Origin of the sequence: Prosthecomicrobium pneumaticum (assembly GCF_014199915.1) — a bacterium.
Lineage (GTDB): Bacteria > Pseudomonadota > Alphaproteobacteria > Rhizobiales > Kaistiaceae > Prosthecomicrobium > Prosthecomicrobium pneumaticum.
In genome coordinates, this window is record NZ_JACHOO010000001.1 from 451,394 (window position 1) to 507,824 (window position 56,431).

At 69.4% G+C, this 56,431-nt stretch carries 51 protein-coding genes and 1 pseudogene (1 of these 52 only partly in view); 36 read left to right on the forward strand and 16 right to left on the reverse strand.

Annotated features, from left to right (window positions below; translation table 11 throughout):
- Positions 1–166: 166 nt before the first annotated feature.
- The 13 genes from GGQ63_RS02040 to GGQ63_RS02100 all read right to left on the reverse strand — a co-directional run bounded on the left by GGQ63_RS02040 (position 167) and on the right by GGQ63_RS02100 (position 17,631).
- The gene (locus GGQ63_RS02040; protein WP_183851959.1) at positions 167–520 is read right to left on the reverse strand and encodes a hypothetical protein; all 354 of its coding nucleotides are present in this window, start codon (positions 518–520) and stop codon (positions 167–169) included.
- Between the two features lie 88 nt (positions 521–608).
- The gene (locus GGQ63_RS02045; protein WP_183851961.1) at positions 609–830 is read right to left on the reverse strand and encodes a hypothetical protein; all 222 of its coding nucleotides are present in this window, start codon (positions 828–830) and stop codon (positions 609–611) included.
- 245 nt (positions 831–1,075) lie between these two features.
- Positions 1,076–1,699: an exopolysaccharide biosynthesis protein gene (locus GGQ63_RS02050; RefSeq protein ID WP_343061057.1), complete on the reverse strand. Its 624-nt coding sequence runs from the start codon at positions 1,697–1,699 to the stop codon at positions 1,076–1,078.
- Between the two features lie 137 nt (positions 1,700–1,836).
- A complete protein-coding gene (locus tag GGQ63_RS02055; RefSeq protein ID WP_183851966.1) occupies positions 1,837–2,397 on the reverse strand; it encodes a DUF2076 domain-containing protein in 561 nt (186 codons plus the stop codon).
- Between the two features lie 23 nt (positions 2,398–2,420).
- Positions 2,421–3,146, reverse strand: a complete 726-nt coding sequence (locus GGQ63_RS02060) for a Bax inhibitor-1/YccA family protein (protein WP_183851968.1) — start codon at positions 3,144–3,146, stop codon at positions 2,421–2,423.
- 36 nt (positions 3,147–3,182) lie between these two features.
- Positions 3,183–3,956 carry an anti-sigma factor family protein gene (locus GGQ63_RS02065; RefSeq protein WP_183851970.1) on the reverse strand — a complete coding sequence of 258 codons (774 nt, stop codon included), beginning with the start codon at positions 3,954–3,956 and terminating at the stop codon, positions 3,183–3,185.
- Positions 3,940–4,500, reverse strand: coding sequence for a sigma-70 family RNA polymerase sigma factor (locus GGQ63_RS02070; protein ID WP_183851972.1), 561 nt, complete (start codon positions 4,498–4,500; stop codon positions 3,940–3,942). The genes GGQ63_RS02065 and GGQ63_RS02070 overlap by 17 nt, the downstream gene beginning before the upstream one ends.
- Before the next feature lie 287 nt (positions 4,501–4,787).
- Entirely contained in the window at positions 4,788–6,782 is a 1,995-nt protein-coding gene (locus GGQ63_RS02075) for a glycosyltransferase family 2 protein (RefSeq protein ID WP_183851974.1), read from the reverse strand.
- Positions 6,783–7,043: 261 nt separating this feature from the next.
- Positions 7,044–7,598: an invasion associated locus B family protein gene (locus GGQ63_RS21905; RefSeq protein ID WP_183851976.1), complete on the reverse strand. Its 555-nt coding sequence runs from the start codon at positions 7,596–7,598 to the stop codon at positions 7,044–7,046.
- 13 nt (positions 7,599–7,611) lie between these two features.
- Positions 7,612–14,610, reverse strand: a complete 6,999-nt coding sequence (locus GGQ63_RS02085; RefSeq protein ID WP_183851978.1) for a hypothetical protein — start codon at positions 14,608–14,610, stop codon at positions 7,612–7,614.
- A gap of 387 nt (positions 14,611–14,997) precedes the next feature.
- Positions 14,998–15,888: a tetratricopeptide repeat protein gene (locus GGQ63_RS02090; RefSeq protein WP_183851980.1), complete on the reverse strand. Its 891-nt coding sequence runs from the start codon at positions 15,886–15,888 to the stop codon at positions 14,998–15,000.
- A 136-nt stretch (positions 15,889–16,024) separates the two neighbouring features.
- Entirely contained in the window at positions 16,025–16,720 is a 696-nt protein-coding gene (locus GGQ63_RS02095) for a response regulator transcription factor (RefSeq protein WP_183851982.1), read from the reverse strand.
- 11 nt (positions 16,721–16,731) lie between these two features.
- Complete coding sequence (locus GGQ63_RS02100; protein ID WP_183851984.1) at positions 16,732–17,631, reverse strand: sensor histidine kinase; 900 nt, start codon at positions 17,629–17,631, stop codon at positions 16,732–16,734.
- A gap of 846 nt (positions 17,632–18,477) precedes the next feature.
- Between GGQ63_RS02100 and gvpA the strand changes: the two genes are divergently transcribed.
- The 17 genes and pseudogenes from gvpA (at position 18,478) to GGQ63_RS02185 (ending at position 30,562) form a co-directional block, all read left to right on the forward strand.
- The gene (gene gvpA, locus GGQ63_RS02105) at positions 18,478–18,690 is read left to right on the forward strand and encodes a gas vesicle structural protein GvpA (RefSeq protein ID WP_183851985.1); all 213 of its coding nucleotides are present in this window, start codon (positions 18,478–18,480) and stop codon (positions 18,688–18,690) included.
- Between the two features lie 335 nt (positions 18,691–19,025).
- A complete protein-coding gene (locus GGQ63_RS02110) occupies positions 19,026–19,787 on the forward strand; it encodes a hypothetical protein (protein ID WP_183851987.1) in 762 nt (253 codons plus the stop codon).
- 64 nt (positions 19,788–19,851) lie between these two features.
- Positions 19,852–20,898 (forward strand): gas vesicle protein GvpN, encoded by a 1,047-nt coding sequence (gvpN, locus tag GGQ63_RS02115; RefSeq protein WP_183851989.1) that lies wholly within the window; start codon positions 19,852–19,854, stop codon positions 20,896–20,898.
- A complete protein-coding gene (locus GGQ63_RS02120; RefSeq protein WP_183851991.1) occupies positions 20,895–21,245 on the forward strand; it encodes a hypothetical protein in 351 nt (116 codons plus the stop codon). Before gvpN ends, GGQ63_RS02120 begins: the two co-directional genes overlap by 4 nt.
- Positions 21,246–21,256: 11 nt before the next feature.
- The gene (gene hsp20 / locus GGQ63_RS02125; RefSeq protein WP_183851993.1) at positions 21,257–21,817 is read left to right on the forward strand and encodes an archaeal heat shock protein Hsp20; all 561 of its coding nucleotides are present in this window, start codon (positions 21,257–21,259) and stop codon (positions 21,815–21,817) included.
- Positions 21,818–21,822: 5 nt separating this feature from the next.
- Positions 21,823–22,842, forward strand: coding sequence for a hypothetical protein (locus GGQ63_RS02130; protein ID WP_183851995.1), 1,020 nt, complete (start codon positions 21,823–21,825; stop codon positions 22,840–22,842).
- Entirely contained in the window at positions 22,839–23,615 is a 777-nt protein-coding gene (locus GGQ63_RS02135) for a GvpL/GvpF family gas vesicle protein (protein ID WP_183851997.1), read from the forward strand. The genes GGQ63_RS02130 and GGQ63_RS02135 overlap by 4 nt, the downstream gene beginning before the upstream one ends.
- 8 nt (positions 23,616–23,623) lie before the next feature.
- Positions 23,624–23,875, forward strand: coding sequence for a gas vesicle protein GvpG (locus GGQ63_RS02140; protein WP_183851999.1), 252 nt, complete (start codon positions 23,624–23,626; stop codon positions 23,873–23,875).
- A gap of 78 nt (positions 23,876–23,953) precedes the next feature.
- A pseudogene (locus tag GGQ63_RS02145) lies at positions 23,954–24,220 on the forward strand (gas vesicle protein GvpO); the annotation flags it as partial.
- Between the two features lie 175 nt (positions 24,221–24,395).
- Positions 24,396–24,728, forward strand: a complete 333-nt coding sequence (locus GGQ63_RS02150) for a gas vesicle protein (protein ID WP_246429558.1) — start codon at positions 24,396–24,398, stop codon at positions 24,726–24,728.
- Positions 24,721–26,841, forward strand: a complete 2,121-nt coding sequence (locus GGQ63_RS02155; RefSeq protein ID WP_183852003.1) for a CDC48 family AAA ATPase — start codon at positions 24,721–24,723, stop codon at positions 26,839–26,841. Before GGQ63_RS02150 ends, GGQ63_RS02155 begins: the two co-directional genes overlap by 8 nt.
- Complete coding sequence (locus GGQ63_RS02160) at positions 26,838–27,830, forward strand: GvpL/GvpF family gas vesicle protein (protein ID WP_183852005.1); 993 nt, start codon at positions 26,838–26,840, stop codon at positions 27,828–27,830. Before GGQ63_RS02155 ends, GGQ63_RS02160 begins: the two co-directional genes overlap by 4 nt.
- Before the next feature lie 23 nt (positions 27,831–27,853).
- On the forward strand, positions 27,854–28,657 hold the full coding sequence (locus GGQ63_RS02165) for a GvpL/GvpF family gas vesicle protein (RefSeq protein WP_183852006.1): 804 nt from the start codon (positions 27,854–27,856) through the stop codon (positions 28,655–28,657).
- A complete protein-coding gene (locus GGQ63_RS21910; RefSeq protein WP_343061058.1) occupies positions 28,650–28,877 on the forward strand; it encodes a gas vesicle protein in 228 nt (75 codons plus the stop codon). The genes GGQ63_RS02165 and GGQ63_RS21910 overlap by 8 nt, the downstream gene beginning before the upstream one ends.
- A 4-nt stretch (positions 28,878–28,881) precedes the next feature.
- Positions 28,882–29,562, forward strand: coding sequence for a GvpL/GvpF family gas vesicle protein (locus tag GGQ63_RS02175; RefSeq protein ID WP_183852010.1), 681 nt, complete (start codon positions 28,882–28,884; stop codon positions 29,560–29,562).
- Positions 29,559–29,864, forward strand: a complete 306-nt coding sequence (locus tag GGQ63_RS02180) for a gas vesicle protein K (protein WP_183852012.1) — start codon at positions 29,559–29,561, stop codon at positions 29,862–29,864. Before GGQ63_RS02175 ends, GGQ63_RS02180 begins: the two co-directional genes overlap by 4 nt.
- 155 nt (positions 29,865–30,019) lie before the next feature.
- On the forward strand, positions 30,020–30,562 hold the full coding sequence (locus tag GGQ63_RS02185) for an RBBP9/YdeN family alpha/beta hydrolase (RefSeq protein ID WP_183852014.1): 543 nt from the start codon (positions 30,020–30,022) through the stop codon (positions 30,560–30,562).
- A 21-nt stretch (positions 30,563–30,583) separates the two neighbouring features.
- Here the strand turns inward: GGQ63_RS02185 and GGQ63_RS02190 are convergent, their stop codons facing one another.
- Positions 30,584–32,038 (reverse strand): NAD-dependent succinate-semialdehyde dehydrogenase, encoded by a 1,455-nt coding sequence (locus GGQ63_RS02190; RefSeq protein WP_183852016.1) that lies wholly within the window; start codon positions 32,036–32,038, stop codon positions 30,584–30,586.
- Positions 32,039–32,285: 247 nt separating this feature from the next.
- Here GGQ63_RS02190 and GGQ63_RS02195 point away from each other — a divergent pair, with 247 nt between their 5' ends.
- Positions 32,286–33,497, forward strand: coding sequence for a serine hydrolase (locus GGQ63_RS02195; protein WP_183852018.1), 1,212 nt, complete (start codon positions 32,286–32,288; stop codon positions 33,495–33,497).
- Positions 33,498–33,720: 223 nt separating this feature from the next.
- Positions 33,721–35,046, forward strand: coding sequence for an oxygen-independent coproporphyrinogen III oxidase (gene hemN, locus GGQ63_RS02200; RefSeq protein WP_183852020.1), 1,326 nt, complete (start codon positions 33,721–33,723; stop codon positions 35,044–35,046).
- A gap of 9 nt (positions 35,047–35,055) precedes the next feature.
- Here hemN and GGQ63_RS02205 read toward each other — a convergent pair whose 3' ends face one another.
- A complete protein-coding gene (locus GGQ63_RS02205) occupies positions 35,056–35,808 on the reverse strand; it encodes a metallophosphoesterase family protein (protein WP_246429559.1) in 753 nt (250 codons plus the stop codon).
- Positions 35,809–35,961: 153 nt separating this feature from the next.
- Here GGQ63_RS02205 and alr point away from each other — a divergent pair, with 153 nt between their 5' ends.
- The 10 genes from alr to GGQ63_RS02255 all read left to right on the forward strand — a co-directional run bounded on the left by alr (position 35,962) and on the right by GGQ63_RS02255 (position 46,585).
- Positions 35,962–37,089 carry an alanine racemase gene (alr, locus tag GGQ63_RS02210; RefSeq protein ID WP_183852022.1) on the forward strand — a complete coding sequence of 376 codons (1,128 nt, stop codon included), beginning with the start codon at positions 35,962–35,964 and terminating at the stop codon, positions 37,087–37,089.
- Complete coding sequence (gene radA / locus GGQ63_RS02215) at positions 37,090–38,532, forward strand: DNA repair protein RadA (RefSeq protein WP_183852024.1); 1,443 nt, start codon at positions 37,090–37,092, stop codon at positions 38,530–38,532.
- A 9-nt stretch (positions 38,533–38,541) separates the two neighbouring features.
- Entirely contained in the window at positions 38,542–39,246 is a 705-nt protein-coding gene (locus GGQ63_RS02220) for a CvpA family protein (RefSeq protein ID WP_183852026.1), read from the forward strand.
- Positions 39,247–39,275: 29 nt separating this feature from the next.
- Positions 39,276–40,742: an amidophosphoribosyltransferase gene (purF, locus tag GGQ63_RS02225; protein ID WP_183852028.1), complete on the forward strand. Its 1,467-nt coding sequence runs from the start codon at positions 39,276–39,278 to the stop codon at positions 40,740–40,742.
- Positions 40,743–40,772: 30 nt separating this feature from the next.
- On the forward strand, positions 40,773–41,510 hold the full coding sequence (locus tag GGQ63_RS02230; protein ID WP_183852030.1) for an SDR family NAD(P)-dependent oxidoreductase: 738 nt from the start codon (positions 40,773–40,775) through the stop codon (positions 41,508–41,510).
- Positions 41,511–41,615: 105 nt separating this feature from the next.
- Positions 41,616–43,934 (forward strand): glycosyltransferase family 2 protein, encoded by a 2,319-nt coding sequence (locus GGQ63_RS02235; protein ID WP_183852032.1) that lies wholly within the window; start codon positions 41,616–41,618, stop codon positions 43,932–43,934.
- 81 nt (positions 43,935–44,015) lie between these two features.
- Positions 44,016–44,216, forward strand: coding sequence for a DUF3329 domain-containing protein (locus GGQ63_RS02240; RefSeq protein WP_183852034.1), 201 nt, complete (start codon positions 44,016–44,018; stop codon positions 44,214–44,216).
- Positions 44,217–44,444: 228 nt separating this feature from the next.
- A complete protein-coding gene (locus GGQ63_RS02245) occupies positions 44,445–45,158 on the forward strand; it encodes a class I SAM-dependent methyltransferase (protein ID WP_183852035.1) in 714 nt (237 codons plus the stop codon).
- Positions 45,159–45,246: 88 nt separating this feature from the next.
- Positions 45,247–45,783, forward strand: coding sequence for a sigma-70 family RNA polymerase sigma factor (locus GGQ63_RS02250; protein WP_183852037.1), 537 nt, complete (start codon positions 45,247–45,249; stop codon positions 45,781–45,783).
- The gene (locus tag GGQ63_RS02255; RefSeq protein WP_183852039.1) at positions 45,770–46,585 is read left to right on the forward strand and encodes an anti-sigma factor family protein; all 816 of its coding nucleotides are present in this window, start codon (positions 45,770–45,772) and stop codon (positions 46,583–46,585) included. Before GGQ63_RS02250 ends, GGQ63_RS02255 begins: the two co-directional genes overlap by 14 nt.
- Before the next feature lie 18 nt (positions 46,586–46,603).
- On the opposite strand, the gene GGQ63_RS02260 is transcribed toward GGQ63_RS02255, so the two are convergent.
- Positions 46,604–47,482 (reverse strand): endonuclease/exonuclease/phosphatase family protein, encoded by an 879-nt coding sequence (locus GGQ63_RS02260; RefSeq protein ID WP_183852041.1) that lies wholly within the window; start codon positions 47,480–47,482, stop codon positions 46,604–46,606.
- A gap of 204 nt (positions 47,483–47,686) precedes the next feature.
- Here GGQ63_RS02260 and GGQ63_RS02265 point away from each other — a divergent pair, with 204 nt between their 5' ends.
- From GGQ63_RS02265 to GGQ63_RS02295, 7 genes are all read left to right on the forward strand, one after another.
- Positions 47,687–48,436 (forward strand): FadR/GntR family transcriptional regulator, encoded by a 750-nt coding sequence (locus GGQ63_RS02265; protein ID WP_183852043.1) that lies wholly within the window; start codon positions 47,687–47,689, stop codon positions 48,434–48,436.
- A 3-nt stretch (positions 48,437–48,439) separates the two neighbouring features.
- A complete protein-coding gene (locus GGQ63_RS02270) occupies positions 48,440–50,092 on the forward strand; it encodes an amidase family protein (RefSeq protein WP_210308347.1) in 1,653 nt (550 codons plus the stop codon).
- 172 nt (positions 50,093–50,264) lie between these two features.
- Positions 50,265–51,812 (forward strand): ABC transporter substrate-binding protein, encoded by a 1,548-nt coding sequence (locus GGQ63_RS02275; protein ID WP_183852045.1) that lies wholly within the window; start codon positions 50,265–50,267, stop codon positions 51,810–51,812.
- A 59-nt stretch (positions 51,813–51,871) separates the two neighbouring features.
- A complete protein-coding gene (locus GGQ63_RS02280; RefSeq protein WP_183852047.1) occupies positions 51,872–52,813 on the forward strand; it encodes an ABC transporter permease in 942 nt (313 codons plus the stop codon).
- A 3-nt stretch (positions 52,814–52,816) separates the two neighbouring features.
- Positions 52,817–53,635: an ABC transporter permease gene (locus GGQ63_RS02285; protein WP_183852049.1), complete on the forward strand. Its 819-nt coding sequence runs from the start codon at positions 52,817–52,819 to the stop codon at positions 53,633–53,635.
- A gap of 1 nt (position 53,636) precedes the next feature.
- A complete protein-coding gene (locus tag GGQ63_RS02290) occupies positions 53,637–55,448 on the forward strand; it encodes an ABC transporter ATP-binding protein (protein ID WP_183852051.1) in 1,812 nt (603 codons plus the stop codon).
- 22 nt (positions 55,449–55,470) lie between these two features.
- On the forward strand, positions 55,471–56,431 hold the 5' portion of the coding sequence (locus GGQ63_RS02295; RefSeq protein ID WP_183852053.1) for a M20 aminoacylase family protein. 206 nt of this gene lie beyond the right edge of the window; 961 of the gene's 1,167 nt are visible here — the first part of the coding sequence; its start codon is at positions 55,471–55,473; the stop codon falls past the right edge of the window.

Sequence of the window (56,431 nt, forward strand, 5' to 3'; positions counted from 1 at the left end):
CAATAACCGTTCACTGAACAGTTTGGAAGGGGTGGCGTTTCGGTCGGGATATCGCGGCCCCTCGTGGGCGCGCCGCGACACATCCGTAAGGGCCGCCCGGCAGGCGCGCCGCAACGCCAACGCTCACGCCCGGAGCGGCCGCACCGAGCGCCCCGGCGGCCTTCGTCTACTCGCCGTAACCGTGGTCGGCGCCGCCGATCGTCGCGCCGTCGGGCGCCATCTTGCGCCAGCCTTCGAGCGGCTTCAGCCTGCCCTCGGGCGTGTGGCGCCACGCCTCGTAGCGGGCGACCAATTCGCCGGCCGGCCCGATCTCTTCATACGTCCAGCTCTCCCGCTGTCCAACGGCGCCCGCCGCGGCGCGCTTGCCATGCGCGGTCTCGCGCAGCGTGTGGGCCTCCGGCACGCTGAAGCGCACCCTCACGACATCGAGCGTTCCCTGATCCGACATGCCAACCTCCCTCCGCGTCGTATCGAGGCCGAAACGACCGTCCTGCAGGCCGAGCAGGCGCTCAGGCCGCATAACGATCCTTCCTTAGTTCGGCCTTGGGCCGGCGATCGAACGCGCCCGTCTCCTCCCGGCGCGCGATGCGGCTCGACCCTCGGGCGTTCTACTCTGCGGCGATCGGAAGCTCGCTTCCGGAGCCGAAGGCCACCCAGTCGATCACAGGCATGATGGCACGATCGTAATGCTGACGATCCGTTGGGGACAGGGCCCCCGCGCCCCGCTCGATAACGGTCCGCAGAATACGGTCGGATTCTCCGTCCGGCCGCAGCGCCCCTTCCTCGATGAGTTGCTGCCGGATCTCTCCGAGAATGATTCGTCTCGACATAGCTGCCCCCAGCCCTGCCCCACGAGCCGATCACGGCGTCATGCCGAACCGCGCAAGCCCAAGGAGCCGCCGCCGGTTCAAGACCCGATCGACACCTTCAGCCTAGTCCGGACGTCGAATGTGATGCAACGCCGAAATTCATTCCAAATTGGAACTTTTCGCCCCGGCGTGCGTTTCGCGCCTCCGAATCGACTTATCGGAGTATGGCTCGGGCTTGCACGCCGGTCTTACGGACGGGCGGACGGTCAGTGGAAGGCGCTCGCGATCAGGAACAGCGCTGTCTTCAAGAGCGCCAAGAACACGCCCCAGACGAGGAGAACGGCCGCGATCGCCGCGACGAAGCCGGCGAGGATCCAGAACCCGTCGCGCTCCAGAATACCGAGCGAGAACAGCGAAACCGCCAGCGCCGGCAGCATGTTGCCGAGCGGGATCGGCAGGAACAGGATAACCGCCAGAAGGAAGCAGACGACGCCCACCAGCTGCTCGACGGGCGGACGGACGAGCACGCCGGCGCGGGGCCGCAAGAGGCGCTCCCCCTTCTGAAGCCAGGGCACTACCCGGCGCGTCAGCGCGGCGAAGTCGCGCCGCGCCATCGACCGCGCGGCGATCACGCGCGGCAGCCAGGGCGGAAGGCCGAGCGCGAGCTGGGCCGCCAGAAAAATGAGCGGTGCGCCGAGGATCGCCGAGGTGCCCGGCGGGGTCGGCAGGATGTTCGGAAAGGCGAAGATGAAGAGCAGCGCGCCGAGCGCCCGCTCCTGCGTCGCGACAAGAATGTCGCCGACCGAAATCCGCGCGCGGCTCTCATCCTCCGCGAGACCGATCAGGAGGTCGGAGAGACGGCGCCGCACCACGGCGGAGCTCGCCGGCACCAGGGCGGACGCCGTGGGGCGCGTGTCGTCAACCGGCATAAGAACCTTCGGATATGCTCGGACCGGCACGGCCATAGCTGCACGCGCCGACGGGGGCGAGCTGGCGCCCGCCCCCGTCCAGCGTCTGGGATCGCGGATCAGAGCTCTTCGTCGCCGCCGAAGAAGCCATCGAAGAAGCCGCCTTCCTCTTCGGCCGCGGGGGCGGCCTCGGGCTCGGCGGTCTCCGCGGCAGAGGGTTCTGCGGCGTTCGCCTCTCCTCCGGAGAACATGCCAGCGATCGCGTTGCCGAGCAACACACCGCCCGCGACACCCATCGCGGTCTGGGCAGCGCCGGCGAGGAAGCCGCCTCCGCCGCGTGCCGTCACGGGAGGTTCGTCGGCCGCCGCGCGCGGCGCCACCCTGGCGGACAGCGGCGCCGGCGCCGGCCGGCCGCCGCCGAACAGGCTCGAGAACAGCCCGCCCGCGGCGGGCCGCTCCGAGACCTGCCGCTCGAGGGCGGCGATCCGCTCTTCCGCGTCCCGCAGCGCGACGTCCTGCATGACGATGGTCTGCGCCATCAGATAGGGCGCGGCGGGCTGCCGCGCGACGCACTCGCCGATCAACGCCTCGGCATCGGCATCGCGCGGCGCCGACTGCCGCTCGACCGCCTCGAGCCGCGCGAACAACCCCTCGATCGCCTGCCGGTCCTGATTGTCCATGGTCGTCTCTCCTCCTCGCCCGATCATTCCTGGCGCTGGCCGGTCAGGCTGAGCAGCAGCTGGAAGATGTTGACGAAGTTGAGGTAGAGCGAAAAGGCGCCGAACACGGCGAGCTTCTGCTTCGATTCCGCGTCGAAATGGTCGGCATACTGCTCCTTGATCGACTGGGTGTCCCAGGCGGTCAGCCCGACGAAGACGAGAATGCCGATCACCGAGACGGCGAACTGCAGCGCGCTCGACTGCAGGAAGAGATTGACGAGGCTCGCGATCACGACGCCGATCAGGCCCATGATCAGGAACGAGCCGAACTGCGACAGATCGCGCTTGGTCGTGTAGCCGTAGAGGCTCATCGCGCCGAACATCGTGGCGGCGATGAAGAAGGTGCGGGCGATGCTCGTGCCCGTGAAGACGAGGAAGATCGACGCGAGCGACAGGCCCATCACGGCGCAGAAGGCCCAGAACATCGCCTGCGCCGAGGAGGCCGACATCCGCTCCATCCGGAACGAGAAGACGAGCACGAAGGCGAGCGGCGCCAGCATCACCACCCATTTGAGCGGGGTGGAGAAGATCGGCACATAGAGCGCGGGCGTCGTGCCGACGATATAGGCGACGATGCCCGTCAGCACGAGGCCGAGCCCCATATAATTGTAGACCCGCAGCATGTGGGCGCGCAGGCCTTCGTCGAAAGCGGCCCGATCGATCCGGCCCCTGCCGGTCTGCAGGCCGTAGCCGAAATTGGGCGTGTTCATGTCGATCGTCCCTTGGATGTTGGACAGGGTTGCACGTCAGTAGAAAGAAGGGGCGAGCCGGCCGGCCGCCGCCCTCAGAGCCTCGGGTTCGGCCGCGGCGACGAGCGCATAGGCGACCTCCCCCACTTGCCAGTAGGCCGCTGCGAGATCGCCCTCGCGCACCGCCGACGCCGAGACGACATCGAAGCCGCCCGGCCGAACGGCGAACAGGGAGACCGGGCCGAGCGCTTCGGTCCGGATCGCAACCTCCACGCTCGGTCCGAAGGCGGAGGGGAAGACCTGGACATCGGTCACCGACCACTCCTGCGGCAGGGCCGGCAGATCGATCGCCGTCGCGGCACGGAGCTCGGCCCGGTCGAAGCGCGGCACCTCCGGCTGGGAGGCCATTGCAGCGCGAACATGCGCCGTGCCGTGCGCCCGGACCGCATCGGCGACATAGGCCGGGGGTACAGCGGAGGCGACGACCGGGCTGACGCCGAAGGCCCCGAATTCGGCATGGGCGAGCCAGCCCGCCGCGATCAGTACGGCGACAGCGGCGATCCGGCGCAGCTGGCGGACCAGACGGTCGCGGCCGAGCCCGCGCTCCAGGCGCCGCGCCGCCTCGGTGGTCGCGACGCGAGCGGCCCGCGGCGCCTCGGCGAGCGCCAGACGCAGTTCGTCGCGCACCCGCAGATCCGCCATCACCCGCACCGCCTCGTCCGGACTGCGGCAGAGATGGGTCTCGACCTCGATCCGGCGTGCGACCGGCAGCTGATCCTCGACATAGGCCTGGAGATCGGCTTCCGTGATGGGGTCAAGCGGATGGTCCATCCGATCCTCCGACGATCCTGAGGTGGGGCTGGCCCTTCTCCCGCGGCCGGCCGGCCGGCACGCCGTCCTCGATCTGACGAAGCGCAGCACGGGCACGGGCGAGGCGCGACATCAGCGTGCCGATCGGGATGCCGAGCGCACCAGCAGCCTCGGCGAAGGTCAGCCCTTCGATGGCGACGAGGTGGAGCGCGGCCCGCTGCTCCTCGGGCAGGTCCATGAAGGCGCGGCGGACCTGGGCGAGACGGAGCTGTTGCTCCTGATGCGGCGCGGCCTCTCGCTCCTGCAACTCCGCGACCTGCTCGATCCGCGCCATCTCGGCCCGACGGGCCCGGCGACGATCGACGAAAACGTTGTGCAGGATCGAGAACAGCCAGGTGCGGACGCTGCCGCCTTCCCGGAAGCTCGAGCGCCTCTCATAGGCGCGCACCAGCGCGTCATGGACGAGGTCCTCGGCATCGGTCTCGTCGCGCGTCAACGACCGCGCATAACGACGCAGCGCCGTCATCTGGGCGAGAACATCGAAACGGGGACGATCCTTGGTCATGCCCCATATACGGAACGAGACGCCGGATTAATCCACACAGCCGAAAAAGAAGCCGGCAGCCGCCTGTCCCCGCGAACGCTCGCCGGGCACGCTCCGTCGAGACCGTTCGACTGCCGCCCACGCAGCTCCGGGACGGCGATGGGATGGGATGGCGTGCGCCCGGACCGGCGGAAGCGCCATCAGGCGGCCGTCCGCTCGCGGGGCAGCCTCGTCGAGATCGCGCGACCGCGGCGCCAACAGGCGCCGGGTCGGGATGGCGTGCCGGCCCCGGCCGCCGGAACCCGCGATCAGGCGACCGTCTGCTCGGGCATCTCCTGGCGCCCACGGCCCAGCCGGCGGCTCATCCACTCGGTCTTCATCTCGATCCAGGCGACCAGATCGGCAAAGCCCTCTCGCAGGCCGATGAACACGACGATGCCATAGACATAGAGCGCAACGTCGATCAGACGCAGCAAGGTCTCCGTATAGTGGCCCGACCAGATGCCATTCGCCACATAGCGCAGGGTCAGCGCGACCATCGCGATGTTGAAGAGGAAATAGATCGGCGGAATGTAGGTGCGGTTGGCGACCTTCGGCGTTCGCGAGAACGGCACGCGCCGGCCCGTCACCATCTGCCGCAAGGAGGCTGCGATACCGGCGAAGCTGACCGGCAGAAGCATCAGATTGAGCGCGCAGACCGAGAACAGGTCACGGGCGCGATAGCCGAGCCGGACCAGATCGAGCGCATAGAGGAGGAAGTAGGGCACGATGATCAGCGGGGTCCACAGCATGATCCCGTCGGTGCGTGTGTTGCGCATCATCAGGACCAGCAGGCAGGCATTGCCGATCAGTGGCGACAGCAGATAATTCGCGCGGATGACCAGTTCGGGCAGCCGCCGCAGACGCTCGCCCGAAGCGAGATATTCCCGCATCAGCCAGGGCGCTATGATCAGGCCGCCATTGCTCCAACGCTTCCGCTGGATGGCGAGCGCGCCGAAATCGGCCGGCGTCGCGCTATAGGCGAGCGGTGCGAAATGGTTGTGCACGGCCCAGCCCGCATCGAGCAGATCGATCGTCGATCCCGTGTCCTCGATGACGGTGTCGTCCTGGATGAAGACGTGGACGGGAACGCCGTCTTCCACCCGTTCGCGCCGAACGGAGCGCAGCGCGGTAAGGCGGATCAGAGCATTCGCGCCGACCCAATAGGAGGCATTGTAATAGGTCGTTCCCTGGTGGGCGAGGAACTGGATGTCGGTCGTCGCGCCTGCTGTCCGCTCGACCGGAGCGCCGGCAGCGGGGAAGGTCAGATAGGGCGTCTGGGCGACGGCCACCGTGTCGCGGCTTTCGAGAACGTGCACCAGCTCGAGCAGATACTCGTGCCGCACGACGCTGTCGGCGTCGAGCGTCAGGATGTATTTCGCCGAAGGGATGGCGAGATCGTGATTGTCGGCCGTCGCCCGCACCAGGGTCCGGCCGCGCTCGTCGTCGACGACACGATAATGGGCGCCGAGCAGGCCGATGAACGCATTGAGGTTCATCGCCTTGTTGGGGCGATGCGACAGATTGCGGAAAGTCTTCCGCTGAAACGTCTCGATCTGGCTGCAGAACAGCGTCGAAAGGCGCCGATACTCCGCCGAGACCTCTCCCGCCTCCAGCCGTGCAAAGGCGATCCCATCGGCATGGCGACGGTACCGATGCGCCAGATCGCGCAGGATCGAATCGACGAAGAAGGTATCGACGTGGCGGAATGCCTCCGTGATCTCCCGCTCCATGCGCTGCGCGGTCTGCTCGAGCCAGAAGGCGGCATCGGCATAAAGCCCGGCGATCCGCTTCGCCTCGCCCTGGAGATCATAGCGGCCGGTGGCCTCGCGGCGCCGCCAAGCGGCGGCTGCGGCAGCCAATGGCGCCATCGTCGCCTCGATATCGGCACGCACCGCCTCGACGGCCGCGAGGGATTCGGCGACCGAGGCCGCATCCCCCGGCGGATCGTCGATCAGCACGACGATGCGGCGGTTCGCATATTGCGTCAGGGCGGCGGACAGCACGGTCATCGCGAGAACGCGCTGCTCTTCGCGATAGCTCGGCACGAGCACGAGCACCGGAGGCGCGTCGCCCGACAGAAAGCGTGTCTTGACCGCCGGCGGCAGCGTTTCGCGTTTCGCTTGCCGTCTCGCGGTCCCGAAACGGCTCAGCTGATAGGCGAGACTGCAGGCAAATAGTCCGGCGATAACGAAGAAGTAGAATACGTCCCCTTCGCCGAGCGGTCTGCTGCCGAAGAACAGGATCAGCGCGAACCCGGTCATCAAGGCGAGCGAGGCGCAGATCAACAAGAAGATGAAGACGAACTCGTACCTCTGATAGCCGGACCCGTTGAGCCACCGACCGAGCGCGGAGAGGGTCGGCGGGTGCCAGGCAGCCGGGCTCCCGCTATCCTCTGCTCGCTCGACGTCCGGCGAAAGGCGCGCTCGCTCAGTCCGCGAGGGCCGGAATGTCCGACCCTCGATCGGAAACTGGTCGCTGGTGATCGCCATCGATACGCTGCCCCCGCTGCCGAACGCCTCGCACTACTTCACTTTGGCGAAAGCCGCCGCGAAGCCGGCAAGAGAGAGCGGCAGTTTTACAGGCTGTTTGTCGAGGTTCTGAACGACGAGCGTGAGCGTCGTGCCCCTCGACAGGGCCGACAGCACTTCCGACTTTATGGCAGCCCCGGCATAACAGCCGCTGGCATCGCAGGTCTGAAGCGGCAGTGTCTCGACCGTGCTGCCGTCGACGTCGAGGGCGATGCCACCCTCGAGCGACAGGCCGAGAGGAGCCTGGATCATGGCGACCGGCTCCCGCGTTTCCGACGGCACCCGGATCGACACCATGCCGACGAGTTGACCCGTCTTCGCGACGACGATGCGCTGCTCCATCCGGCAGCTCAGCGGGCCGCTGCGTGCATCGGCACGGCATTCGGTCGACCAGGCCGGCCCCGCCTGCGCCTGATCGCCGGCACGCGGGGCATCCTGCGACAGGGCGGGCGTCGCGACGACGAGGAGAACCGCCAGAGCGAGCCGGCGCGAGCCGATACGATCGAGAGACGGGACCGCCGCGATCATGTGATCGAAGTATTTCTTCACGGTATCCCCCGGATCAGAACGGGACGGCAAACTTGGCGCCCGCCGTATGCTGCTCGATGGTCTTGCCGAAGCTGCCCTCGTAGTAGAAGCGCAGCGCGCTCGAGCTGGTGGTCAGGATGTCGAGGCCGGCATTGACCCGCCCGAGCACATCGTCGCCGTAGGAAGTGATGGCGAAGGTGCCGAGGCTCGGATCGACCGCGGCAAAGCGGGCCTGGATGTCGATGTCCGAGCCGCCGATGAAGGAGACACCCGCATCGACATAGGGCCGGAAGATCACGCCGTCGGCCGCCTTCCACTCGCCGCCGAACTCGACCCCCGGCGTCACGGTGACGACCCAATGGTTGGTGTCTTCATAGGAGAGCGCCGCGATGCCGCCCTTCTCCGTGTAGCCGCCGAAGCCGATCCAGGTCAGATCCACGTCGGCCATCGGCCGCACGTAAAGGCCGTCCTTGGCGAAGGTGTAGGCCGTGCGGACCCGGCCCGACGCCAGCGCGATGCCGTTGTCGCCGGACAGTTCGTCCGTGAACCCGCCGATCGCCACCTTGCGCCGGTTGTCATACCAGCCATAGCCGCCGGTCAGAGAGGTGGCGATGGTCAGAGCCTCGTGATCGTATTTGAGCACGACGCCCGCTTCCGCCTGGTCGCTGTCGGTGCTGGTGCCGTAGTCACCGTTCGACGACGTGTTGGTATAACCCACCGCCAGGCCGAGCCGCCAATCGTCGGAGATCGCCCGCTGCACGCCGCCGGACACCTTGAACGCCGTCTGGTCGTAGCCGGAGTTCTGGCTCGTCGCCTGCCGATCGGTGAAGGTCATCTGCATGCTCGACCACGAGCATTCGCCTTCCGCATTGAAGGCATAGACGCCATCACGAACGCGGCAGCTCAGCAGACGATTGGCGAAGTTGAGGTTCGACGTCACCGCCGTGCTCGCCGTCTGGGAGGAGAGGTCGGGGGCAAGCTGCTTGAGCGCGTCGACATACTCCGGCACGTCGGTGATATCGAGCAGCGCGTAGAGGATCGGGTCGAGCGTCCGGTCATCGGAAGCGAGGAGCGTGTTGAACATCTCGCCGACCTCGCTCCACGGCTCCGACTGGCCGCCCGTGAAGTTGAAGCCGTTAAGCGTCAGCACGACGTCCTTGCCGTCGACATAGTCGATCGTGCCGTTGAGGGCCACATTGGCGAGGTCGAGGCTGGTGACGCCGAGACCCGCCGAAGTGATCAGCGTGTAGGTCGACGGAACCACGCCGTGGATGTCGAGGAATTTCAGCGCGATCGTCCCGTCGACATCGGCATCGCCGCTGACCGTCAGCTTGTCCGCGAGCCCGGTGGCGACATTGATGTCCACGAGCATCTCGCCGCCCGCCGTCTGCTCGAAATCGCCGTCGAGATGCGTCGTGAAGATCGTGCCGACCGCGCCGACCGAAAGCATGCCGGCGTTCTGGAGCTTGCCGGACCCGTCATAGAAGGAGATGTCCGAGCCGGCGTTCAGCGTGCCGTCCGCGGTGTTGAAGATCTCGCTATAGGCCGAGAACAGGTCGATATTGCCGCTGATCGTGCCGTTATTGGTAATCGTGGTCTCGGAACCGACCGTCGGCACGGAACCGAGGCCTGAATTGACGGTCTGGATGGCGTAGCCCGTGCCGCCGTCGATCGTGCCCGCGTTCGTGATCGTCGCACCGTCGCCGGTCGCGATCCGAATGGCGGCTGCGTTCGTGTTGCTCTTCACCGTTCCGCCGTCGACCGTCACGTCGGCGCCGGTATCGACCGCCTTGACCTCGATACCATAGGTCTCGCCGGTGATGTCGCCGTCGGTCGTCACCGACACAGGCGTATCGTTGCCTTCGGCATAGACCGCCGCGTTCGCCGTCGCCGTCACGTCGCCGGTCACATCGACCGTCACCGCGCCGCCGTCACCGCTCTTCGCAAAGATGCCGTAGGAGCCGGAGGTGATGTCGCCCGTCACGGTGACGTCGACGTCGCCCTTGCTGCTCGTGGCATAGATGCCGCGCCCTTCGGCGTCGATGTCCTTGGCAGTGACCGAAACCGTCGCGGATGCGTCATCGCCCGTGGTCGTGGCGTAGATGCCGTCCTTCTCGGCCGTCACCTTGCCGTCCGACGTCACGGACACCGCGCCGGCGACCGAGGTCGCGTAGATGCCTTCCTCGCCGTTCGACGTGACGTCGTGTGCCTCGACCGTCACCGTCGCATCGGTGTTCGATGCGTGGGTGGCGGCCGCGTATATGCCTTCCTCTTCGGCCACGATCGAGCCCGTCGAGGTCACCGTCACGCCGCGATAGGAGGCCGTCGCGTAGACACCACGCTCGCCGGCCTCAATGTCCTTGGCAGTGACCGAAACCGTCGCCGAGGCGTCGTCGCCCGTAGTGGTGGCGAAGATGCCGTCCTTCTCGGCCGTCACCTTGCCGTCCGACGTCACGGACACCGCGCCGGCGACCGAGGTCGCGTAGATGCCCCGGTCGCCGTTCGACGTGACGTCGTGCGCCTCGACCGTCACCGTCGCGTCGGTGTTCGTCGCGTGGGTGGCAATGGCGAAGATGCCTTCTTCTTCGGCCACGATCGAGCCCGTCGAGGTCACCGTCACGCCGCGGTAGGACGCCGTCGCATAGACACCGCGTCCGCCGGCCTCGATGTCCTTGGCAGTGACCGAAACCGTCGCCGAGGCGTCGTCGCCCGTGGTGGTGGCGAAGATACCGTCCTTCTCGGCCGTCACCTTGCCGTCCGACGTCACGGAAACCGCCCCGGCGACCGAGGTCGCGTAGATGCCTTCCTCGCTGTTCGAGGTGACGTCGTGCGCCTCGACCGTCACCGTCGCATCGGTGTTCGTCGCGTGGGTGGCAATGGCGAAGATGCCTTCCTCTTCGGCCACGATCGAGCCCGTCGAGGTCACCGTCACGCCGCGGTAGGACGCCGTCGCATAGATGCCCCGTCCGCCAGACTCGATGTCCTTGGCAGTCACCGAAACCGTCGCAGAGGCATCGCTGCCGGTCGACACGGCGTAGATACCGGTCTTGGCCGCTGTCGTCGTGACCTTGCCATCGGAAGAGACCGAAACAGCTCCGTTCGCCGAGCTGGCGAAGATCGCCTCTTTCGTGTTCGAGGTGACGTCGTGCGCCTCGATCGTCACGGTCGCATCGGAACCTGCACCGGCCGCGACAGCGTAAATGCCCTCGAGCTCCGCAACGACCGCGCCGTCCGACGTGACGGTGATCGAATGGTTCACCGAGTTCGCATAGATGCCGCGGTCGAGCTTCGATTCCACATCGTGCGCGTTGACCGTCACCGTCGCCGAAGCATCCGTGCCCTTGGCGACCGCGTAGATGCCTTCCTTCGAGTCCGACGAAACCTTGCCGTCGGATCCGACCGTCACCTTGCCGTTCTCCGAGACGGCATAGATGCCTTCCTCGTCTTCCGACGAGACGTCGTGCGCCTCGATATCGACCGTCGCATCCGTGCCGGCACCCTGCGCCCAGGCATAGATGCCTTCGAGCTTGGCCGTGATCGCGCCATCCGACGTCACCGTGATCGAATGGTTCACCGAATTCGCGTAGATGCCACGGTCGTTCATGGCCTCGACGTCGTGCGCGTTGACGGTCACCGTCGCCGATGCGTCCGTGCCCTTGGCGACCGCGTAGATACCTTCCTTCGTGTCCGACGAGACCTTGCCATCGGAGCCGACCGTCACCGCACCATTGTCCGAGGTCGCATAGATCGCCACCTCGTCCTCTGACGACACGTCGTGCGCCTCGATATCGACCGTCGCGTCCGTGCCCGCACCGTGCGCGACGGCATAGATGCCTTCGAGCTTGGCCGTGATCGCGCCGTCCGACGTCACGGTTATCGAATGGTTCACCGAGTTCGCGTAGATGCCACGGTCGACCTTCGATTCCACATCGTGCGCGTTGACCGTCACCGTTGCGGAGTCGTCGGTGCCCTTGGCGACCGCGTAGATGGCCTCCTTCGAGTCCGACGAGACCTTGCCGTCGGACTTGACGGTCACCTGGCCGTTCTCCGAGACGGCGTAGATACCCTCTTCGTCCTCCGACGACACGTCGTGCGCCTCGACCGTCACCGTGGCGTCGGTCCCCGCCCCCTTCGCCCAGGCGTAGATGCCTTCGAGCTTGGCAACGACGGCGCCGTCCGACGTCACGGTGATCGAATGGTTCACCGAGTTCGCGTAGATGCCCTTATCGACCTTCGACTCCACATCGTGCGCGTTGACCGTCACCGTTGCGGAGTCGTCGGTGCCCTTGGCGACCGCGTAGATGGCCTCCTTCGAGTCCGACGAAACCTTGCCGTCGGACTTGACGGTCACCTTGCCGTTTTCCGAGACGGCGTAGATGCCCTCTTCGTCCACCGACGAAACGTCGTGCGCGTCGATGTAGACCGTCGCATCCGTGCCGGCTCCCTTCGCCGAGGCATAGATGCCTTCCTTCTTGGCAACGACGGCGCCGTCCGACGTCACACTGATCGCGTGGTTGGCCGAGTCGGCATAGATGCCGCGGTTATCCTTCGACGTGACGTCGTGCGCATCGACCGTGACCGTCGCCTCGGATCCTGCCCCGTTCGCGACCGCGTAGATGCCTTCCTTGCCGGCCTCGACGGCGCCCGTCGAGGTGACGGACACCGCGCCGTTCTCGGAGACCGCATAGATGCCGCGCTCGTCCCAGCCGGTGACGTTGTTGGCCGAGACCGTCACGCTCGCGATCGTGCCGTCGACGCCCGGCGCGTAGGCATAGATGCCCCAGGTCTTGCCGATGACAGTGCCCGTCGAGGTGACCGAAACGGCGCCCTGCGGCGCCGTCGCGTAGATGCCGCGACCGTCCCAGCTGGTCACGTCGTCGGCGCTGACGGTGACGCCGTTGTCGCTATCGACGCTGTCGGTGACCGCATAGATACCGTCCTTCTTGCCGACCACCGCGCCGGTCGCCGTGACGGAAACCGCGCCCTGCGGCGCAGTCGCATAGATGCCGTAGCCGTCCCAGCCGGTAACGGCACCGGCCGACACAGTCACCCCGGCGGAGGAGTCGATCGAGTCGGTGACGGCGTAAATGCCGTCCGTCTGACCGACCACATTCCCGGCGGTCACCGAGACGGCGCCGTTCTCCGAAGTGGCGTAGATACCGCCCGCGTCCCAGCCGGTGACGTTGCCGGCGGTGACCGTGACGCTATCCTCGAGCTCGTCGCCATCCGTCACGGCATAGATGCCGTAGTTCTGGCCGGACACGTTCTTGACGTCGACCGTGACAGCGGCCTCAGGCGCCACGGCATAGATACCGTCGCCGTCCTCGCCGAGTTCATGCGTCGCGGTGATGTTGCCCGTCGCGCTGACCGATACGGCGCCGTTCTTCGATGTCGCGTAGACACCGTAGCCGTTCGAAGCTTGGATCGAACCAGCCGAGACGGTGACGCTCGCCGACTCATCGTCGCCGTTCGCGACGGCGTAGATACCATCCGTGCCGCCGGTGACCTTGCCGGTGGAGGTGACCGAGACCGCACCCTGCGGCGAAACCGCATAGATGCCGCGGCCGTCCCAGCCGGTCGCATTGTTGACGCTGACCGTGACGCCCGCCGAACTGTCGGTGCCGTAGGTGACGGCGTGAACGCCCTCGGTCTTGCCCTCGATCGTGCCGGTCGAGGTGACCGTGACCGCGCCGTTCTCCGACTTCGCGAAGACGCCCTCGGCGTCGGCCGAGATCGCGCTGCCGACATTGACGGTCACGCCGTCGTCGACCGACGGGCCGGAGGAAACGGCGAAGACACCTTCGGTCTTCGAGTTGATCGTGCCGTTGACGGTCACAGAGACCGGGCCGTCCGCCGCCGTCGCATAGATGCCGCGGCCGTCATTGGTCTGGATGTTGCCCGTGTGGTTGACGGTGACATCGGCGTCGGCCGCCGTCGCGAAGGCGCGGATACCGTCCGTCTCGGCGCCGATATTCCCCGTCGTCGTGACCGAGATCGAGCCGCCCTTCGAGGTGGCGTAGACGCCGTAGGCCTTGGCGGAATCGTCGCCGGTCTCCGCATAGGCCTGGATGTCGCCCTTGTAGTCGACCGTCACGAGGGCGTCGGACGTCGTTCCGTTGCTCACCGCCCGGATGCCGTCCGAACGCGACACGATCGATGCGTTGGTCGCGGTGCCCGAGGTGACCGTGACCGCGCCGTTCGCGGCCGAGGCGTCGATGCCGCGGCCCTCCCAGGAGAGCAGCGTGTTGCCATTGGTGACCGTCACCGTATCCGCGGTGGTGTCGCCATCACTGACCGCGGAGATGGCGTCGTGCTTCGCCTGGATCGAGCCGCCGGAGGTTGTGACGCTCACCGGGCCGTCATCGGCCGAGACGTCGATGCCGCCGGCGACCGCCGAGGTGATCGAGCCGGTGTGGGTCACCGTCGCCGAGGCGCCCGAGCCATCGGTCGAGACCTTGATGCCCTCGAACTTCGAGGTGATCGTGCCGCTCGTCGTCACGGAAACGTCGTCGCCGCCCTCCACATCGACGCCGATGCCGGAGGCGGTGTTGAGATTGCCGGTGTGCTGCAGCGTCACGGCGCCGCCGGCATAAGCCTGGATCGCGCCCTTGGCGGAATTGATGAAGCCAGAGCTCGTCGAGACGATATCGCCGCCCGACGACTCGATGATGCCGTAGCCGGCCGAGGTCTCGATGTTTCCGGTATGATTGACCGAAACCGTCGCGTTGCCGGTCGTGGTGACCACGATGCCATCGGCATCGCTCGCCCAGACATTGATCTTGTAGCTGCCGGTATTGCTGACCAACGTCGCGGCGCCCGTCGTGGTGAACGAGATGCCGTCGATATGGCCGTAGCGGCCGATATCATTGGTGAGGCTGCCGACATTGAGCGCCGTGACGCCGGCCCCGGCGACGACACCGTTCTCGAGGAAGCCCGAGCAATTCTGCGTCGTCCCGGTGACCGAGCAGTCCGCCCTCGCCTCGCCCGGTATCAACCCGGCGAGCATCAGCGCTGCGAGCGATGTGCCGCTCAACAACACGCCACGGCTGAGACGCGAACGTTCACTCAACTTAACCGTCGGAGACACCCGGTCCCCGGCGCTGCGATACAGCATGACTTCCCCCGCCCGCATCCCACCAGGCACATTAAGGACTATCACAATCCTCCTCACAGGCAATGCGATCGCAAACGGCAAGGCTGCGGCGCCGGCGCCGTCGTCGGCAGAACCCAACATTTCTGCGGGTGCCGTGACGTAACAGGGAATCTGGCGCGGAAAGTGTTGCGCCCTCGCCACAGGGTGACGAGGGCGCATGGCCGACCGAGCGGAAGGACGAGCCCGCCGGATGTCGAGAATCACGCTTCGCGATCCGCCCCTGCACCCGGTCGGAAGGCTCCCCGGCGTTGTCGAGGAGCGGCCGTGTCATTGAGTCGTCTGGGCGGTCTTCTTCCCGTCGCCCGAAAGCGCGGCAACCCGCTCGGCGATCCAGGCCGGCGCATCGGGCTTGGCCGCGACAAGTTCATAGAGCCGCAGGGCTTCCGCACGGTCCCGCTTCACGCCCGCCCCCTTTTCGAGACGCTGCGCGAGCGCCGTCTGGGCAGGCGTGATGTTCTGGTCGACGGCGATCCGGTAGTATTTGATCGCCGTCGCAACGTTGAGCCGCACACCCTTGCCGGCCACATACATCTCGGCGAGCTTGAACGAGGCCCAGCCGTTCTGCTGGTCGGCGGCGAGGCCGTAGAGGCGTGCCGCCTCCTTGAAGCTCTGAGTTACACCGCGGCCGTCGTAATACAGCCCTCCGAGCTGGTACTGGGCCCAGCCATTGCCGGCGTCCGCCGCCTTCTGATAGTAACCAACCGCCTTGTCGAGATCGGCGGGAACGCCGAGCCCTTCCTCGTAGATCTGGCCGAGATTGTAGATCGCCCACGGGTTGTTCTTCTCGGCCGCCTTCTGGAACAATTCGAGCGCCTTGGCGTAGCTTTGCTCGACGCCCTGGCCGTTCTTGTAGAGCGTGCCGAGGCCGTTCTGAGCCCAGTCATTGCCGCCATCGGCCGCCTTGCCGTACCAGTAGGCGGCCTTCTTGTAGTCCCGCTCGACCCCGAGGCCATCCTCGTAGAGCCTGGCGAGGCTGATCTGGCTCCACGCGTTGTCGTGCCGGGCACCCTCGCGGAACCAGTTCGCGGCATTCGCATAGTCGCCCCGTTTCAGGAATTTCTCGCCCGCCCCGTGCCAATCGACATACTGGGCGAAAGCACCGGTGGCGGACAGGGCGAGCGCAGCAATGGAGAGGGCAAATCGCGCAGGCAGCTTCATCGTCGTGTTCCGCTGTAGCCGTATCGCCGACGGCGTTGATCGGGCCGCCGCCGCCTCCCGGCCGCGACGTTGGCCAGACCATATCGGGTCGCAGGTCGAGGTCAACGCCCGTCTGTGCGAGCGGACGGCTCGGCCGCTAAGGCCGATCGAAAAGGTCCGTGCCCGGACCGAACGGCCCGAGCACCGGATCCGCCCTGAGGCTGCAGCAATGGAGCGGCGACGAGCCGACTTTCGGACAGGTCGCCACCATGCGGAAGAGATCCACAGGAGAGGACGCGCCCATCTTGTGCAGCACGTTGATGCGATGGCCCTCGACGGCCTTGACGCTGAGCTTCAGCTCGCGCGCCGCAACCTTGTTCGGCAATCCCCGCAGCACGCAGTCGAGAATCGCCTTCTCCCTCTCGGTCAGGGTGTCGAGCTTCATACGGGTCTCGCGGCAGATCATCTCGCCGGCATAGCTGTCGGCATCGGCCCGGATCCATCGCTGCACGAGTTGCAGCAACAAGGTGTCGTTGACGGGCTTCTCGAGCATGTCGCAGGCGCCGGCGTGGAGCGCCCGCACGGCGGTCGCGACATCCGCGTGGCCGCTCACGAACAGCACCGGCATTGTCCACCCGGACCGGCGCATTTGTCGCAGCACGTCGAGCCCGCTGATGCCGGGCAGCCGCATGTCGAGAACCGCGCAGGCCGGCCGGCTGATCCGCCGCTGCTCGAGAAAGGTCTGCGGGTGTGAGAAAAGCTCGGTTCTCAGGTTGACCGAGGCGAACAGGGCGGCAAGCGAGGCGCTGTAGCCGGCATCGTCATCGACGATGTAGACCGTCGGTTCGTGCATTCACACGTCCTTCACTGCGCTGGGGCCAGCTGGATGGAGAAGACGGTTCCGCGGCCCTCGCACGGGCGCGCCTCGATCGCGCCCCCCACCCGCTGCAGCAGCGTGCGGACGACGTGCAGGCCGAGCCCCCGGCCGGTCGCCTTGCCGCTCACCAGAGGCTCGAAGATGCGTGCACCGAGAGACTCCGGTATGCCACGTCCCGTATCGCCGATATCAACCCGAACCGTTCCGGCGGGTTCCTGCGCCACTCGCACGGTGAGACGCCGGGTCCAGAGTGGGACGTTGACCATCTCCTCGACCGCGTTGGCGATGACATTGTGAAGGACCTGCTCGAGCAGCGTCTGGCTGCCGCGCACTGCCGGCACCGTGGCGGGCCGTTCGAACTCGAGATCGACGACCGTCTCGGCGAGTGCCGGGCGGAGGCGGGCGATGACGGCGTCGATGGCCTCCAGAACGTCGCCGGCGCCCGCTTCAGGACCGCCATTCGCAGGCTCGGTCGCGCTGCGGACGATGTCGGCGGCGCGCTGCGCTTCCTTGCGGATGGCGACCAGCAGATCCTGGAGCCGCTTCAGGCTCGCGGCCTGCGCCTCGATCGCGTTGAGCGCGGCGCCGGCGAGATTGGTGATCGCGCCGAGCGGCTGGCGCAGTTCGTGCGCCAGCATCTTCACCGCCTCGGCGGGCGCGGTCTCGACGAGCGGTCCTACGGGGAGCAGAGCACCCTCCCCGAGGATCCCAGCCCGCTCGCTGCGCAGAACGGCGTGGTCGCCGACCGGCCCCAGAGGCTGTGGCGCGCCGGGCAGATCCGGAGCCACGCCGGTCGCGGCGGACGAGCGCAGCGCGAGCACGGCCCGGGCGCGCTGAATCCTGCGCTGGTCCGCGCTGCCGGCCCCCGGCATTTCGGGAGTTCTCATGTGGATGACCTTCGGATCAAAAATGGAGACGGGGCGGCCTCCCTCCACCCCTTGCTTTCGAAACGCGTGCGCCCAACCGATCGGGAAGGCGCCGGCTCTCCGAACCGGCGGGCCGGACGGGCGGCGGCCTAGCGCCGCTGCAGGAGCCGCGGACCGAGGCGATGCCCTGGACGATAAAACCCTGCCGCGCCGAGGCGGCCGGACGAGTGTTCGTCCGCGACGCGGCCCGCGCCCCCCGTAACCCGCGTCGTGCAAGCATGATGCATCATCGTTCCTGCCCCCTCTTCAATGCCCCCGACAACGCCCGATCAGCGGATTGGGCGTTGCGCAGCTACGGATTCCTCAACCCAGAGTACCCCAGTCGATGTCTCATTAAATTGGATCAACTATTCCGGATTTGAAGAATTGCCCGTGTCGCACTGTTTCGCCAACGGCGCGAGAGGGGGGGACATCGTTCTATCGCCTCCCGAATTATTTCCCCGTTGCTCCCCCGCCAATTCGGCACAGCTCCGACACGGCAAACCCACCGGCGGGCCGGCCTGCCGGTGGACGCCGCGCTCCGACAGCCTCCTCCGTGATCGGGCCGAGCCTGGAACGAAGGCTCGCATGGCGCCGGCCGACTGTCCGCCCGTGCGTCCCCGGTTTGTCCTAGGGCAATCCCTAGGATGCTCCCACCCACCGCCGGCCGGCTGCCGGCTTCGCCTGATTCCATCCCGGGGATAGACCGACGCAAGCCCGGGCCGACAGCGCCTAGCTGAAGTGAAGCCGACCAGCGACAATGCAATTGCTTACTGGCACTGCCTGTGTCCACTAAGTGCAGATTTTGCTTGTCAAGAGGAGATTCTGATGGCAGTAGAGAAGATCAATGCTTCCAGCAGTCTTGCGGAAGTCGTCGATCGTATTCTCGACAAGGGCGTCATTGTTGATGCCTGGGTTCGCGTTTCGCTGGTCGGCATCGAACTGCTCGCCGTCGAGGCGCGCGTGGTCGTTGCGGGTGTCGATACCTACCTGAAGTACGCCGAGGCCGTCGGCCTGACGGCGGGCGCTCAGGCGGCCTGACGACCCGCAAGCGGGTCCACAGTTCCGGTGGGGGAGGCTCCTCGCGAGTTTCTCCCTCCGAGCTGTGGCGCTGGGGTGACTGCGCGTCGTGTCGTCCGGACGGACCCGGCGGCGGCGTTGTTTCTATGACAAGCAACTCATTCGATCGTTTGACCAGCCGTTGTGCGGACTCTTGGTCTCGAGCGGCTCGTCGGCAGGCAGACCGCCTCCTCCGGCGAGCGCCAACGAGGGAGTCCACCTCCCGAATCCGGCAACCCGGCAAGCGATATCTGGCAAGCGAGAGCTGGCGAGCGAGAGCCGGCAAGGAGGCATGGACCGTGTCTTTGACCCGACAGATGTCTACGATCGTCGCGGCGTCGAAGGCCGCGCGTGCGGCGCGGCACGACGCCGTCGGGCGCATCCGCGCCGAGACCGCGCGACATCTTGCGGCAGCGAGCGCCGCCCACAAGGCGAGTGCGGCGCAGCAGCGCAAGCATCTCGCCGCCGAGATCGGCAGGCTGCGACGCGCCACCAAGCAGATCCTCGGTGCAGCCGAGCGTCAGGTGGGGTCCTACCGCAAGACCCGGCTCGCCGGCGCCGCCAAGCTGCGCAAGGAGCTCTCGACGGCTTTCAAGGCGACCCGGACGGCCGGCAACGCCCGTCGCGCGGCGACCTGGAAGGCCCTGAAGGCGCAGTACGGGGCCCGCCGGCAGGCGACGGCCAGCGCTCTGCAGGCGCTCCGCGCCGGCGTCTCGGCAGCGACCGTGGCCAATCGGGGCTTTCTGGCCGAGCTCGCCAAGGACCGCGCCGGCGCCGCCCGCCTCTGGCACGAGCGGCTCGTTTCGCCGGCCGCTCCGGTCGCCGTGACGCCCGCGCCGGCCGTGGTGGCTCCTGCGGCGCCCGAGCCGGTCGCGTCTGCACCGACCGTCGTCACGCCGGTCGAGCCGGCTACCGCCGCCGCCATCGAGGCGGAAGCCGTGAAGGTCGAGCCGGTGAAGGGGGAGACCGCCGATGCGCCGGTTTCCGAGCCGGCGAAGGTGAAAGCGGAGCCGGCCGCCAAGGCCGAGGTGAAGGCCCCGACGGCCGCCGCCAAGCCGCGCCCGGCGAAGGTCGAGTAAGGCCCACGGCCCGTAGGAAGGCGGCGGCCTCGCTTGCGGGGCCCCGCCGAACAGGAAGGCAATCATGACGCTCGTCTCACAATCGCTCGACGTCGACATCAACGGCGCCGGGAGCGCGACGCTGCCCGCGCCGGCCCGCAGCAGCGCTTCGACTCTGGCGCCGCGGCCGCGCTCCGACTTCGTGGAGACGGGGGCTCTGAAGGATCTGACACGCCGCGGGCTGAGCTTTCTGCGCGCCGGTTATCCGCTGCACTTTCGGGGTCCGGCCGGCACCGGAAAGACCACGCTCGCCCTGCATGTCGCGGCGCAGCTCGGCCGGCCGGTCATCCTGATCTCCGGCGACAACGAACTCGGCACTGCGGATCTGATCGGCTCGCAGCGCGGCTACCACTACCGCAAGGTCGTCGATCGCTTCATTCACAGCGTGACCAAGCTCGAGGAAACCGCCAACCAGCAGTGGACGGACCACCGTCTCACCACCGCCTGCCGCGAGGGCTACACGCTCGTTTATGACGAGTTCACGCGCTCCCGGCCGGAGACGCACAATGTTCTGCTCGGCGTTTTCGAGGAGAAGATGCTCTTCCTGCCGGCGCAGGCCGGACGTGATCATTACATCCGCGTCCATCCGGACTTTCGGGCGATCTTCACGAGCAATCCGCTCGAATATGCCGGTGTCCATTCGAGCCAGGATGCGCTCGCCGACCGACTGGCGACGATCGATGTCGACTATCCCGAGCGCGAGATGGAGGTGGCGGTCGCCGCTGCACGTTCCGGCCTGCCGAAGGCCGCCGCGGCACGGATCGTCGACCTCGTGCGCGCCTTCCGCGCTTCGGAGAACTACGTCCAGACGCCGACGCTCCGGTCGAGCCTGATGATCGCCCGGGTTGCGGCGCTCGAGGGCTATACCGTCGCCGCCGACGATCCCCGTTTCGTCCAGCTCTGCCTCGATGCGCTCGAATCGCGCGTCTTCTCCGGCTCGCAGGCGAAGCTCTCGGAGCGGCAGGAGCGGCGGACGGCTTTGCTCGCCCTCGTCGCCACACACTGTCCGGCCGCCGGCGCGAAGCCGGTCCGGGTCCGCGCGACGCCGAAAGCGGTGGAGAGCCTCGCATGACCGAGCCACGGACAGGTCCGTTCAAGCGCGGCATGCGCGACGTCGCCACGATCCAGTCGCGGCTGACCCACGCCCGGCCGAACAATCGCACCCAGGCGGTGGGTCGCTATGCGCGGCTCGAGAACGAACGGATGCGGCTGCAGCGCGAGCTCGACAACTGGACGATGCGCAAGCTCGAGGCGGAGCGGGCGCTCGCCCGGATCGACGCGGAGATCGCCGCGATGCGCGATCTCCTGCTCGGCACGCCGGATGCCGCGCGCACTCCGGCGCGTCGCCGGCGTGCCGCGCCGAAGGGCCAGGAAGCGCTCGTCTCGGCACCTGCCCTGCCCGAACCGCTCGATTACTGAGGAACGCGGGAATGAGCGGCGAAGACGACGATAAAGCGGGCGGTGGCGAGGGCGGCAAGCCCGCCGGAGCCGGCGGCGGTCCGAAGGGCGCCGAGGCGATCGCGGAGATCGGCGCAGTGTTCAAGGGGCTCGGCGGCTTCGTCGAGATGCTCGGTGCGCTGGTCGAGAAGGCCGAAACTGTGGAGCGCCAGGGTTCTTTCACCGTCAAGGGCGCGGGCGACGAGGCGCAGGGCGTCTATGGCTTCAGCGTCCGCACGGGTCTCGGCGGCGTCCCGCGCGTCCGCAGTTTCGGCAATGTCCGCCCGACGGCCAGGGGTCCGGTCGTGGACGATGTGCGCGAGCCACTCGTCGATCTCTTCGACGAGGCCGACGGGGTGATCGTCACGGCCGAGATCCCCGGCGTTGCGGAAGACGAGATCGCGCTTTCGATCGAGGACGGCAAACTCTCGATCACGACGAGCGGCCGCCATCGCTATGCGAAGACGATCGCCCTCCCCGCCGGTGTCGACCCCGCCTCGCTCGAACGGAGCCATCGCAACGGCATCCTCCAGGTCAAGCTGCGGAAGGTCTGAAACGTATGGCGGGTGTCGTCGAGGTCGTCGAGAACATCTCCGTCGGCGGCGCCCGGGTCCGGGTCGTCACGGATTGTGCGCGCGACGTCGGATTCCTGGTGGATGCGGAGAAGACTGTGGTCGCCCGTCTCACCGAGCGGGGCCTGTGGCCGCACGCGGCGGTGACGCTGATCGTGCTCGACGAACTCGCCTCCCTGGTCGGGCCGCTCAAGGCGCTCGGCCGGCTGCCCGAAGCGGCGCTGCTGCAGCTGCCGCAGCGGCCCATGGTCAATCTCTACGATCCGCGCAGCCCTGCGGAATGCTTCATCTTCGTCAACCGGCGGATCATGACCGACGAAGGCTGCTGGGGCGACGCGCGGGCCGCCACCGGGCTGCTGGCGCACGAACACGCCCATCCGCTCTCGGAGGCGCCGGCGACGGCGGCGGCGCGGACGCTCCAGGTGCGGGTGGAGGCGCCGCCCGTGCTCATCGAGCCGGCGCTGCATCTGGCCCGGACGCTGTCCACCGGGGCGGTCACGGAACTGCTCGCCAACACCTTCTGCCTCAAGCAGGGTTTCGGCGAGGCGATCGGTCACCTCGACCGGCTGACGCTCGGCCGCGCCCTCGCCAACCTGCCGCAGAGGGCGGAGCTCGAACGCCGGGCCAGCGCCGCGGTGGCGGCCGGGTCGCTCGCCCGGGCGGTGGCGCGGCCGCTGCTCCTCATCGCCGATGCGCAGATTGGCCTGCCCTTCGCGCTCGAGATCGCGCCCTTCGCGCGGGCCGGAGCGCCCGATGAGGCGATGGCGCTCGAAGCGGTGCTGAGCGCCGGGCTTCTCGCCGCGATGCCCCCCGAGGTCGGCGAGATCTATGGGGAGTTGCGGCGCGCCTTCGAGCGCGTCCAGCCGGAATGGGATACCCGGGCCATCGAGGCCTGGTGCACAGAGATCCTCGCGCAGCTGTGCGCATTCCTCTCGGACGGCGGCGCCGCGATCCGTTTCAGCCTCGAACCGGCCGCAATGGCCGGTCCGGAAGGAAGACAGTCATGAGCCGGTCCTCCGCCATCGAGGGCGACGCGCCCGACGGCAAATATCTCTACGGCATCATCGAAGCCGCCGACGACGCACAGTTCGAAACGCCCGGAATCGGCACGGGCGCGCCGGTGCACACGCTGCGCTGCGGCCGGCTCGCCGCGGTGGTGAGCGACGCCCCACGCATCGATTATCCGAACAGCCGTCGCAACATGCTGGCGCATACCCGGGTCATCGAGGAAGTGATGGCCCGCCACACCCTGCTGCCGGTGTGTTTCGGCACGGTCGCCTCCGACGCCGAGGCCGTGGTCGAGAAGATCCTGCGGCCGCGCCGCGACGAACTGCTCGAGCGGCTCGGCCTGATGCAGGACCGCGTCGAACTCGGTCTCAAGGCGACCTGGCACGAGGATGTGGTTTTCGAGGAAGTCCTCGCGGAGAACCCGGCGATCCGCAAGCTGCGCGACTCGCTCGTCGGCCGGCCCGCCGAAAAAACGCATTTCGATCGGGTGCGGCTCGGCGAGCAGATCGGCCAGGCGCTCGAGCGCAAGCGTCTCGAAGACGAGCAGCGCATCCTCGACCGGCTGCGCTCCTTCGTCCACATGACGAAGCTCAACAAGCCGATCGGCGACCGCATGGTGCTCAACGCCGCCTTCCTGGTCGAGGCGGCGCAGGAGCGCGCCCTCGACCAGGCGGTGCGGGCGATGGATGCCGACTGGAGCGCCCGGCTCGGCTTCAAATATGTCGGTCCGGTGCCGCCCTACAATTTCGTGACCATCACCATCCACTGGTAGAGGCGGCCATGGCGATCCTGACCAATGTTCTCGGTGCGCCGGTCGTCGGACCGCTCAAGGGCGTGCTGTGGCTGAGCCGGCTGCTGCTCGAGCAGGCCGAGGCGGCCCTCTATGACGAGAACGCCATTCGCGCCGGGCTGTTTGCGCTCGAGGAACGGCTCGAAGCCGGCGAGATCGACGAGGCGCAATATGAGAAGGAAGAGGACGTCCTGCTCGAGCGGCTCAGAATCGCGCGGGAACGACACCGCGGCGGCGGCTGAGCCGGCCGTCACGATCCCCCCCGCCCCGCCCGCCGCGGGGCCGCAGAAGCCGGCCGGTGCGGCCGGCAGAAGGAATGCCCGATGAACACCATGGAACTCATCCGCACGATCAAGGCCCAGCTCCACGAGCTGACCGGCTTCGCGGCGGAGAGCGTGTCGCAGCTCACGCCGACCGAAACGGGCTGGGAAGTCGTCGCCAATCTCGTCGAGCTGAAGCGCATCCCGGCCTCGACCGACCTGCTCGCGGCCTACCGGATCACCCTCGACAAGGAGGGCAACGTCACCAGCTACAGCCGGGTGCGCCGCTATCTGCGCGACCAGCTGATCGAGGAAACGGCCGACTGAAGCGGCATGCGGGGCGGCGAGCCGGCCGGCGCCGGGGGGCCCGCGCCGGCTCGACCGCCTCTTGGGGGGCCGCTCTCGATCGGCCTACCGGAACCGCCGCCCGGCCGGGCGGCGGAGGATTTCCGGCCGGGCGGCGGCGCACGCCGGCCCGGCCGGCTGGAAAGGACGTGAACAGATGGCCGATCAGAGGATGGAGCACTCGGTCCAGGCGGCGGGCCTCGCCGATATCCTGGAGCGCGTCCTCGACAAGGGCATCGTGATCGCCGGCGACATCTCGATCTCGCTGGTCGAGGTCGACCTGCTCAACATCCGGCTCCGCCTCGTGGTGGCGTCGGTCGACCGTGCCATGTCGATGGGAATCAACTGGTGGCAGAGCGACCCGCATCTGAGCGTCGAGGCGAGCGCGCTGCGCGAGGAAAACCGGATGCTGCGCGAGCGGCTCGACCAGGTCGAGGTGGCGCTCGGCGTCGCCCGCCCGACGGAAACGATCGGCGCGCGCGATGAGTGACCCGGCCGAACCGCTCGCCTTCTGGGTCCGCGAGGCGGACGGCCGCGATGTCGGCCGCGGCCTGGTCCGTCTCGACCCCGCCGACATGCAGCGGCTCGGGGTCGAACCGGGCGATGTGGTCTCGATCGCCGGCCGCCGCACCACGGTGGCCCGCGCCATGCCCGCCCATGCCGGCATGCGCAAGCAGAGCCTCGTCCAGCTCGACGGGCTCACTCGCGTCAATGCCGGGGCGAGCCTCGACGAGAAGGTGGTCCTGAGGGCAGCGGCGGTGGCACCCGCCCGCTCCGTGACGCTCGCCCAGGCGGGGACGCGGGCGGCCCCGCTCGAATCCCGGCAGCTCGCCCGGTTCCTCGAGGGGATTCCGGTGATCGCCGGGGACCGGGTGCGCACGACGCTCGTCGGCGCGCAGGCGCGCGAGTTCACGGTGGAGCGCACCGATCCGCCCGGCCCCGTGCTCGTCGGCGCCGAGACGCGGATGCGCGCGGTCGACGGCGCCGCCGGCGGCACGACCGTGACCTATGAGGATGTCGGCGGCCTGCGCGCCGAGGTGCAGCGCATCCGCGAGATGATCGAGCTGCCGCTCAAGCATCCCGAGGTGTTCGCCCATCTCGGCATCGAGCCGCCCAAGGGCGTTCTCCTCTCCGGCCCGCCCGGCACCGGCAAGACGCTGATCGCCCGTGCGGTGGCGCGCGAGGCGAACGTCCATTTCATTCATCTCAACGGCCCCGAGATCATCGACAAGATGTATGGGGCGAGCGAGGCGCAGCTGCGCCGCATCTTCGAGGAGGCGCAGAAGAACGCGCCGTCGATCATCTTCATCGACGAGTTGGACGCGATCGCGCCGAAGCGCGAAGAGATGAGCGGCGACCGGCAGGTCGAGCGCCGCGTCGTCGCGCAGCTGCTCGGACTGATGGACGGGCTCGAGACGCGCGGCCACGTCGTCGTCATCGCCGCGACGAACATTCCGAACGCCATCGACCCGGCGCTCCGCCGGCCGGGCCGGTTCGACCGCGAGATCGTCATCGGCGTGCCGGACGAGGCCGGTCGCCGCGAGATTCTCGCGGTACACAGCCGCGGCATGCCGCTCGCCGCCGATGTCGATCTCGACCGGCTCGCCGCGCGCACGCCGGGCTTCGTCGGTGCGGACCTCGCCGCGCTCTGCCGGGAGGCCGCGATGAGCACGCTCAGGCGGCTGGCGCCCGACCTCACCCTCGAAGACGGCCGGCTCGCCGACCACACCCTCGCCGCCCTCACGGTCGCCGGCGTCGATTTCGAGGCCGCCGTCGCCCTCGTCCAGCCGAGCGCGCTGCGCGAGATCGTCACCCAGGCCTCGCACAAACGCTGGCAGGACGTCGGCGGGCTCGACGCGGTGAAGCGCACGCTGACCGAGGCCGTCGAGTGGCCGGCCCGGCACGCCGATCTCTTCGCCGCCGCGGGCGTGGCACCCCCGCGCGGGATTCTCTTCTACGGTTCACCGGGCACCGGCAAGACGCTGATCGCCAAGGCGCTCGCCGGGGAGAGCGGTGCAAATTTCATCCCTGTGAAGGGTCCGCAGCTGATCTCGATGTGGGCCGGCGAATCCGAGCGCGGCGTCCGCGAAGTGTTCCGCAAGGCGCGCCAGACGGCGCCCTGCATCATCTTCTTCGACGAGATCGACACGCTGACGCCGGCGCGCGGCGGGCTCGGCAACGCGATCACCGACCGGGTGGTCGCGCAGCTGCTCACCGAGATCGACGGCATCGAGGAGCTGCGCGGCGTCACCGTGCTCGCCGCCACCAACCGGCTCGACCAGATCGACCCGGCGCTTTTGCGGCCCGGACGCTTCGACCTGCTGATCGAGTTCGGCATGCCCGACCTCGCAACCCGACGCGCCATCCTCGACGTGCATGTCCGGCCGATGCCGCTCGCCGACACCGTCGATCTGGTGACACTCGCCGCCGCGACGGACGGACTCGTCGGGGCGGAGATCGAGGCGCTCTGCCGCTATGCCGGCATCGCGGCAATCCGCGATGCGCTCGCGGTGCGCGCCTCCGGCCGCGCTGCCGCGCTGTCGGTCGAGCCGCGCCATTTCCACGATGCCCTCCATCTCGTCCGGCGGGAGAAGGTCGAATGACCGAAACGCTTCTGTTCGCCGTCACCGGCGCCGATCTCAACGGGGCGGATCTCGAGGGTCCGGGCCTGCCGCCCGGCCTGACCATCGTCCGCGAGAGCGGTCTCGCGGCGGTCGTCGGGCCCGCCCCCGAGGGCGGCTTCCATCAACAGGAGCGCAGTGCGCTGCTGCCGCTGCTGCTCGCCCGTCAGAAGCTGATCGGGCGGCTGCTCGACAGCGCAACCATCCTGCCCGTGGCGCTCGGGACATCCGTCGAGGACATCGGCCGCATCCGCCATCTGCTCGCCGCCGGTGCCCCCGTGATCAGAACCGCGCTCGGCACGGTCGATGGCTGCGTCGAATACGGTCTGTCGGTGCGCGCCGAGACCGTCGCGAAGACCGACGAGGACGAGGAGCAGGCGGAAGAGGACGCCCTCGGCGCCACCGCCACCCTGCTCTTCGAGACGATCGCCGCGCAGGCGGCGGATTCGGCACGGGCCCGCGCCGCCGAGCGCCGCGACCGGGCGCGGCGAGTCCTGATCGAGCGCCTCGCGCCGATCTGCCGCGATCTGATCGTCACAGAGCCTGGTGATCCGTCGGTGATCGCCGAGCTGGCGCTGCTGGTGCCGCGACGCGCCGCCGAGGCGCTCGACGACGCACTCGAATCCGTCGACCAGAGCTTTGCCGGACAGCTGGCGCTGCGGCTCGTCGGCCCCCTGCCGCCCTACAGCTTCGCCACGGTGCACGTCCATCTCGGCACGATGGCGGCGGCCGAGGCGGCGCGGCGCCTGCTCGGCGTGCCGGCCGGCGCCGATCCGGCGGCACTGCGTCAGGCCTATCGGCACGCGATCCGCCGGGTTCATCCCGACCTCGTGCCCGAAGGCGCCGAGCCGATCGAGGCCGCGGATGGCACGGCGGCCGACGTCGCGGCGCTCACCGCGGCGCACCGTGTGCTGCAGGCCGAGCACGTGCCGGTGTCGATCCGTCGCCAGCCGACGCAGGCGGCCGGCTGAGAAAGGGCGGCGGGAGAGACGCTATGCTCTATGCCTATGCGGTGACGGACGATCCTGGTCCCGAAGGCGGGGCGCCCCTGCCCCGGTCCGGCATCCTTCCCGAACTCGGCGTGGAGCGCATCCGCGAGAGCGGCGTCGCCGTGATCGCGAGCCCCGTACCGGCCGGCCTTCTCGACGCCGAAGCGATCGCCGAACGGATCAACGATCCGGAGTGGGCCCGCGAGCGGGTCCTCGCCCATCAGGCTGTCGTGACCGCGCTGCTCGGCACCGCGGCCGTGCTGCCGCTCAAATTCGGCACCCTGTTCTCTGGCACGGCGGCGCTCCGCGCGACGATCGAGACTCGCCGGACTGCCCTCGCCGAGGCGCTCGATCAGGTGCGCGGGGCACGCGAATGGGGCGTTCAGCTCTTCGTTCGCCAGCCCCCGCAGGCGGCCCCGCATGCCGCGGCCGGCCGGGCCGGGCCGGGCGCCGGGGCCGCCTTCTTCCAGCGCAAGCGGGAGGCACGCGCCGCCGAGCAGGCCGCGGCGGCGGCGCTGGACCGGCTCGCCGCCGACAGCCACGCCCGTCTGGCCCGCCGGGCGCGGGCGGCGGTGATGAACCGGCCGCAGCCCGCCGCCGTGCACCGCCGGCCGGGCGAGATGGTGCTCAACGGCGCCTATCTGGTGGCGGAGCAGGACGAGGCGGCCTGGCGAGAGGATCTCGCCGCGCTCGAACGTGAGGCTCCCGAGACCGGCGCCGACTATGCCCTCACCGGACCGTGGGCGCCCTACAATTTCACCGGAGGCGCGCTCGGGGCCGGCGCAGGAGGCGGGGTTGGCAGTGGCTGAGCCTCCACGCACCAGCGGCGACGTCGCGCTCGCCGACCTGCTCGACCGGGCGCTCGGCAAGGGACTCGTCCTTTGGGGCGAGGCGGTGATCTCGGTCGCCGGAGTGGATCTCGTCTATGTCGGGCTCAAGGTGCTCGTCGCCTCGACCGACACGGCCGAACGGATGCGGCGCGCCGGCACATCCGATCCGACCCGTTCGGTGGCGCTGCGAGACGGGTGATCCGATGCTTCATCTCTACGCCGTGATCGATTCGGCGCCACCGGACGCGGCGGTGGGCGGCGCCGGGACGGCCGGCCTGCTTTTCGTGTCCTGGGATGGCATCGCCTGCGCCGCCGGACATGCCGCGGCACGCTCCGGCCCGCCGACATCCGCGGAGGTTCTGCGCCATCAGGCGGTGATCGAGGCGCTGATGCCGGTCGGTGCCCTATTGCCGCTGCGGTTCGGAACCATGGTCGACAACGCCCATATCTGCCGCGATTTCCTCGCCCGCAATGCGGCGGCGCTGCGCCACCGGCTCGACTGGGTGCGGCACTGCGCCGAGTATGCGTTGCGCGTCTGCGGGCTGGAGGCCGATCCGGCGAGGGCGGTACCGGCGCGGGCAGAGGGTCCCGGCGCCGCGCATCTGCGCACGCTGCTGCGCCGTGTCGGCGGCTGGCCGCCGTCGGACGCGGCCTTCCCGCACGATCGCCTGCTCGCCCACGCGAAGGACCGTGTGCTCTGGCCGAGGACCGAGGGTTCGGCCGACCTGCGCGCCTCCTTCCTGGTGCCCCAGGCCCAGACGGAGCGCTTCCTCGCCGATCTCTCGGCGCTGATGCCGCTCCGTCCGGATCTCGTCTTCACCTGCACCGGTCCGTGGCCGCCCTATTCCTTCGCCGATATCGGCGGCGGAACGGCGGCGCCATGACCGAAGGCACGATCCCCGATCTCATCGGCGCCTTCCAGGACGGGCGGGTCGCGCTCGATCCGGAGAAGGTCGAGCAGGGCCTCGCCAAACTCGTCCTGATGCTGGTGGAAACGCTGCGCCAGCTGATCGAGAAACAGGCGATCCGGCGGGTCGAGGGCGGCTCGCTGTCGGACGAGGAGATCGAGCGGCTCGGACTGACGCTGATGCGGCTCGAGGAGAAGATGGCGGAATTGCGCGCCGTGTTCGGACTCGACGAAGCGGACCTCACCCTCCGGCTCGACCTGCCGATCGAGACGCTCTGACCGGCCGCCCGACGTGACGGCTCCCGGCCGCCCTGTCGCCGCTCTCCCGAACCCTCCTCCTCGCACCGCCGTCCGGTATCGCGCGATCGGCGCGACGGCCTTGGCACTGCCGCGGGTGGGTGGCATGATTCGGGCGTGCTCGCGGGGAGGCACCGATGCCGCCGATCATCATGGTCCCGGGGATATGCAATTCGGGGCCGGACCACTGGCAGTCCCTCTGGCAGGCGCAGCTGCGTCAGGCGACGCGTTTCGCCCCGACAGACTGGTTCCATCCGGACCGCGACGACTGGGTGGCGGCCCTCACCCTCGCCGTCACCGCCGCGCCGAGCCCGCCGCTGCTCGTCGCGCACAGCCTGGGCTGTCTCGCGGTCGCGCATTGGGCGGCGCGGCGCACCGCACGCAAGGCCGCAGGCGCCCTTCTCGTCGCGGTGCCCGATCCGTCCGGCCGCGCCTTCCCGGCCGAGGCCTCGTCCTTCGTCGACCCGCCGCTCGGCCCGTTGCCCTTCCCCGCCATGATCGTCGCGAGCGAAAACGACCCCTATGCGAGCCTCACCTATGCCGAGGAACATGCTGCGGGCTGGGGCGCGGAACTCGTCGTCGTCGGCCGGCGCGGCCACATCAATTCGGCCTCCCGGCTCGGCGACTGGCCGGAGGGGCGCGCCCTGCTCGACCGGCTCGCGGCGCGCATCGCGGCCTGAGGAGCGACGCGCCCGGGCCGTTCAGCGGTCGAGGCCGGCGACGAGCAGGTATTTCTTCTCGACGAACTCCTCGATGCCGTGATGCGAGCCCTCGCGGCCGTTGCCGCTCTCCTTGACGCCGCCGAAGGGTGCGAGCTCGGTGGAGATCAGGCCGGAATTGATCCCGACCATGCCGTATTCGAGCCCCTCCGCGACCCGGAAGATCCGCCCGACATCGCGCGAGAAGAAATAGGCGGCGAGACCGAACTCCGTGTCGTTGGCGGCATGGATCGCCTCCGCCTCTGTCTCGAAGCGGAAGACCGGCGCCAGCGGGCCGAAGGTCTCCTCGCGCGCGAGCGTCATGGCGGGCGAGGCCTCCGTCAGCACGGTCGGCTCGAAAAAGGAACCGCCGAGCGCATGGCGCCGGCCGCCGAGCACGACCTTGCCGCCCTTCGCGACCGCGTCGGCGAGGTGCTGCTCGACCTTGTCGATCGCCGCGGCATTGATGAGCGGCCCCTGCGTCACGCCCTCCTCCGTGCCGATACCGACCTTGAGCGCGGCGACCGCGGCGGTGAGCTTCTCGACGAAGGCGTCGTAGATGCCGGCCTGGGCGTAGATGCGGTTCGCACAGACGCAGGTCTGGCCCATGTTGCGGAACTTCGACACCATCGCGCCCTCGACCGCGGCGTCGAGATCGGCGTCGTCGAAGACGATGAAGGGCGCGTTGCCGCCGAGCTCCAGCGCCACCTTCTTCACCGTGCCGGCAGCCTGTTTCATCAGGAGCTTGCCGACCTCGGTCGAGCCCGTGAAATTGACGAGCCGGATCGCCGGATGGCTGGTCAGGACGCCGCCGATCTCGCGCGAGGCGCCGGTCACGACGTTGAAGACGCCGGGCGGAACACCGGCGCGCTCGGCGAGGGCCGCGAGGGCGAGCGCCGTCAGCGGCGTCTCGCCGGCCGGCTTCAGCACCACCGGGCAGCCGGCGGCGAGTGCCGGCGCGACCTTGCGGGTGATCATCGCGGCCGGGAAGTTCCACGGCGTGATCGCCGCCACGACGCCGGTCGGCTGGCGGATGACGAGGATGCGCGCATCGGCGCGATGGCTCGGCAGCGTCTCGCCGGCGATCCGTTTCGCCTCCTCGCCATAGAATTCCACATAGGCGGCGGCATAGTCGATCTCGCCCTTCGCCTCGGCGAGCGGCTTGCCCTGTTCGGAGGTGAGGATGAGGCCGAGATCGTCGCGGTTCGCTATGATCAGGTCGAACCAGCGGCGCAGGATCACGGCGCGCGCCTTGGCGGTGGTCGCCGCCCAGCCCTTGAAGGCCGCCGCCGCCGCATCGACCGCCGCCGTCGCCTCTGAGGCGCCGAAATGCGGCACCCGCGCCAGCACCGCGCCCGTCGCGGGATCGGTCACCTCGGTCGCGCCGGTGCCGATCCAGCGCCCGTCGACGAAGCACTGCTCCCGGATGAGGCTCGGATCCTTGAGTGCGAGGGCCATGGTCTCTACTCCGTCTTTCGTTCCGCAGCGGCGGCCACCGGGGCTTGCCCGCGGTCTCGGGGGCGCATGTTGACCACTAAAGCGGCGCCATTTCCAGTCAGTGGACGGAGGCGGCGGGCGGCCGCGGGCGCGGCGCAACGCCCCGCCGGGGGAACGCCGGCCGAGAGCGGAAGTTCGCTCCATGCGCTACGCCCTGAGAGCCTTTGCCGGACGACCCTGGCGTCGTGCGCCGAAACGGGAGCAACCGATGCGCCGAGCTACCTTCATCTTCTGGCTCGTTCTCGCCGGGGCGGGCTTCGGGCCGGTCCTGCGTGCCGAAGCGGCGAGCGGCACTGCAGCAGTCGTCGGAAGCGCGAGCGCGACGATGACGCCTGAAGCGGCCATCGCGCGCCTGTTCGAGCAGCCCCTCAATGCCGCGCTCTTCTCGGCGGACTTCCTCGCCGCCATCCCCATGGCGGAGATCGAGCGGCTCGTCGCGGAGATGCGGGCGGCCGGCGGCGACTTCACCGGCGTCAGAGGCACCGCGCCCGATCTGACCATCGATCTCGAGCGGAGCACCGTGCCGGCGCGGATCGTGCTCGATGCCGAGGGCCGGGTCGCCGGGCTCTGGCTCGGCGCGCCCGCTGCGAAGGGCGGGCTCGATGCGCTCGCCGCCGAAATCGCCGCGCTGCCCGGCCGAACTTCCCTTCTCGTCACGAAGGGCGGCGCGGTCGAGATGGCGCACGAGGCGGATACCCCGCTCGCCGTCGGCTCGGCCTTCAAGCTCGCCGTGCTCGCCGCGCTCGACACGGCGGTGACGGAGGGCCGGCTCGCCTGGGCCGACGTGGTGGCGATCGACCCGGCCCAGCGGTCGCTGCCGTCGGGCATCCTGCAGGACTGGCCGGATGCCTCGCCCGTCACCATCGCGACGCTCGCCAATCTGATGATCTCGGTGAGCGACAACACGGCCACCGATCTCCTCATCCACCGGCTGGGACGCGAGGCCGTCGAAGCCCAGTCGCCGCGCAACACGCCCTTCCTCACCACGCGCGAGGCTTTTGTCCTGAAGGCCGACGAAACACTGTCCGACCAGTGGGCAAGCGGCGACGCGAAGGCGCGGCAGGCGCTCCTGAAGCTGATCGAGGGCAACCGGCTGCCCGCAGTGGAGGCGCTCGACGCTGTCCGTCCGGCGGTCGAGTGGTTCATGAGCGCCACGGAACTCTGCGGGCTGCTCGAACGCACCGCCGATCTGCCCCCCTTCCGGATCGATCCCGGCCCGGCGCGCGGCGGCCCGTGGACGGCAGTCGCCTATAAGGGCGGGTCGGAGCCCGGCGTGCTCAATTTCTCGAGCCGCGTCGTCGACGCCGATGGTGCCGCCCATTGCGTCGTCGTGAGCTGGAACGACGACAAGCCGCTCGACGAGGGGCGGCTGCTGACACTCTATCGCGGGCTGCTCGCCGCTCTCGCCGAGCGCGGCTGAACGGCGAACGCCGCTTGATCCCGATCAAGGCCGGGGCAGGCCGCAGCGGCGACACTGCCCCGATCGCACCGCGAGGTGCTTGTTCCGGAGCCGAGACCGCCATGACAGCGCCCGTTCTTGTCCTTCTCACGGCCTGTCTCGCCTGCGGCGCGCGCGCCCTCTCTGCCCCCGCCGCGGCCGCCACCGCCGCCCCGGCCGTTCCCGTCGAGAGCCGGCGGCGCGGATGACCGACCTCGTCGCGAAATACGCTGCGGTCCCGGTGCCGCGCTACACATCCTATCCGACGGCCGCCGACTTCCGTCCGCTCGGTGCCGGCGAGCACGCCGCCTGGCTCGGCGCGATCGCGCCCGGCAGCCGGGTCTCGATCTATCTGCACGTCCCCTATTGCCGGGCGCTCTGCCATTATTGCGGCTGCCACGCCAAGATCGCCCGCCGCGACGACGTGATCGCCACCTATCGCGCGGCGCTCGAGGCGGAGATCGCCCATGTCGCCGCGGCGCTGCCGGCCGGCCTCAAGGTCGCGCGGATCGCCTGGGGCGGCGGCACGCCGAGCGCCCTCGGCGCCGAGGGTCTTGCCGCCGTGACCGGGGTGCTCCGGAGCCATTTCACCTTCGAGCCGGACCTCGAGCACGGGATCGAGCTCGACCCGCGCCTCGTCGATGCGACGCTCGCGCAGGCGCTCGCCGTGCTCGGCGTCGATCGGGCGAGCCTCGGCGTGCAGGATCTCGACCCGACCGTGCAGGAGGCGATCGGCCGGGTTCAGCCGGTCGAGATCGTCGCCGCCGCCACCGCAGCCCTCCGGCAGGCCGGCATCAACACCCTCAACTACGACCTGATCGTCGGCCTGCCGCACCAGACCGAGGCGACGGTGCGGCGAACGGCGGAGCAGGTGCTCGCCCTCGGCCCCGACAGCATCGCCTGCTATGGCTACGCCCATCTGCCGGAGCGACGGAAGAACCAGCGGCTGATCGATGCCGCGGCGCTGCCCTCCGCGGCGGTACGTTTCGCGCAGACCGGGGCGATCGCCGAGATCTTCACGGCCGCCGGCTATGTCGCGGTCGGCATGGATCATTTCGCGCGGCCCGATCATCCGCTCGCCCGCTCGGCGGCGGCCGGTGTGCTCAAGCGGAACTTCCAGGGCTATACCGACGACGCCGAACCGGTGCTGATCGGCTTCGGCGCCTCGGCGATCTCGCATCTGCCGTCCGGCTATGCGCAGAACATCGCCGACCCTTCCGCCTATGTGCGGACGGTCGCGGAAGGCGCGCTGCCCTCGGCGCGCGGCATCGCGCTCGATGACGAGGACCGCCGCCGCGCCGCGATCATCGAGACGCTGATGTGCGACTTCCGCGTCGATCTCGGCGCTGCGGCCGCGGCCTATGCCGAGGAGATCGCCTCCCTCGCGCCGCTCGCCGCCGACGGCCTCGTCACCGTCGAGAACGGCCGCATTGAGTTGACGGAGGCCGGCCGGCCCTTCGTCCGGCTCGTCGCGGCGGCCTTCGACGCCTATCGCGCCGGCACGGCGGGGCGCTTCAGCGTCGCGGTCTGAGCCGGCTCCTCAGGCCGGCGCCGCATAGCCGGTGCGCAGCGCATAAGCCCAGTCGGGCCGGCCGAGTTCATCGGCGAGGCGGGCGGAGTGCTCCCAGTCATAGGGCACCGCCCGCTGCTCGACCCGCCAGAGCCCGGCCCGGCCCTCGACGATCGCATAGCGGGCGTGCGGGCTGCCGACCTCGACGCGATGCGGCACCGGATGCTCGTCGTGATAGGCCTGCAGTCCGACGCTGCCCGGATTGACGAGCAGCGCGCCGGCCGGCAGCCGGACCTGCCGCGGGACGTGGCTGTGGCCGAACAGGAACAGTTCGCCCGCCACCCCGGCGATCGCCTCGGCCACCGCCTCCGGCGCGGCGAGCACGATCCGCTCCTCGGCCACGGCATCGGTGAGATAGGGCCGGTCGTCGGCCGGCGTCGCATGGAACATCAGCACGCCCGGCGCCACCTCCATCGTCATCGGCAGCGTCTCGAGCCAATCGAAGTGCCGCTGCGCCAGCCGGTCATAGGCGACCCGGTCGGTGGCCTTCATCGCCTCCGGCTCGAGCGTGACCAGATAGCGGTCGTGATTGCCCCGCACGGTGGGCCAGCCGAGGCCGAGCAGACGCTCCGCCGTACCGGCGGGCTCGATCGGCCCGGAGACGCAATCGCCGCAATTGACGACGAGGTCGGGCGAGGCGGCCGCGATGTCCTCGATCACCGCGTCGAGCGCGGCGAGATTGCCGTGAATGTCAGCTACGACAGCAATGCGCAGAGCGTCCATGCCCCCTCCGAATCAGCCGCGCCACCGGACCGGCCCGGCACGGAGCCAGCATGCAACGTCCGTGTCGCCGCGAGAATGCCGCGAATGGCCCGCAACAGGAGCGCTCGCTCTCGGCCGTCCCGGTTCGGCCCGGGAATCGGATAGGCTCGGCCCATGCAGAACTCTTCCTCCGACGCGACCGCCCTTCCGGCCCGCCACGGCGCGCGGGTGCGGATCGACCTGCCCGCACTCGCCGCCAATTACCGCACCCTCGCCGCCGCGGCGGGCGGCGCCGAGACCGCTGCGGCCGTCAAGGGCGACGCCTATGGCATCGGCATCGAGCCGGCGACCCGCACGCTCGCGAGAGCCGGCTGCCGCACCTTTTTCGTCGCCCTGCCGAAGGAGGGCGCGATCGTTCGTGCCACTGCCCCCGAGGCGACGGTCTATGTGCTGAGCGGTCTGGCGCCGGGCGCGGCGCCCTCGCTCGCGGCGGCCGGCCTGCGGCCGGTGCTCGGCTCGATGGCCGAGATCGAGGAATGGGCCGCCTGGAAGAAGGCGGGCGGCGAGGGCCGCGCGGCGATCCATGTCGACACCGGCATGAACCGGCTCGGCCTGACGCTCGCAGAAGCCGCCGTCCTCGCCGCCGATCCGGCGGCGGTCGATGATCTGGCGCCGGCGCTCGTGATGAGCCATCTCGCCTGCGCCGATACACCCGACCATCCGCTCAATGCCCTCCAGGCGGAGCGCTTCGCGGCCCTCGCCGCGCGCTTTCCCGGCCGTCCGGCGAGCCTCGCCAATTCGGCCGGCATCCATCTCGGCGCGCCGTTCCGGTTCGATCTGGTTCGGCCCGGGATCGCGCTCTATGGCGGCCGGTTCGGCCCCGGGCCGGCGCTCGCGCCGGTCGCCACCGTGACGGCGCCGATCGTCCAGGTGCGCGAGGTGCCGGGCGGCGAGACGATCGGCTATGGCGCGGCGGAGACGCTCCGCCGGCCGACACGGGCGGCGATCCTTTCGATCGGCTATGCCGACGGCTATCCGCGCGCGGCCGGCGGCGCGGACGGCCGACCGGGCGCCTTCGCCTTCGTCGAGGGCCACCATGTGCCGCTGATCGGCCGCGTCTCGATGGACCTCGTCGCCATCGACGTCACCGACGTGCCGTCCGCCCGGCGCGGCGTCGAGGTCGAGCTGTTCGGTCCCCACGTCGCCGTCGACGCGGTCGCGGAGGCCGCCGGCACGATCGGCTACGAACTCCTCACCCGTCTCGGCGCGCGGCTCGAACGCGTCTATGCGGGGGGCGGCTGAATGGCGAAGGCGAAGCTTCAGTTCGTCTGCCAGAATTGCGGCGCGGCCTCGCCCCGCTGGCAGGGACGCTGCGATTCCTGCGGCGAGTGGAACACGCTCGTCGAGGAGACCGCGGCCGGCGGCATCGGCGGCGGCCCCGGCCGGACGCCGCGGCGCGGCCGCATCGTCGAGCTGGTGCCGCTCGCCGGCGCCTCTGACGATGCGCCGCGCATCGCGAGCGGCATCGCCGAGCTCGACCGTGTCACCGGCGGCGGCTTCGTGCGCGGCTCGGCCCTGCTCGTCGGCGGCGATCCCGGCATCGGCAAGTCGACGCTGCTCCTGCAGGCCTCGGCCGCGCTCGCGAGCCGCGGCGCCCGCGTCGTCTATGTGTCGGGCGAGGAGGCGGTGGCGCAGGTGCGGCTGCGGGCCGAGCGCATGGGCGTCGCGAACGCCCCGGTGGCGCTCGCCGCCGAGACGAGCGTCGAGGACATCCTGGCGACGCTCGACGCCGGCCCGCGTGCATCCCTCGTCATCGTCGATTCGATCCAGACGCTGTGGACGGATACGGTCGATTCGGCCCCCGGCACGGTGGCGCAGGTGCGCGCCTCGGCGCAGGCGCTGATCCGTTACGCCAAGCAGTCGGGCGCGACGGTGGTGCTGGTCGGCCATGTGACGAAGGAAGGCCAGATCGCCGGCCCGCGCGTCGTCGAGCACATGGTCGACGCCGTGCTCTATTTCGAGGGCGAGGGCGGCCACCAGTTCCGCATCCTGCGCGCCGTGAAGAACCGGTTCGGCGCGACCGACGAGATCGGCGTCTTCGAGATGACCGGCGGGGGTCTGCGCGAAGTGCCGAACCCCTCCGAACTCTTCCTCGGCGAGCGCAACGCCGCTGCGCCCGGGGCCGCCGTTTTCGCGGGTATGGAGGGCACGAGGCCGGTCCTCTGCGAGATCCAGGCGCTCGTCGCGCCCTCCCCGCTCGGAACGCCCCGCCGGGCTGTCGTCGGCTGGGACGGCGGGCGGCTCTCGATGGTGATCGCCGTGCTCGAATCCCATTGCGGCGTGCGGCTCGGCCCAAACGACGTCTATCTCGCGGTCGCCGGCGGCCTGAAGATCGGCGAGCCCGCAGCCGATCTCGCGGTCGCGGCGGCGCTCGTCTCCTCGCTCACCGGGGTTGCCCTGCCCCCGGATTCTGTCTATTTCGGCGAGGTCAGCCTGTCGGGCTCGGTCAGGCCCGTCGTGCACGCTTCGGCGCGTCTCAAGGAAGCCGAGCGGCTCGGTTTCTCGCGGGCCGTGCTCCCCGCCGCTTCGGTCGACCGGGAGGCGACGAAGGGCGTCGGCCTCGAGGGGATCGACCAGCTCTCTGCGCTCGTCGCCAGCATCGCGGCGCGGACGGCGGGCCGGAATCGTGATAGCGAAGGCCAGCATAGTGTCGCCGCGCGCGGGGGCGCGGGCAATACGGGGTAGTTGCAACTCATGCCGGTCACGATTCTGGACGGGATCGTCCTCGTCGTCGTTCTCATCTCCGCCATGCTCGCCATGGTCCGCGGCTTCGTCCGGGAGGTTCTGTCGCTCGCCTCCTGGCTCGCCGCGGCCGCCGCCGCCTTCTTCTTCCACAAGCCGATCGTGCCGCTGATCGAGCCCTATATCGAAAACCGCAACATCGCGACGATCGCCGCCGCCGCGGCGATCTTCTTCGTCGTGCTGCTCGTCGCGAGCTACATCGCGATGCGGATCGCCGATTTCGTCGTCGACAGCCGGGTCGGCCTCGTCGACCGGTCGCTCGGCTTCGTGTTCGGAGCCGTTCGCGGCATCCTGCTTCTCGTCATCGCGCTCGAATTTTTCACCTGGCTCGTGCCGAACCCGCCGGCCTGGGTGGCGAATGCGATGACGCGGCCCTATCTCGATACTCTGGGGGATCGGCTGATCGCCGCCTTGCCCGAGGACATCGAAAGCAGCATTGTCGAACGCTTGCGGGGCGGCGAAGAGGCGGCGCCTCCGGCGGACGCGCCGGCCGATGCGCCGGACCAGCCGCTGCCCCCGGTCGAAACGCCGCCGCCGAGCGATCGGCAGGGGCTCGACGACCTGATCAATAACGACGGCGGCACGTCCGTCGGCGGAGGAGTGTGGGGGAATCAGCCGGCCGCCCCCGCGACCGGTGGAGGCCAGACCAACCCCTGATCCGGCGGCGGCCGGACGAGAGGATCGCAATGGACGATTTCCGGCTCGCGCCTTTGGACGCTTCGGATGACAAGCTCCACGAGGAATGCGGCGTCTTCGGTGTGTTCGGTCACGACGATGCGGCAGCTCTGACCGCGCTCGGCCTGCACGCGCTGCAGCATCGTGGCCAGGAGGCGGCCGGCATCGTCGCCTTCGACGGCGCTCATTTCGCCGTCGAGCGGCATGTCGGTCTGGTCGGCGACAATTTCACGCGGAAGTCGGTGATCGACCAGCTGACCGGCCCTTATGCCATCGGCCACACGCGCTATTCGACGGCAGGCGGCGCGGGCCTGCGCAACATCCAGCCGATGTTCGCCGAGTTCACCGGCGGCGGCTTTGCGGTCGCCCACAACGGCAATCTGACCAATGCCGGCGTGCTGAAGCGGGAGTTGCAGCGCCGCGGCTCGATCTTCCAGTCGACCTCCGACACGGAGGTGATCATCCATCTGATCGCCACATCGATCCATGGCCGGCTGCTCGACCGCTTCGTCGACGCGATCCGCCGCATCGAAGGCGCCTATTCCCTCATCTGCCTCACCGAGAAGAAGATGATCGGCTGCCGCGACCCGCTCGGCGTGCGCCCGCTCGTGCTCGGCCGGCTCGACGGCAGCTATATCCTCGCCTCCGAGACCTGCGCGCTCGACATCATCGGCGCCGACTATGTCCGCGATCTCGATCCGGGCGAGCTCGTCGTGATCACCGACAAGGGGCTCGAGAGCCTGCGTCCGTTCGAGAATGCGCGTTCCCGTTTCTGCATCTTCGAATATGTCTATTTCGCCCGACCGGATTCGGTGGTGGACGGCCGGGGCGTCTATGGCGTGCGCAAGCGGATCGGTGCGGAACTGGCGCACGAGAGCCACGTCCCGGCGGATATCGTCGTGCCGGTGCCGGATTCCGGTGTGCCCGCAGCGATCGGCTATGCCGAGGCCGCGGGACTTCCCTTCGAGCTCGGCATCATCCGCAACCACTATGTCGGCCGCACCTTCATCGAGCCGACGGACGCGATCCGCCATATGGGCGTGAAGCTGAAGCACAACGCCAATTCCGCCATCCTCGCCGGCCGGCGTGTCGTGTTGGTCGACGATTCGATCGTCCGCGGCACCACATCGCGCAAGATCGTCGAGATGGTGCGCGCGGCCGGCGCGGCCGAGGTGCACATGCGGATCGCGAGCCCCCCGACCACGGACGCCTGCTTCTACGGCGTCGACACGCCGGAGAAATCGAAGCTCATCGCCTCGCAGCTCACCATCGAAGAGATGCGCGAGTTCATCAAGGCCGACAGCCTCGCCTTCCTGTCGATCGACGGCCTCTATCGCGCGGTCGGGGAGGCGGGCCGCGATCCCGCCATGCCGCGCTTCTGCGACGCCTGCTTCACCGGCGATTATCCGACCCGGCTCGCCGACCAGGAAGAGCGCGAGCCGGTGCGGGCGATCGCCCGCTTTGCCGAAGCGAGCTGACACGGCCTTTCAAGTCCTTCGGAGAACCTGTTGGCAGACCTCGATCTTTCCGGACGCCTCATCGTTGTGACCGGGGCGTCGCGCGGCATCGGTTGGCATGCGGCCCTGGCGCTCGCCGAGGCCGGTGCGCACATCATCGCGGTCGCCCGCACGGTGGGCGGGCTCGAGGAACTCGACGATGCGATCCGCGCCAAGAGCGGCAGCGCGACGCTGGTCCCGCTCGACCTGCGCGACGGCGACGCGCTCGACCGGCTCGGCCTGTCGATCTGGGAGCGCTGGAAGAAGCTCGACGGGCTCGTCGCCAATGCCGGCGAGCTGGGGGTGATCACGCCCGTCAGCCATCTCGAGCCGAAGGTGTTCGAGCAGACGATGGCGGTCAACGTCACCGCGAACTACCGACTGATCCGCTCGCTGGAGCCGCTGCTTCTGCAATCGGATGCGGGCCGGGCGCTCTTCGTGACGTCGGGCGCGGTCGAGCGGTGCCGGCCGTTCTGGTCGGCCTACTCGGCCTCCAAGGCGGCACTCGAGGCGATCGTCAAGACCTGGGCCGCCGAGGTCGCCTCGACCAAGCTGCGGGTCAATCTGATCGACCCAGGGCCGATGCGGACCGCCATGCGGGCGAAGGCGATGCCGGGCGAGAACGCCGAGACGCTGCCGCATCCGAGCCTGCTCGCCCCGCACATCCTGCGCCTCGTCGCGCCCGGCACGGCCGAGCACGGCACCCGCTTCTCCTACCCGACCGGCGAGAGCCGCCGCCTCATCGACTGACCCTCGGGCGCAGGCCCGCGGGCGTTCGCGCCTCCGTCATTTTGCGATCTTTCGCTCCCTCGGCGCCTGTCCTAAAGATCGGGAGGTGGCGGCGCGGGGGCGTGCATGAACACTGTTTCGGACTTTGAGACGTCGGCCAAAGGCGACGCGCTCTTCGACCAGTATCGCGCCGCGAACGACTTGTTCGATGCTGATGACTTCGCCGCTGCTCGGTCGAGGCTCGAGGGTTTCGCGGCCGGTTTGCGCGCTGCGAGCCGGGTCGAGCAGATCGGCCGGCCGATCGACGATGCGATCGCGAGCATCGTCGTGGCGAGCTACAGAGATCATCCGCTCGTCGACCGCGCGCTCGAGGAGCTCGCGCTGCAGAGCCGCGGCTTCGAGATCGTGCTGGTGACGACCGGCAATGAACGGCTGCTCGAGTGCGGCCGACGACATTTCGACAATCTCGTCTTCGTGACGCCGCCCTTTCCGCTCGGCTGTTCCGCGGGCCGCAATCTCGGTGTCTCCGCCGCCGGCGCGCCGCTCGTCATCTTCATCGATGATGACGGCCTGATCGAGCCGGGCTGCCTCGCCGCCCTGGTCGAGTGCGCCCGGGAGACGAACGCCGTCGCGGTGCGCGGCCGCGTCGTGCCGCTCACGCATCCGCAGAAGACGGGGCAACACTACGATCGGGGACCACAGAGACTGCCCTCCGGGATCGATTGCGAGGGCATTTCGCTGTGGCGCAGGCAAGCCTTCGAGGCGGCGGGCGGTTTCGACCCGCTCCTCTCGGGCCATGAGGGTGTCGCGCTCTGCAGCCGGCTGTGGCGCTTCTATGGGCCGCAGGCCTTCCTCTACGAGCCGAAGGCCGTGTTGCGGCACGACTATCACCGCGACGAGGCCGGAGCGGAGGAGAAGAAGCGCCGCTATGAGCGCGCCAGGCGTTATCTCGACGAGACCTATCCCGACGCCTCGCCGATCCACGCCACCACATCGAAGATCGAGAACGCCGGCCGGACGCTCGCGCTCGGCATCCGCTCCACCGCGCGGGCGCCGGAGCCCGGCCTGGAACCGGTCTCGATCCTCACGACGGCGCGCAACGGCGCCGCCTTCGTCGCCGACTATGTACGCGGCTGGCAGGCGCAGACGGCGCGCGATTTCGAGATCGTGTTCGTCGACGACGGGTCGCGGGACGGCACGGCCGAGAATCTCGCCCGCGCGTGGGGGGACGATCGCCTCGTGCTGATCGAGCGCCCTTTCGAAGGCCGCGGCGCCAGCCTCAACGCGGCCGTCGCGGCGGCCCGGCACGATCTCTGCCTGATCGCCGACGTCGACGACATCAGCATGCCCGGCCGGATCGCGTGGACGCAGAACGCCTTCGCGGAGGATCCGCGGCTCGACTATCTCTCTTTCCTCTATTTCACCGAGAAGGACCTGTTCTGCTGCGGCCGGCCGCTCTCGCCCTTCATCACCGACATGGACGTGCGGATGCTGTTCGGCATGCCGGCGCCCTTCCCCGCCTTCGCCTTCCGCCGTCGCCGCTTCGCGCTTCCCTTCGACGCTGGCCTGCGCGGAGGGGTGGATTGCGACTGGCTGCAGCGCAACGCCGCAGCGGCCGGCGCTTTGCGGGGGCGGCTCGCGCAGATGCCGATGGTCTACTACCGGCGGCATGAAGGTCAGATCACCAGTAGCCACCACGACACGCAGCTGAAGATCCGGCGCGCCCTGATCGACTGGGCCTTCAGCCGGGTGCTGGGTCCGTTGTCCGCCGGCGACCTCGAGCGGATCGACATCCTCATAGACCGCCGCCGCGTCCCCGACGCACGCGCGAAGTCGGCGCTCGCCGGATGGGTTGCCCGGCTGATCGCGCGGAATGACGAGACGCAGATCTACGACCGGGACACGTTCGGCCTCGTGCTCTGCGAGGCGCTCGATGCGGTGGCCGTGCCGCCCGCTGCCCCGGCGGCCCCCGCTCCCGCCAAGTCCGCCCCGGCAGCCTCGGCAGCTCCGGACATCAGAGGCGCCGCAACACCGCAGCCGCCGGCCCCGTCAGCGTCGCAGGCTCCAAACGCGGCAGCGGCGGTCGCTCCACAGCCGGTGAACGCCCCTCCGGCAAAGCCCGGCCGCGCGGCCCCGACCGCCTTGTCCGAGATCGGGGCCGGTGCTCCCCCCAGGGTTCCACCGGCTGCGCCCGCAACAGCGCCTTATCAGGCCGCGGCGGTCGGGCCGGTGGCGCGGGGTCCCGCGGAGATCGACCGGCGCGTCCGCCGCTATCGGCTGTCGGCGGAACAGGCGATTGCGGCGCGCGACTTCCGCACCGCGCGCTGGGCGCTGCGCGAGGCGCTGAAACTGCGCTCCGATCCGGAAGTCTATGCGCGGCTCTCGGCGACGCACAAATTCTGGATCGTCCGGGCGATGTCGCGCTCGCAGCCCTATGCCGGTTGAGCCGACCGACCGCAGGTGCTTTCCGCGCGGGCCGCGCCGTGCGAAACACGGGGGGAGGAAAGCGCGAGGAGGCCGTCCTTCATGGTGACGCGAGATCAGGAACATCCGTTCTTCCGGCCGCTCTGGCGCCGGATCGCGCTCGTGGTGCTGCTCGCCGTCTGGGCAGCCTACGAAGTTCTCGTCTCGCGCGAGACGCTGTGGATCCTGATCACGCTCGCCGCGCTCGGCTATGCGGTCTGGACCTTCCTGATCACCTTTCCGAAACAGCCCGACGCGCCATAGGGCCCGGCCGGGCACCCTGCCCTTCGTGTCGAACTGCGGCATGCCCCCCGCAACGACGCCGCGGTCGCCCCGCCTTGCCCGCGCACCCAATCTCTGATCATCTTCCGTCGCGTAAGCCGGACGGTCTACGCTGTGCGCCGGGGGGCCGTGATGTTGCGCTTGATGATGATCGTTGTTCTCTTCGAACCGCCGGTCCCTGCGCGCTGCGGAGCGTGAGACGATCCGTTGATGTTGCGCGTCCTATGGAGCCGACTCGCCGATGCCGCCATCTTCCGCGGCACCATCCCGACCAGCCCGGCAATGGAGATCGTCTATCGCGACCTTTTCCTGCGCGAACTCGCCCGCGCCGGAGTGGAAGACGTCTTCTATCCCGTCGGCGGCGCCGCGAACCACGGCCTCCTCTATCTGATCGCGCGGGCGCTCAACACCTTCGACATTCCGAGCGTGGTGGAGCTGGGTGCCGGCCAGACCACGCTGCTGCTCGACCGGATGGCGAAGGCCGGTGGGGACCGCCCGGCGATCCGCACGGTCGAGCACGATCCCCGCTGGGCGGAGCGGATCGGCGCGCAGGTCGCCCACCCGCTCATTGCGGCGCCGCTGCGGTCCCGCCGGATGGACGGGCGGAAGGTGTCCTTCTATGACGTCGATCCCGCCGAACTCGGCCGCGACATCGCGCTCGCCGTCATCGACGGCCCCCCGGCCTCGACGGCCAGGCGACGGTTTGCCCGGCTCGGTGCGTTCGAGCTGTTGCGGGACCGTCTCGCGGCCGATTGCATCGTGATCGTGGACGACGCAGAACGGATCGGCGAGCGGCGGCTCTCCCGTCTGTTCGAGGCCCATTTTCGGAGCCGGGGATGCGACTACGCGATCGGCCGGGTTCACGCCAACAAGTGCCAGACGGTGATCGCCACCGGGCGCTTCAGGGGTGCCGCGCATTTCTAGCCCGGCCACGCGCCCGCCGTCCGGCCGGCCGCGTGTCGCTCCGGTTTCGGTCGAGCCGCGGCGACGCCGCGGCGGGGCGCGGCGCACGATGACGAAAGTCCAACTCGACGTCCTGCCGCATCTCGACGCGCTGCTGCGCTTCGCCCGGACGCTGACGGGCGACGACGGGGACGCGGACGAGCTGGTGCAGGAAGCGCTCGCCCGCGCCCTCGCCTTCCGGCGCAGCTACGATCCGGGCCGGCCGCTTCTCGCCTGGCTGCTCGCCATCCTGCGCAACACCTTCGCGACCGGCGAGGCGCGCCGCCGCGCGGAGATCCGGCGGAACCGCGCGCTCGCGGCACTTGCAGACCGGTTCGAGCCCGCGGCGCAGGAGGACCGCGTCGATCTGAACAAGACGACGGCCGCCTTCGACGCGCTGCCCCTCGAACAGGCCGAGGCGCTGCACCTGGTCGGCCTGCTCGGCTTCACCTATCGCGACGCGGCGGAACTGCTCGACGTGCCGATCGGCACGGTGATGTCGCGGCTCAACCGCGGCCGTGCCGCGCTGCGGGCTCATCTCGAACCGGGCGGGCGGGCGGCACAGCACCGCCTGCGCATCGTCGGAGGGCGCGATGGATCTTCCTAGCCGGATCTCCGAGGAGGAGATCGACCGCTTCCTCGACGGAGAATTGCCGCCGGACCGGCATGCGGCGATCGAAGCCGCGCTCGCCACCGACCCGGCGCTCGCCGACCGGATCGCCGCCGACCGACGGATCATGGACGCGCTCGCGGGCGCCCGGGCGGCGACACCGCGAGCGCGTGCCGAGACCCTCGCCCGCGCCCGCGCGCTCGAACGGAGCCTGCGCGCGCCGCGGCACGGGCCGGCGCTCCGGCGGGCGGCGATCGCCGCGGGATTCGTCGCGGCCGGCTGGTTCGGCCATGCCGCGACGGGCTGGATCGGCGTCGGCGAGAGCGCGCGACAGGAGGACTTTCTCGCCGCGGCGCGCCATGCGCTGCGGCTCGCGGAACTGGACGCCGGCGTTCGCTTCGCCGAGGAGACGGCCGAGGCGCGGGTCGCCCGGCTCGCCGCGTCGCTCGACATCGCGATGCCCGCTCTGCCGGCGAGCTGGGTGGTGCGCGACGTCCGCCTTCATCCCTGGAACGGCAGAACGGGTCTCGTCGTGACCGCCGATACGGCCCGGCTCGGCACCGTGACCCTCGTCGCCGCCGCGGCCGAGGGTGAGGACCTGCCGCCCCGGGCGGCCGGCGACCCGGCGATGCCGACCATCGCCTGGCGCGCCGGACGCACCACCTTCGCCCTGATGGGGAGCGCCGCACCCGTCGCCCTCAAGGCGGCTGCGGAGGAGATCGGCGCGGCACCGCGTCCGGAAGGACGACGCGCTCCACTCGGCCCGGAGGCGGCGCCCGGACGGCCGGAGGCCACCTGACGCCGGAGCCCGCCCCGTTCAGCCGCCGAGCTCGAGCGTGACGAAGATCGGCTGGTGGTCGGAGCCGACCGCCGCCTCGTCGATCCACATCGAGCGCACCGCCGGCACCAGATCGGCCGTCACGAAGCAGTGGTCGAGATGCTGCGAGGGCCAGCCCGGCTTGATGAAGGTGAGGCCCTCGTCCTCGGCATGGCCGGTCAGCACCCAGGCGTCGAAGAGCCCTTCGGCCGGATTGGCGCGACGGCCGGTCGAGGACGAGAGATCACCGATCAGCAGGGTGTATTCCTCGCTGTCCGCCTCGAAGTTCATGTCGCCCATGACGACGCCGCCGCGCGGCCAGGCCGGATCGGCGGCGCCGAAGATCGCGTCCGCCGAGGCCCCGCCCCACGGGCCGCCGCGCTCTGCCGCGTCGAGCATCAGCGCCTGCATCGCCTCGACCTGCGCCATCCGCGTCATCGGCGAGACATGGTCGAGATGGGTGCTGCAGAAGCGGAGCGGCCCGGCGGGCGTCGCGATCACCGTTTCGAGCAGCGCCCGCTGCAGATGCAGCGTGCCGCGCAGCGCGAGCTTCGGCAGCATGTGGTTGGTGACGCTGGCGATCGGCCAGCGCGACAGGACCATGTTGCCGAACCGGTGCCGAACGCCGCTGCGGCCGCCGGCGGCTTCCGCATCGACGAGCACGTCGAAGCCCGGACCATAGGCGGAATGGTCGTGCGGCAGCAGCCGCGCGAGCGCCTCCGCCTGATCGATCAGGCCCCGCTTCGGATTGCCGGTCTCGACCTCCTGCAGGGCGACGATGTCGGCGTCGCCGAGTTCGGCGACGATGCGCTCGAGATCGAGCCGCTCGTCCTTCCCGACGCCGTACTGGATGTTGTAGCTCGCCAGCGTGATCTGCACGTCGGATCTCCCTCTCTCTCGCGCGCGGCGCCGTGCGCGCCGCACGAAGCGGCGTAGCGAGCCAAGGTCTCCGGTTCATGACAGACCGCCCGATGTGCCGCGGCGCCATCAGAGGCAGCAGGAGGCACACTATTTCAGCAGCCCTCGCGATTGACACCGGATTGGGCAGGTTTACTCTCGAACCAATTCGAAATTGGTTCAGACATGCTTTCCTTCCCCCCGCCTGCGATCGCGACGGAGAACTCGACGGCGGTTCGAGCCCGCGTCATGGCGCTGATCGAAAGCGGTGCGCTCGGTCCCGACGGACGCCTGCCGACCGAACGCGAGCTGTGCGAACAGCTGAAGGTCGGCCGCCGCACGGTGCGGCTGGCGCTCGAGGCGCTGGAGGCGGAAGGGCTGATCTGGCGGCGGCAGGGCAAGGGCACCTTCGCCGGCCGTGAACCCGATCCGACCGGGGCGCTCGCCGCGGCGATCGTCGGCGAGACCTCGCCGTTGCAGGTCATGGAGGCGCGGCTCGCCGTCGAGCCGATGCTCGCCTCGCTGTCGGCCCGCCGCGCGCTGCCCGGCGACATTCAGCGCATGCGCCATCTCGCCCAGCGCACCCTCGAAACCCGCGAGCCGGACTCGGCCGAGTTGTGGGACGGCGCGCTGCACCGGCTGATCGCGCATACGGCGGGCAACCGGCCGCTCCTCACCATGTTCGGCATGCTCGACGGCGTGCGCGCCTCCGAGAGCTGGCGCGAGATCCGCAGCCGGGCGCGCTCGCTCGAGACCCAGCAGCTCGCCGACCGCGAGCACCACCGCATCATCGACGCGATCGAGGCCGGAAGGCCGGTCGCCGCGGCCGAGGCGATGCAGGACCACCTGATGACGCTGCTCGGCAATCTGAAACGCCTCGGCGCGGTCGCCGAGACGGCGATCCCCAATCCGCAACCCGTCGCCCTCGGAGATTGAAGCGTGAGCGAGCCGGTCACGATCCGCGACATCGAAGGCGCCGAGCGCCTGATGGGCATCGCCTACGGCGCCGCCGAGCGGCAGCAGATGCTCGACAATCTCGAAGGCCAGATCGAGTCCGCCCGTGCCCGGCGGGCCGTGACGCTCGGCAATGACGAGCCGATGGCGAGCCGGTTCGACCCGCGCCTTCCCGGCTTCGCCATGCCCGCAGACGGCCCGGCGCCGCGTCTCCCGGCACAGGCCGGGCCGCTGCCGGCCGATGACGAGGACATCGCCTTTTCGCCCGTCACGGCGCTCGCCGGCTGGATCGCCTCGGGTGCGCTGTCGAGCCGGCGGCTGACCGAGATCTATCTCGACCGCATCGCCCGGCTCGGGCCGCTGCTCGAATGCTATGCCATGGTGACGCCGGAAATCGCCCGCGCCGAGGCCGACGCGGCGGACGCCCTCACCCGCGCCGGCATCAATCTCGGCCCGCTGCACGGCATCCCCTATGGCCTCAAGGACCTGTTCGACACCAAGGATGTCGTCACCGGCTGGGGGGCCGAACCGTTCCGCGACCGCGTTCCCGCCGCCGACGCGACGATCGTCACGAGGCTGCGCGCCGCCGGGGCCGTACTGCTCGGCAAGACGACGGTCGGGGCCCTCGCCTATAACGATATCTGGTATGGTGGCCAGACCCGCAATCCCTGGAACCTCAACGAGGGGTCGAGCGGATCGAGCGCCGGTTCGGCCTCGGCGACCGCGGCGGGGCTCTGCGCCTTCGCGATCGGCACGGAGACGCTCGGCTCGATCACTTCGCCCAGCCAGCGCTGCGGCACCACGGGGCTGCGGCCGACCTTCGGCCGGGTCTCGCGGGCGGGCGGCATGGCGCTCTGCTGGTCGCTCGACAAGGTCGGGCCGATCTGCCGCGCGGTCGAGGACACCGCGTTCGTCCTCGCAGCGTTGAACGGCTTCGACGCCCGCGACCGCGGCTCGATCGCCGCCCCCTTCGGCTTCGATCGCGACGCATCGATCGCCGGCCTGCGGCTCGGCTATCTGCCGGACGCCTTCGGCGAGGGCGCGAACGCCGTCGACCACGCCGCGCTCGAAGCGGCACGCCGGCTCGGCGTCGAGGTGGTGCCGGTCGGCCTGCCCGACCTCCCCTATGGCGCGCTGATGAACATCCTCTATGCAGAAGCCGCCGCCGCCTTCGAGGGCCTGACGCTCGGCGATCTCGACGACACGCTGACCTGGCAGGACGACGGCGCCTGGCCGAACACGTTCCGCAAGGCCCGCTTCCTGTCGGCGGTCGACCATGTCCAGCTCGATCGGCTGCGCTATCGGGTGATGCGGGCGCTCGACGGGCTGTTCGGCGAGGTCGACACCCTGATCGGGCCGTTCATGACGGGGCCGATGCTGATCGCCAGCAATTTCACCGGCCATCCCTGCCTGCATCTGCGGGCCGGCTTCCTCGAATCCGGCTCGCGCAGCCTCGCCTCGCTCGGCGCCGGCAAGCTCACCACCGGCACGGCGGACGATGCCGGCCGCACCTTCACCGTGCCGCAGGGCATCTCGCTCTGGGGCCGGCTGTTCGAGGAGGGGCCGATCCTCGCCTTGGGCATGGCGCTCGAAAAGGAGCTCGGCGTCGCCGCGCGGCGCCCGACCTTCGCACGCTGACGAAGCGCCGGCGGGTCACGCCGCCGGCGCCGCCTCTCTACGCCGAACCGCCGTGAGGCGGCCCGACCGACACGACGCCGACGCGGAAGGCCCGCGCGGCGAACGCTCCTGCGCGCCTTCCGGGACGCGCAGCGATCTCCGGCCGACCCGAACGACAACGAGGAAAACGATCATGAACCGCAGGGAATTGATGAAGTCGACCGCCGTGCTGATGGGCGGCGCGGCCTTCTTCTCCACCTTCACGCCGTCGAGCCTTCTGGCGCAGGAGACGCCGTCGAAGGGCGGCACGCTCGTCTGGGGCCATTCCGAGACGGTGCAGAACCTCGACATGCACCAGACCGGCACCGCCTCGACGAGCCGCGTGCTGCAGAACGTCCATTGCTCGCTGATCACCGTCGACAAGGACTTCAACCTCGTCCCGATGCTCGCCGAGAGCTTCGAGGAAGGCGGCGACGGGCTCAGCTACACCTTCAAGCTGAAGCCGGGCGTCAAATTCCACAACGGCAAGACGATGACCTCGGCGGACGTCAAATACTCCTTCGAGCGGGTGAAGAACCCGGCGACCGGTGCCGTCAATTTCGAGGTGTTCAACGACGTCTCGGCGATCGAGACGCCGGACGATCTGACCGTCGTGATCAAGATGGCGAAGGTCAACGCGCCCTTCCTGTCGCGCATCGCCGAGAACGGCGCCGGGGTGATCATGCCGGAGGGTTCGGGCGACGTGCAGGGCAAGACGCCGATCGGCGCCGGTCCGTTCAAATTCGTCGCCTATGAGCCGGGCGTGCGCGTCGAGCTCGAGCGGTTCGACGAGTATTTCGACGGCCCGGCCTATCTCGACAAGGTGATCGCCCGCGAGATCACCGAGCCGACGGTCCGCCTCACCGGCCTGCGCACCGGCGAACTGCACATGATCAACGACATTCCGGCGGACCGGATCGAGGAGATCAAGGGCGACGCCAAGCTGCAGACGGTGACGTGGTTCCCGCTCAACTGGGACTTCGTCAACCTCAACCACGATTTCGAGCCGTTCAAGAACCAGAAGGTCCGGCTCGCCATCGACTACATCATCGACAAGGAGATGCTGCTGCAGGGCGCGCTGTGGGGTCTCGGCCGTACCACCGCCTCGCCGAGCTATCCGACCTCGGCATCCTACAATTCCGCCCTCGCCAACCGGCCGCAGGACATCGAGAAGGCGAAGGCGCTGCTCGCCGAGGCGGGCTACGGCCCGGGCGATCTGAAGCTCGTCTTCAAGGCGACGACCAACTATCCCTACCACATCGAGGCCGCCCAGATCATGGTCGAGTGGTTCAAGATGGCGGGCGTCGAGCTCTCGATCGAGCAGCTGACCTGGGCGGACTGGCTCAGCCAGGTCTGGGTCAACAAGGACTTCCAGATCTCGATGATGAACTTCTTCACGCTGTGGGAGCCGGATTTCCTCTATTACAGCCTGTGGCACTCGACCGGCGCTTTCAACTATCGCCACATCAACGATCCGGCGATCGACGAACTCGTCAGCAAGGCGCGCGTCACCGTCGATCCCGCCGCCCGGGCGGACATCTACAAGGAGGCGCAGCAGCGCATCTTCGATGAGGTGCACGACGTGATCCTGTGGTTCCGCAACGGCACGATCGGCGCGCAGCCGGCGGTGGGCGGCCTCGACACGATCGTTCATCCGAACGGCTCCAACCTCAACTTCCACAAGGTCTGGCTGAAGGCCTGAGCCGCCGCGGGCCGGCCGCCGCGCCGGCCCGCTTCCGTCCGTCCGCGGGAAAGGACGCCATGAGCTTTCTGATCAACCGCCTTCTGTCGACGCTGCTGACCCTCTTCCTCGTCTCGCTGATCACCTTCGCGATCACCAATCTCCTGCCCGGCGACGTGGCGATGATGATCATGGGGACGCAGGCGAATCCGGAGGCGCTCGAAGGGCTGCGGCAGTCCCTCGGCCTCCATGATCCGATGCTCGTGCAATACGGCCACTGGATCGGGGGCGTGCTCACAGGAGACTGGGGCACCTCGCTGATCTTCAAGGCGCCGATCGGCGATCTGCTCGCGCAGAAGATCCGGGCGAGCGCGCTGATCGTCGTGCTGTCGATGGGGATCGCACTCGCGGCCGCGGTACCGCTCGGCGTATGGGCGGCGGTGCACCGCGACCGCTGGCAGGATTCGGCGGCGAGCACCGCCTCGCTGCTCGGCGTCAGCCTGCCGGATTTCTTCTGGGGCATCATGCTGATCCTCCTCTTCGCCCGGACGCTCGGCTGGTTGCCGTCGAGCGGCTTCGCCGATCCGGCGATCGATTTCCCGCTCGCGCTCCGCCACGCCTTCCTGCCGGCCCTCGCGCTCGGCCTCGGCCTGATGGCCCACCTCACCCGGATGACGCGCTCGACCATGGTCGGCATCCTCAACCAGGAATTCATCCGCGTCGCCCGGGCGAAGGGGCTCTCCGAACGCACCGTGATCTGGCGCTACGGGCTCGCCAACGCGCTCGGCCCGGTGATGACGATCGCCGGCCTGCAGATCGGCTATCTGTTCGGCTCGATCATCGTCGTCGAGACGCTGTTCAATTTCACCGGCATGGGCTGGCTCACCTATCAGGCGCTGCTCAACCGCGACCTGCCGCTCATCCAGGCGAGCGTGTTCGTCATCGCCGCCGTCGTCATGCTCACCAATCTCGTGGTCGACCTGCTCTATGTGCTGGTCGATCCGCGCATCCGGCTGGAGTAGACGATGCGCCGCTTTCTCAGCGCCAAGGGCCTCGTCGGCCTCACCCTCGTCGTCCTGATCGTCGCCATCGCGCTCGTCGCGCCGCTGTTCATTCCCGAGACGGCCGGCACGCGGATGGACATGCGCGCCCGGCTCGCCGGCCCCTCCCTCGTGCATCCGTTCGGCACGGACCAGCTCGGCCGCGACCTGCTCGTCCGGGTCGTGCTCGGCGCCCACACCTCGCTCACCATCGCCGGCCTCGCGGTGCTCCTGAGCATCGTCGTCGGCCTGCCGCTCGGTGTGGTGTCCGGCTATTACCGCGGCCATCTCGACAATCTGCTGATGCGGCTCGTCGATACCCTCCTCGCCTTCCCGGCGCTGCTCCTCGCGCTGACGATCAGCGCCATGCTCGGTCCGAGCCTGCAGAACACGGTGATCGCGATCGGCGTCGCCTTCACGCCCTATCTCGCCCGCATCGTCCGCGGCGAGGCGCTGCGCGTGGTGCAGATGCCCTATGTCGAGGCGGCGCGGGCCGCCGGAACGAGCGACCCGATGATGATCGTGCGGCACATCCTGCCCAACATCATGCCGCAGGTGATCGTCCAGGCGACGATCAGCCTCGCCTTCGCCATCCTCGCCGAGGCCGGCCTCTCCTTCCTCGGCCTCGGCACGCAGCCGCCCGCCTCGAGCTGGGGACTGATGATCCAGGCGAGCCGCGACTATCTCGACCGGGCGCCCTGGACGGCGCTCGTACCCGGTGCGGCGGTCGCGATGACGGTGCTCGGTCTCAACATGTTCGGCGACGTCCTGCGCGACGTGCTCGATCCGCGCGCGAGGGCTTGAGATGACGCAAGCGCTGGTCGCCATCGAGGGTCTGAAGGTCGCCTTTTCGACCGATCACGGACCCGTCACCGCGGTCGAGGATGTGAGCTTCTCGATCGCGCCGGGCGAGACCGTCTGCGTCGTCGGTGAATCCGGCTCCGGCAAGTCGGTCACCTCGCTGTCGCTAATGCGACTCGTCGAGTTCGGCGGCGGACGGATCGTCGACGGGCGGCTCCGCTTCCGCCGCGGCGACGGTTCCGCGATCGACGTCACGACGGCGGACGCCGCGACCATGCGGTCGCTGCGCGGCAACGAGATCGGCATGATCTTCCAGGAGCCGATGACGTCGCTGAACCCGGTCTTCACGATCGAACGTCAGCTCACCGACGGGCTGCGGGTGCACCGGGGCCTGCGCGGCGCGCCGGCGCGCGCCCGGGCGCTCGAACTGCTGCGCGAGGTGCGCATTCCCGAGCCGGAGCGACGGCTGAAGCAATATCCGCACGAGCTGTCGGGCGGCATGCGCCAGCGCGTGGTGATCGCGATGGCGATGGCCTGTGCGCCGCGGCTGCTCATCGCCGACGAGCCGACCACGGCGCTCGACGTGACGATCCAGGCCGAGATCCTCGGCCTGATCGACCGGCTGAAGCGCGACAACGGCATGGCCGTGCTCTTCATCACCCACGACATGGCGGTGGTGGCGCAGATGGCCGACCGCGTCGTGGTGATGTATCGCGGCCGGGTCGTCGAAGAGGGGCCGGTCGCCGAGATCTTCGAACGGCCGAGGGAAGACTACACCAAGGCGCTGCTCGCCGCCGTGCCGCGGCTCGGCGCGATGCGCGGCAAGCCGGCACCCGAGCCGATGCCGCTCCTCGGGGCGGAGGCGGAGGCGGCACCGCCCCGCATGACGGAGCGCGGCCGGCGCCTGCTCGAGGTCTCCCATCTCGTCACCCGTTTCCCCGTGAAGAGCGGCCCGCTGCGGCTCACCCGGGCGCATGTCCACGCGGTGGAGGATGTCAGCTTCGGCCTCGATGTCGGCGAGACGCTCGCCCTCGTCGGCGAGTCCGGCTGCGGCAAGTCGACGACCGGCCGCTCGATCCTGCGCCTCGTCGAGCCGCAATCGGGCACGATCGGCCTCGACGGCTGGGACATCCGCAGCCTCGGGCCGGTCGATCTGCGCCGCGCGCGGCGCGACATGCAGATGGTCTTCCAGGACCCCTTCGCCTCGCTCAATCCCTATCGCCGGCTGCGCGACCAGGTCGCCGAGCCGCTCGTCAATTTCGGCCTCGCCCGCGGTTCCGCGCTCGACGACCGCGTTGCGGAACTGTTCCGGCGCGTCGAGCTGCCGGCCGATTTCGGCAGCCGCTACCCGCACGAGCTCTCCGGCGGCCAGCGACAGCGCGTCGCGATTGCCCGCGCGCTCGCCACCGACCCCAAGCTGATCATCGCCGACGAGGCGGTTTCGGCTCTCGACGTCTCGGTGCGGGCGCAGATCCTCAATCTGATGATGCGGCTGCAGGCGGAGTTCGGCCTCTCCTTCCTGTTCATCAGCCACGACATGGCGGTGGTCGAGCGCGTGTCGCACCGGATCGGCGTGATGTATCTCGGCCGGATCGTCGAGATCGGCACGCGGGCGCAGATCTTCGAGGATCCGCGCCACCCGTATACGCGCGCCCTCCTCGCCGCCGTTCCGATCGCCGACCCGCGACAGCGGCGGCTGCACGACGACACGGTCTTCCGGCCGCTGCCCTCGCCGGTCCATCCGGTCGGCCATGTGCCGGCCCCTTCCACCTATGACGAGGTCGAGCCGGGCCATCTCGTGCTCGCGCTCGACTGACCCCCCGACGGAGAGAAAAGCCATGCCGATCAGGAACCGGATCGCCGAGCTGCAGGACGAGATCGCCGCCTGGCGCCGCGACATCCATGCCCATCCCGAGCTGATGTACGACACCATCCGCACCTCGGCCTTCGTCGCCGAGAAGCTGCGCGAGTTCGGCTGCGACAGCGTTGTGGAGGGGATCGGCCGCACCGGCGTCGTCGGTGTCGTCAAGGGGCGCAGCGATTCGCGCGGCCATGTCGTCGGCCTGCGCGCCGACATGGACGCGCTGCCCATCCTCGAGGCGACCGGGCTCGACTATGCCTCGACGACGCCGGGCAAGATGCACGCCTGCGGCCATGACGGCCACACCGCCATGCTGCTCGGCGCCGCCAAGCACCTCGCCGAGACCCGGAATTTCGACGGGACGGTCGCCTTCATCTTCCAGCCGGCGGAGGAAGGCGGCGCGGGCGGCGAGGCGATGGTCAAGGACGGGCTGATCGAGCGCTTCGCGATCCGTGAAGTCTACGGCATGCACAATCAGCCGGGCCTGCCGGTCGGCGCCTTCTCGATCCGCACCGGCGCCTTCTTCGCCGCCACCGACAGCTTCTCCATCGTGGTGATCGGCAAGGGCGGCCACGCCGCCAAGCCGCACGTCACCATCGATACGACGATCATCGCCTCGCACATCGTGCTGGCGCTGCAGTCGATCGCGGCGCGAAACGCCGACCCGCTCAAGTCGATCGTCGTCTCGGTGACGAGCTTCCGCACCGAATCCGAGGCCTATAACGTGATCCCCGAGCGCGTGGAGCTGCGCGGCACGGTGCGCACCTTCGACCCGGCGCTGCGCGCGCTCGCCGAGGAGCGGCTGACGACGATCGCGCAGGTGACGGCGCAGGCCTTCGGCGGCCGCGCCGAGGTCGACTGGCAGCGCGGCTATCCGGCGATGGTGAACGCGGCGGTCGAGACCGACCACGCCCGCGCCGCCGCGCAGAAGGTCGCCG

Excerpts from the sequence above, each read along its gene's own strand:
- GGQ63_RS02040 (WP_183851959.1), bottom strand. The coding sequence starts at position 520 with ATGCGGCCTGAGCGCCTGCTCGGCCTGCAGGACGGTCGTTTCGGCCTC.
- GGQ63_RS02255 (WP_183852039.1), top strand. The coding sequence starts at position 45,770 with ATGGATCTTCCTAGCCGGATCTCCGAGGAGGAGATCGACCGCTTCCTC.
- GGQ63_RS02185 (WP_183852014.1), top strand. The coding sequence starts at position 30,020 with ATGCCGCCGATCATCATGGTCCCGGGGATATGCAATTCGGGGCCGGAC.
- GGQ63_RS02130 (WP_183851995.1), top strand. The coding sequence starts at position 21,823 with ATGGCGGGTGTCGTCGAGGTCGTCGAGAACATCTCCGTCGGCGGCGCC.
- GGQ63_RS02110 (WP_183851987.1), top strand. The coding sequence starts at position 19,026 with ATGTCTACGATCGTCGCGGCGTCGAAGGCCGCGCGTGCGGCGCGGCAC.
- GGQ63_RS02120 (WP_183851991.1), top strand. The coding sequence starts at position 20,895 with ATGACCGAGCCACGGACAGGTCCGTTCAAGCGCGGCATGCGCGACGTC.
- GGQ63_RS02065 (WP_183851970.1), bottom strand. The coding sequence starts at position 3,956 with ATGGACCATCCGCTTGACCCCATCACGGAAGCCGATCTCCAGGCCTAT.
- GGQ63_RS02220 (WP_183852026.1), top strand. The coding sequence starts at position 38,542 with ATGCCGGTCACGATTCTGGACGGGATCGTCCTCGTCGTCGTTCTCATC.
- gvpA (WP_183851985.1), top strand. The coding sequence starts at position 18,478 with ATGGCAGTAGAGAAGATCAATGCTTCCAGCAGTCTTGCGGAAGTCGTC.
- GGQ63_RS02205 (WP_246429559.1), bottom strand. The coding sequence starts at position 35,808 with ATGGACGCTCTGCGCATTGCTGTCGTAGCTGACATTCACGGCAATCTC.
- hsp20 (WP_183851993.1), top strand. The coding sequence starts at position 21,257 with ATGAGCGGCGAAGACGACGATAAAGCGGGCGGTGGCGAGGGCGGCAAG.
- GGQ63_RS02055 (WP_183851966.1), bottom strand. The coding sequence starts at position 2,397 with ATGGACAATCAGGACCGGCAGGCGATCGAGGGGTTGTTCGCGCGGCTC.
- GGQ63_RS02235 (WP_183852032.1), top strand. The coding sequence starts at position 41,616 with ATGAACACTGTTTCGGACTTTGAGACGTCGGCCAAAGGCGACGCGCTC.
- GGQ63_RS02280 (WP_183852047.1), top strand. The coding sequence starts at position 51,872 with ATGAGCTTTCTGATCAACCGCCTTCTGTCGACGCTGCTGACCCTCTTC.
- GGQ63_RS02070 (WP_183851972.1), bottom strand. The coding sequence starts at position 4,500 with ATGACCAAGGATCGTCCCCGTTTCGATGTTCTCGCCCAGATGACGGCG.
- GGQ63_RS02045 (WP_183851961.1), bottom strand. The coding sequence starts at position 830 with ATGTCGAGACGAATCATTCTCGGAGAGATCCGGCAGCAACTCATCGAG.
- GGQ63_RS02190 (WP_183852016.1), bottom strand. The coding sequence starts at position 32,038 with ATGGCCCTCGCACTCAAGGATCCGAGCCTCATCCGGGAGCAGTGCTTC.
- GGQ63_RS02195 (WP_183852018.1), top strand. The coding sequence starts at position 32,286 with ATGCGCCGAGCTACCTTCATCTTCTGGCTCGTTCTCGCCGGGGCGGGC.
- GGQ63_RS02175 (WP_183852010.1), top strand. The coding sequence starts at position 28,882 with ATGCTTCATCTCTACGCCGTGATCGATTCGGCGCCACCGGACGCGGCG.
- GGQ63_RS02180 (WP_183852012.1), top strand. The coding sequence starts at position 29,559 with ATGACCGAAGGCACGATCCCCGATCTCATCGGCGCCTTCCAGGACGGG.
- GGQ63_RS02265 (WP_183852043.1), top strand. The coding sequence starts at position 47,687 with ATGCTTTCCTTCCCCCCGCCTGCGATCGCGACGGAGAACTCGACGGCG.
- GGQ63_RS02150 (WP_246429558.1), top strand. The coding sequence starts at position 24,396 with ATGGCCGATCAGAGGATGGAGCACTCGGTCCAGGCGGCGGGCCTCGCC.
- GGQ63_RS02275 (WP_183852045.1), top strand. The coding sequence starts at position 50,265 with ATGAACCGCAGGGAATTGATGAAGTCGACCGCCGTGCTGATGGGCGGC.
- GGQ63_RS02135 (WP_183851997.1), top strand. The coding sequence starts at position 22,839 with ATGAGCCGGTCCTCCGCCATCGAGGGCGACGCGCCCGACGGCAAATAT.
- GGQ63_RS02165 (WP_183852006.1), top strand. The coding sequence starts at position 27,854 with ATGCTCTATGCCTATGCGGTGACGGACGATCCTGGTCCCGAAGGCGGG.
- GGQ63_RS02140 (WP_183851999.1), top strand. The coding sequence starts at position 23,624 with ATGGCGATCCTGACCAATGTTCTCGGTGCGCCGGTCGTCGGACCGCTC.
- hemN (WP_183852020.1), top strand. The coding sequence starts at position 33,721 with ATGACCGACCTCGTCGCGAAATACGCTGCGGTCCCGGTGCCGCGCTAC.
- GGQ63_RS02060 (WP_183851968.1), bottom strand. The coding sequence starts at position 3,146 with ATGAACACGCCCAATTTCGGCTACGGCCTGCAGACCGGCAGGGGCCGG.
- GGQ63_RS02160 (WP_183852005.1), top strand. The coding sequence starts at position 26,838 with ATGACCGAAACGCTTCTGTTCGCCGTCACCGGCGCCGATCTCAACGGG.
- GGQ63_RS02285 (WP_183852049.1), top strand. The coding sequence starts at position 52,817 with ATGCGCCGCTTTCTCAGCGCCAAGGGCCTCGTCGGCCTCACCCTCGTC.
- GGQ63_RS02155 (WP_183852003.1), top strand. The coding sequence starts at position 24,721 with ATGAGTGACCCGGCCGAACCGCTCGCCTTCTGGGTCCGCGAGGCGGAC.
- GGQ63_RS02290 (WP_183852051.1), top strand. The coding sequence starts at position 53,637 with ATGACGCAAGCGCTGGTCGCCATCGAGGGTCTGAAGGTCGCCTTTTCG.
- GGQ63_RS02250 (WP_183852037.1), top strand. The coding sequence starts at position 45,247 with ATGACGAAAGTCCAACTCGACGTCCTGCCGCATCTCGACGCGCTGCTG.
- GGQ63_RS02100 (WP_183851984.1), bottom strand. The coding sequence starts at position 17,631 with ATGAGAACTCCCGAAATGCCGGGGGCCGGCAGCGCGGACCAGCGCAGG.
- GGQ63_RS02090 (WP_183851980.1), bottom strand. The coding sequence starts at position 15,888 with ATGAAGCTGCCTGCGCGATTTGCCCTCTCCATTGCTGCGCTCGCCCTG.
- GGQ63_RS02245 (WP_183852035.1), top strand. The coding sequence starts at position 44,445 with ATGTTGCGCGTCCTATGGAGCCGACTCGCCGATGCCGCCATCTTCCGC.
- radA (WP_183852024.1), top strand. The coding sequence starts at position 37,090 with ATGGCGAAGGCGAAGCTTCAGTTCGTCTGCCAGAATTGCGGCGCGGCC.
- alr (WP_183852022.1), top strand. The coding sequence starts at position 35,962 with ATGCAGAACTCTTCCTCCGACGCGACCGCCCTTCCGGCCCGCCACGGC.
- purF (WP_183852028.1), top strand. The coding sequence starts at position 39,276 with ATGGACGATTTCCGGCTCGCGCCTTTGGACGCTTCGGATGACAAGCTC.
- GGQ63_RS02075 (WP_183851974.1), bottom strand. The coding sequence starts at position 6,782 with ATGACCGGGTTCGCGCTGATCCTGTTCTTCGGCAGCAGACCGCTCGGC.
- GGQ63_RS02095 (WP_183851982.1), bottom strand. The coding sequence starts at position 16,720 with ATGCACGAACCGACGGTCTACATCGTCGATGACGATGCCGGCTACAGC.
- GGQ63_RS02240 (WP_183852034.1), top strand. The coding sequence starts at position 44,016 with ATGGTGACGCGAGATCAGGAACATCCGTTCTTCCGGCCGCTCTGGCGC.
- gvpN (WP_183851989.1), top strand. The coding sequence starts at position 19,852 with ATGACGCTCGTCTCACAATCGCTCGACGTCGACATCAACGGCGCCGGG.